At 58.0% G+C, this 56,404-nt stretch carries 54 protein-coding genes (2 of these 54 only partly in view); 22 read left to right on the top strand and 32 right to left on the bottom strand.

From position 1 onward, the window contains the following. Positions 1-1,911, bottom strand: the 5' portion of a protein-coding gene (locus tag RUM8411_RS05660; protein ID WP_085821721.1) for a hypothetical protein. 15 nt of this gene lie to the left of the window's left edge; only the first 1,911 of its 1,926 coding nucleotides appear in the window; the start codon lies at positions 1,909-1,911; its stop codon lies beyond the left edge, outside the window. A gap of 164 nt (positions 1,912-2,075) precedes the next feature. Here RUM8411_RS05660 and RUM8411_RS05655 point away from each other — a divergent pair, with 164 nt between their 5' ends. After that, positions 2,076-2,768: an SIMPL domain-containing protein gene (locus tag RUM8411_RS05655; protein WP_085821720.1), complete on the top strand. Its 693-nt coding sequence runs from the start codon at positions 2,076-2,078 to the stop codon at positions 2,766-2,768. 3 nt (positions 2,769-2,771) lie between these two features. On the opposite strand, the gene RUM8411_RS05650 is transcribed toward RUM8411_RS05655, so the two are convergent. The 3 genes from RUM8411_RS05650 to RUM8411_RS05640 all read right to left on the bottom strand — a co-directional run bounded on the left by RUM8411_RS05650 (position 2,772) and on the right by RUM8411_RS05640 (position 5,846). Beyond that, on the bottom strand, positions 2,772-3,482 hold the full coding sequence (locus RUM8411_RS05650) for a GNAT family N-acetyltransferase (RefSeq protein WP_085821719.1): 711 nt from the start codon (positions 3,480-3,482) through the stop codon (positions 2,772-2,774). A 3-nt stretch (positions 3,483-3,485) separates the two neighbouring features. After that, positions 3,486-4,778 (bottom strand): O-acetylhomoserine aminocarboxypropyltransferase/cysteine synthase family protein, encoded by a 1,293-nt coding sequence (locus RUM8411_RS05645; protein WP_085821718.1) that lies wholly within the window; start codon positions 4,776-4,778, stop codon positions 3,486-3,488. A 72-nt stretch (positions 4,779-4,850) separates the two neighbouring features. Then, complete coding sequence (locus RUM8411_RS05640) at positions 4,851-5,846, bottom strand: GT-B fold glycosyltransferase domain-containing protein (protein WP_085821717.1); 996 nt, start codon at positions 5,844-5,846, stop codon at positions 4,851-4,853. Between the two features lie 332 nt (positions 5,847-6,178). Between RUM8411_RS05640 and RUM8411_RS05635 the strand changes: the two genes are divergently transcribed. Together RUM8411_RS05635 and preA are read left to right on the top strand one after the other, a co-directional pair. Beyond that, complete coding sequence (locus tag RUM8411_RS05635) at positions 6,179-7,513, top strand: NAD(P)-dependent oxidoreductase (RefSeq protein WP_085821716.1); 1,335 nt, start codon at positions 6,179-6,181, stop codon at positions 7,511-7,513. Between the two features lie 44 nt (positions 7,514-7,557). Then, entirely contained in the window at positions 7,558-8,862 is a 1,305-nt protein-coding gene (gene preA, locus RUM8411_RS05630) for an NAD-dependent dihydropyrimidine dehydrogenase subunit PreA (protein WP_085821715.1), read from the top strand. Positions 8,863-8,908: 46 nt separating this feature from the next. Here the strand turns inward: preA and RUM8411_RS05625 are convergent, their stop codons facing one another. Further along, entirely contained in the window at positions 8,909-9,517 is a 609-nt protein-coding gene (locus RUM8411_RS05625; protein ID WP_085821714.1) for a TetR family transcriptional regulator C-terminal domain-containing protein, read from the bottom strand. Positions 9,518-9,688: 171 nt separating this feature from the next. Between RUM8411_RS05625 and RUM8411_RS05620 the strand changes: the two genes are divergently transcribed. From RUM8411_RS05620 to RUM8411_RS05575, 10 genes are all read left to right on the top strand, one after another. Then, positions 9,689-10,939, top strand: coding sequence for a Zn-dependent hydrolase (locus tag RUM8411_RS05620; RefSeq protein WP_085821713.1), 1,251 nt, complete (start codon positions 9,689-9,691; stop codon positions 10,937-10,939). A 92-nt stretch (positions 10,940-11,031) separates the two neighbouring features. Next, complete coding sequence (gene hydA, locus RUM8411_RS05615; protein WP_085821712.1) at positions 11,032-12,486, top strand: dihydropyrimidinase; 1,455 nt, start codon at positions 11,032-11,034, stop codon at positions 12,484-12,486. Then, positions 12,487-12,888 carry a hypothetical protein gene (locus RUM8411_RS05610; RefSeq protein WP_085821711.1) on the top strand — a complete coding sequence of 134 codons (402 nt, stop codon included), beginning with the start codon at positions 12,487-12,489 and terminating at the stop codon, positions 12,886-12,888. Next, positions 12,885-13,673 (top strand): ABC transporter ATP-binding protein, encoded by a 789-nt coding sequence (locus RUM8411_RS05605; RefSeq protein WP_085821710.1) that lies wholly within the window; start codon positions 12,885-12,887, stop codon positions 13,671-13,673. Before RUM8411_RS05610 ends, RUM8411_RS05605 begins: the two co-directional genes overlap by 4 nt. Continuing rightward, positions 13,663-14,595, top strand: a complete 933-nt coding sequence (locus RUM8411_RS05600; protein ID WP_370738030.1) for an ABC transporter permease — start codon at positions 13,663-13,665, stop codon at positions 14,593-14,595. Before RUM8411_RS05605 ends, RUM8411_RS05600 begins: the two co-directional genes overlap by 11 nt. After that, the gene (locus RUM8411_RS05595) at positions 14,592-15,437 is read left to right on the top strand and encodes an ABC transporter permease (protein ID WP_085821709.1); all 846 of its coding nucleotides are present in this window, start codon (positions 14,592-14,594) and stop codon (positions 15,435-15,437) included. The genes RUM8411_RS05600 and RUM8411_RS05595 overlap by 4 nt, the downstream gene beginning before the upstream one ends. Before the next feature lie 56 nt (positions 15,438-15,493). Then, complete coding sequence (locus RUM8411_RS05590) at positions 15,494-16,483, top strand: ABC transporter substrate-binding protein (RefSeq protein WP_085822002.1); 990 nt, start codon at positions 15,494-15,496, stop codon at positions 16,481-16,483. 155 nt (positions 16,484-16,638) lie between these two features. Then, on the top strand, positions 16,639-17,352 hold the full coding sequence (locus RUM8411_RS05585; protein ID WP_085821708.1) for an ABC transporter permease: 714 nt from the start codon (positions 16,639-16,641) through the stop codon (positions 17,350-17,352). After that, positions 17,345-18,079, top strand: coding sequence for an ATP-binding cassette domain-containing protein (locus RUM8411_RS05580; protein WP_085821707.1), 735 nt, complete (start codon positions 17,345-17,347; stop codon positions 18,077-18,079). Before RUM8411_RS05585 ends, RUM8411_RS05580 begins: the two co-directional genes overlap by 8 nt. An 18-nt stretch (positions 18,080-18,097) precedes the next feature. After that, positions 18,098-18,913 carry an ABC transporter substrate-binding protein gene (locus RUM8411_RS05575; protein ID WP_085821706.1) on the top strand — a complete coding sequence of 272 codons (816 nt, stop codon included), beginning with the start codon at positions 18,098-18,100 and terminating at the stop codon, positions 18,911-18,913. On the opposite strand, the gene RUM8411_RS05570 is transcribed toward RUM8411_RS05575, so the two are convergent. The 11 genes from RUM8411_RS05570 to RUM8411_RS05525 form a co-directional block, all read right to left on the bottom strand. After that, complete coding sequence (locus RUM8411_RS05570) at positions 18,914-19,786, bottom strand: substrate-binding domain-containing protein (RefSeq protein WP_085821705.1); 873 nt, start codon at positions 19,784-19,786, stop codon at positions 18,914-18,916. It abuts the gene before it with no gap. Then, positions 19,787-19,912, bottom strand: a complete 126-nt coding sequence (locus RUM8411_RS23145) for a hypothetical protein (RefSeq protein ID WP_268808302.1) — start codon at positions 19,910-19,912, stop codon at positions 19,787-19,789. Positions 19,913-19,931: 19 nt separating this feature from the next. Next, entirely contained in the window at positions 19,932-21,188 is a 1,257-nt protein-coding gene (locus RUM8411_RS05565; RefSeq protein WP_085821704.1) for a c-type cytochrome, read from the bottom strand. Continuing rightward, complete coding sequence (locus tag RUM8411_RS05560) at positions 21,189-22,388, bottom strand: formate dehydrogenase subunit gamma (protein WP_085821703.1); 1,200 nt, start codon at positions 22,386-22,388, stop codon at positions 21,189-21,191. It lies immediately after the preceding gene. Positions 22,389-22,415: 27 nt separating this feature from the next. After that, positions 22,416-22,766 carry a putative quinol monooxygenase gene (locus RUM8411_RS05555; RefSeq protein WP_085821702.1) on the bottom strand — a complete coding sequence of 117 codons (351 nt, stop codon included), beginning with the start codon at positions 22,764-22,766 and terminating at the stop codon, positions 22,416-22,418. A 96-nt stretch (positions 22,767-22,862) separates the two neighbouring features. Then, on the bottom strand, positions 22,863-23,456 hold the full coding sequence (gene fdh3B, locus RUM8411_RS05550; RefSeq protein WP_085821701.1) for a formate dehydrogenase FDH3 subunit beta: 594 nt from the start codon (positions 23,454-23,456) through the stop codon (positions 22,863-22,865). A gap of 12 nt (positions 23,457-23,468) precedes the next feature. Then, on the bottom strand, positions 23,469-26,363 hold the full coding sequence (locus RUM8411_RS05545; RefSeq protein WP_085821700.1) for a formate dehydrogenase subunit alpha: 2,895 nt from the start codon (positions 26,361-26,363) through the stop codon (positions 23,469-23,471). Positions 26,364-26,468: 105 nt separating this feature from the next. Further along, on the bottom strand, positions 26,469-26,657 hold the full coding sequence (locus RUM8411_RS05540; RefSeq protein WP_085821699.1) for a ubiquinol-cytochrome c reductase iron-sulfur subunit N-terminal domain-containing protein: 189 nt from the start codon (positions 26,655-26,657) through the stop codon (positions 26,469-26,471). Positions 26,658-26,715: 58 nt separating this feature from the next. After that, on the bottom strand, positions 26,716-27,327 hold the full coding sequence (locus RUM8411_RS05535; protein WP_085821698.1) for a TorD/DmsD family molecular chaperone: 612 nt from the start codon (positions 27,325-27,327) through the stop codon (positions 26,716-26,718). A 4-nt stretch (positions 27,328-27,331) separates the two neighbouring features. Beyond that, entirely contained in the window at positions 27,332-27,916 is a 585-nt protein-coding gene (locus RUM8411_RS05530) for a DUF3306 domain-containing protein (protein WP_085821697.1), read from the bottom strand. Continuing rightward, complete coding sequence (locus tag RUM8411_RS05525; protein ID WP_085821696.1) at positions 27,913-28,467, bottom strand: DUF3305 domain-containing protein; 555 nt, start codon at positions 28,465-28,467, stop codon at positions 27,913-27,915. Before RUM8411_RS05525 ends, RUM8411_RS05530 begins: the two co-directional genes overlap by 4 nt. 242 nt (positions 28,468-28,709) lie before the next feature. Between RUM8411_RS05525 and RUM8411_RS05520 the strand changes: the two genes are divergently transcribed. Next, positions 28,710-30,662 carry a 4Fe-4S binding protein gene (locus RUM8411_RS05520; protein WP_085821695.1) on the top strand — a complete coding sequence of 651 codons (1,953 nt, stop codon included), beginning with the start codon at positions 28,710-28,712 and terminating at the stop codon, positions 30,660-30,662. Here RUM8411_RS05520 and RUM8411_RS05515 read toward each other — a convergent pair. Beyond that, entirely contained in the window at positions 30,656-31,384 is a 729-nt protein-coding gene (locus RUM8411_RS05515) for a c-type cytochrome (protein WP_085821694.1), read from the bottom strand. The genes RUM8411_RS05520 and RUM8411_RS05515 overlap by 7 nt on opposite strands. A gap of 132 nt (positions 31,385-31,516) precedes the next feature. Between RUM8411_RS05515 and RUM8411_RS05510 the strand changes: the two genes are divergently transcribed. Genes RUM8411_RS05510 through RUM8411_RS05500 form a run of 3 tightly spaced genes read left to right on the top strand, consistent with a single transcriptional unit; the run spans position 31,517 to position 33,749 of the window. Next, a complete protein-coding gene (locus tag RUM8411_RS05510) occupies positions 31,517-32,578 on the top strand; it encodes an Mrp/NBP35 family ATP-binding protein (RefSeq protein WP_085821692.1) in 1,062 nt (353 codons plus the stop codon). Continuing rightward, complete coding sequence (locus RUM8411_RS05505) at positions 32,575-33,267, top strand: biotin/lipoate--protein ligase family protein (protein WP_085821691.1); 693 nt, start codon at positions 32,575-32,577, stop codon at positions 33,265-33,267. Before RUM8411_RS05510 ends, RUM8411_RS05505 begins: the two co-directional genes overlap by 4 nt. Positions 33,268-33,269: 2 nt before the next feature. Beyond that, a complete protein-coding gene (locus RUM8411_RS05500) occupies positions 33,270-33,749 on the top strand; it encodes a DUF6505 family protein (RefSeq protein WP_085822001.1) in 480 nt (159 codons plus the stop codon). A gap of 3 nt (positions 33,750-33,752) precedes the next feature. On the opposite strand, the gene RUM8411_RS05495 is transcribed toward RUM8411_RS05500, so the two are convergent. From RUM8411_RS05495 to acs, 8 genes are all read right to left on the bottom strand, one after another. After that, the gene (locus RUM8411_RS05495) at positions 33,753-34,253 is read right to left on the bottom strand and encodes a flavin reductase family protein (protein WP_085821690.1); all 501 of its coding nucleotides are present in this window, start codon (positions 34,251-34,253) and stop codon (positions 33,753-33,755) included. Between the two features lie 89 nt (positions 34,254-34,342). After that, entirely contained in the window at positions 34,343-35,755 is a 1,413-nt protein-coding gene (locus RUM8411_RS05490; protein WP_085821689.1) for a 3'-5' exonuclease, read from the bottom strand. A gap of 1 nt (position 35,756) precedes the next feature. Then, the gene (locus RUM8411_RS05485) at positions 35,757-36,275 is read right to left on the bottom strand and encodes a hypothetical protein (protein ID WP_085821687.1); all 519 of its coding nucleotides are present in this window, start codon (positions 36,273-36,275) and stop codon (positions 35,757-35,759) included. A 51-nt stretch (positions 36,276-36,326) separates the two neighbouring features. After that, complete coding sequence (locus tag RUM8411_RS05480; RefSeq protein ID WP_085821686.1) at positions 36,327-38,150, bottom strand: DUF294 nucleotidyltransferase-like domain-containing protein; 1,824 nt, start codon at positions 38,148-38,150, stop codon at positions 36,327-36,329. Between the two features lie 108 nt (positions 38,151-38,258). Further along, complete coding sequence (locus tag RUM8411_RS05475) at positions 38,259-40,043, bottom strand: sodium:solute symporter family protein (protein ID WP_085821685.1); 1,785 nt, start codon at positions 40,041-40,043, stop codon at positions 38,259-38,261. A 15-nt stretch (positions 40,044-40,058) separates the two neighbouring features. Continuing rightward, positions 40,059-40,343 carry a DUF4212 domain-containing protein gene (locus RUM8411_RS05470; protein WP_085821683.1) on the bottom strand — a complete coding sequence of 95 codons (285 nt, stop codon included), beginning with the start codon at positions 40,341-40,343 and terminating at the stop codon, positions 40,059-40,061. Positions 40,344-40,525: 182 nt separating this feature from the next. After that, on the bottom strand, positions 40,526-41,209 hold the full coding sequence (locus RUM8411_RS05465) for an adenylate kinase (RefSeq protein ID WP_085821682.1): 684 nt from the start codon (positions 41,207-41,209) through the stop codon (positions 40,526-40,528). 7 nt (positions 41,210-41,216) lie between these two features. Beyond that, complete coding sequence (gene acs, locus RUM8411_RS05460) at positions 41,217-43,181, bottom strand: acetate--CoA ligase (protein ID WP_085821680.1); 1,965 nt, start codon at positions 43,179-43,181, stop codon at positions 41,217-41,219. 426 nt (positions 43,182-43,607) lie between these two features. Between acs and dctP the strand changes: the two genes are divergently transcribed. The 3 genes from dctP (at position 43,608) to RUM8411_RS05445 (ending at position 46,725) form a co-directional block, all read left to right on the top strand. Next, positions 43,608-44,624, top strand: coding sequence for a TRAP transporter substrate-binding protein DctP (dctP, locus tag RUM8411_RS05455; RefSeq protein WP_085821679.1), 1,017 nt, complete (start codon positions 43,608-43,610; stop codon positions 44,622-44,624). 64 nt (positions 44,625-44,688) lie between these two features. After that, a complete protein-coding gene (locus RUM8411_RS05450; RefSeq protein ID WP_085821677.1) occupies positions 44,689-45,318 on the top strand; it encodes a TRAP transporter small permease subunit in 630 nt (209 codons plus the stop codon). Between the two features lie 3 nt (positions 45,319-45,321). Further along, positions 45,322-46,725: a TRAP transporter large permease gene (locus RUM8411_RS05445; RefSeq protein ID WP_085821675.1), complete on the top strand. Its 1,404-nt coding sequence runs from the start codon at positions 45,322-45,324 to the stop codon at positions 46,723-46,725. Positions 46,726-46,870: 145 nt separating this feature from the next. On the opposite strand, the gene ocd is transcribed toward RUM8411_RS05445, so the two are convergent. Genes ocd through rocF form a run of 3 tightly spaced genes read right to left on the bottom strand, consistent with a single transcriptional unit; the run spans position 46,871 to position 49,761 of the window. Beyond that, a complete protein-coding gene (gene ocd, locus RUM8411_RS05440; protein WP_085821674.1) occupies positions 46,871-47,914 on the bottom strand; it encodes an ornithine cyclodeaminase in 1,044 nt (347 codons plus the stop codon). 6 nt (positions 47,915-47,920) lie between these two features. Continuing rightward, positions 47,921-48,841: a citrulline utilization hydrolase CtlX gene (ctlX, locus tag RUM8411_RS05435; RefSeq protein ID WP_085821673.1), complete on the bottom strand. Its 921-nt coding sequence runs from the start codon at positions 48,839-48,841 to the stop codon at positions 47,921-47,923. After that, positions 48,841-49,761, bottom strand: a complete 921-nt coding sequence (gene rocF / locus RUM8411_RS05430; RefSeq protein ID WP_085821672.1) for an arginase — start codon at positions 49,759-49,761, stop codon at positions 48,841-48,843. Before rocF ends, ctlX begins: the two co-directional genes overlap by 1 nt. Before the next feature lie 86 nt (positions 49,762-49,847). On the opposite strand from rocF, the gene RUM8411_RS05425 reads away from it, so the two are divergent. Next, on the top strand, positions 49,848-50,276 hold the full coding sequence (locus tag RUM8411_RS05425; protein ID WP_085821671.1) for an Lrp/AsnC family transcriptional regulator: 429 nt from the start codon (positions 49,848-49,850) through the stop codon (positions 50,274-50,276). A gap of 104 nt (positions 50,277-50,380) precedes the next feature. Next, positions 50,381-52,990, top strand: coding sequence for a bifunctional lysylphosphatidylglycerol flippase/synthetase MprF (gene mprF, locus RUM8411_RS05420; RefSeq protein WP_085821670.1), 2,610 nt, complete (start codon positions 50,381-50,383; stop codon positions 52,988-52,990). Positions 52,991-52,993: 3 nt separating this feature from the next. Here mprF and RUM8411_RS05415 read toward each other — a convergent pair whose 3' ends face one another. The 4 genes from RUM8411_RS05415 to RUM8411_RS05400 all read right to left on the bottom strand — a co-directional run. Continuing rightward, on the bottom strand, positions 52,994-54,556 hold the full coding sequence (locus RUM8411_RS05415; RefSeq protein WP_085821669.1) for an efflux transporter outer membrane subunit: 1,563 nt from the start codon (positions 54,554-54,556) through the stop codon (positions 52,994-52,996). Between the two features lie 11 nt (positions 54,557-54,567). Next, complete coding sequence (locus tag RUM8411_RS05410; protein WP_085821668.1) at positions 54,568-55,713, bottom strand: HlyD family secretion protein; 1,146 nt, start codon at positions 55,711-55,713, stop codon at positions 54,568-54,570. Positions 55,714-55,734: 21 nt separating this feature from the next. After that, on the bottom strand, positions 55,735-56,097 hold the full coding sequence (locus RUM8411_RS05405) for a DUF3302 domain-containing protein (protein ID WP_085821667.1): 363 nt from the start codon (positions 56,095-56,097) through the stop codon (positions 55,735-55,737). A gap of 141 nt (positions 56,098-56,238) precedes the next feature. Next, on the bottom strand, positions 56,239-56,404 hold the 3' end of the coding sequence (locus tag RUM8411_RS05400; protein WP_085822000.1) for a DeoR/GlpR family DNA-binding transcription regulator. The gene runs 596 nt beyond the window's last position; 166 of the gene's 762 nt are visible here — the last part of the coding sequence; the start codon falls outside the window, past its right edge; the stop codon is at positions 56,239-56,241.

Raw genomic sequence — 56,404 nt, 5'->3', positions numbered from 1 at the left:
TTTCAATGTCGTGTTCTTACCACGTTTTTGATAGCGTAACTCGCTGTCGCCGATGGCGATAACTTTACCGCCATCCAACCTGTCTCCGACCTTCAGCTTTTTGTACCGACCGCTGGGCAAGCGTACCAAGGCCCGCCGGTTGGCAGGCGTGCCGTACACACCAATCAGGTTCAACCGGCGCAGGTTCAGGGCGTTGTCGATCGTCGCCTGCCGTGCCACGGACGCAGACGACGGAATCTTGGGTGCAACGGCACGGGGCTGGAACGATCCTGCCTCAGCGTCGGATTGCGTGATCGCTGCTGTCGCGCCGAGATTTGCAGTTTGCGTGCCGGATGATGGTGCCAGTCCCGCAGGGCGTGGTTTGGGTCGCGGCACCCGCACAACCGCCAAAGCGGTTGGGGTTTCATCCACCTGAGGTTGTTCCTGCACGGATTTGGGCCGCAGTTTAGGGCGCAGAACCGCCAGTTCCTGGCGGGTGCGTCCGCCAAGTTGCTGACGTTCGAACCGATCAATCAGATCGCTGGGACGGGGTTTGGGGCGCAGTTCGGCGAGAGGATTCTGGGGTTCTTGTTCAATTGGTTCCTGTTCAAACCGAACGGGGACCTCTGGCGGCACTTTCGACGGGCGCCCCAGATAGACAACGATGCCGTCAGGGTTCAAGGTGCCTTTGGCGGTGGGCGTGACAAGACCGCGGTCATCCAGCGCCACGTTTGTACTGACTACACTTGGAACGGAAATCTGATCAAAAGGCGCGTCGGTGGCAAAGCTGTCAACCGGCGGTAGCGCCACCGCATCGCGGGACAGATTAGAATTGTCGACAGAGGCTAGATAAAGTTCTTCAGTTTTGGGATCAGCCGGGATTTCTGGCGCGCCGGGGGCTGTGGTCTGCAAGCTCGGCTGTGTCGGATCTTCCTGCGGTTCGGGATCGCGCGCTACATCCTCTACGGTTGTTGGGGCGACGTTCAACGCCTCAAGGATTGCCGCATCTGTAGCGGTTAGGTCCGACGGCTCCGGCGTAACCGGATCAGGCTGAGGACTTTCTAAAGCCGCTGTTTCAGTAGTTGTTTCGTCAGCGGTGACTTCTGGCGGATCAACCTGTGTGTTAGTCACAAGCGGTTCGGCAGAGGGCACATCTTCCTGCACCTGCACCTGCACCGTTTCGGAAACTGGGTACTGATCTGTATCCGACCCGGTCATTGTCCATGCACCTAATCCCACGCCAAGCAAAACTGCGGCGGCCACCGCAGCGGGAATGGCATAGCGCGAGGCACGAAGGCCTGTGGCAGGCCTTGGTGCTTCGCCCGAGGCCTCAACCGGGGCCGACCTGAACACATCCGGGGCCGTTGTGGCGGCGATGGCATGAACGGTTGGCGCATCCTTTGCTTGTGGCTCTGGTGATGGTACCCGGACCTCGGCTGGGGTTGCGACGGACATGTCGGGCTCTGATATCGAAAACGTGGGCTCTGTCGGAAAATCCTGTGCGTCCGCATCAGTGCTGAACTGAACCGGATTAAACCCGTGTTCTGTGGCGAATTCCTGTGCCTCAACCAATGTCTGTTTGGTAACGGCGGCCACATAGGTGGTTGCGTCGACCGTCGTCGAGGAAAACGCCAGATCATCGACTGAATACGGCGTCTCACCCGCCAGAGCGGCTTTCAATGCTTGTTCGTTTTCTTCGTCCGAAAGCCCGTCCGTAGGCGCTGAAATGTACCGAACCTGATCTTCGGGAATCACCAATTTGCAGCTCAGGTCGTTTGCAATGGCAAATCCCTGGTCACGCAAGGCGCGCACCTGATCCTTTAGGTCGGGCGCGTCCAATGCGATCTCGCCCACGCAGAACCAGTCGTCATCCGATTGGTGGTGCAGAGAAATTCCGGTGGCAGAAAAAGACAGCGCAAAGGCAGGTTTCATAATCCGGAAGAACCATAATTATCAGCATCAATGCAAACGACATCTCGTCCGCAGCCCGACATTAAAGCAGGATCCCGCCGAGGGAAAGAAAAAGCCGTGGGTTCCCCTTGTTCCACACGCCCTGTCCATCCCATGTTGTGATTGAAGAATTTGGAGGGAAGACTTTGAAGAAACTCGCTTTTCTAACGGCTGTTTTGGCGATCACGGCTGCAGGAATGGCCCATGCGGAAGAACGTCGCATCACCGTGGATGCAGCCGGAACCGTGCAGGCCGCACCCGACATGGCAACGATCACATTGGGTGTGACAAACGAAGACCCGCAGGCCTCAGCCGCGATGCAAGCAACGTCCGAGGCCGTGACGCAGATTCTGACGCGGCTGGATGACATGGGGGTCGAAGCCCGCGATGTTCAGACCCGCGATCTGTCTTTGTCTCCTGTTTGGACTGGCCGCAACAGCAGTGGCGACCGGCCCGAGATTTCAGGGTTTGTCGCCTCGAACAGCGTGCTGGTGCGTGTCCGCGATCTGACCCAGCTTGGCACCATCATGGACGCGGTCATCCAGGACGGGGCCAATGATTTTGGCGGGTTGAACTTCGGTGTGCAAGACCCGGCGCCGTTACAGGCTGAGGCGCGCGCCAAGGCAGTAGGAGAGGCAACGGCGAAGGCTGAACAACTGGCACAGGCCGCCAACGTGACACTCGGCCCGGTTCAGCAGATCAGCGAACAGGTCGGCGGATCGTTCCCGGTGGCTCAGATGCGGGCGGTAAACATGTCCGAAGCAGGCAGCGTGCCGGTCGCAGGCGGCGAGATTTCAGTCTCGGTCAATGTGACGATGGAGTTTGGGATTTCGGACTGACCTTTACCCTTGGGCCCGGGCCATCAGCGGTTTTCGTTGCTGGCCCGCCTCGTCGAAATTGTCTGGTGACAGCCAGCTTTCGAACGCGTCGCGAATGCGAGGCCATTCGCTATCCAGGATCGAATACCACGCCGTATCCCGGTTGCGCCCCTTATAGTGGGTCGCCTGTCTGAACACGCCCTCAAAGGTGAACCCCAGCCGTTCGGCCGCACTGCGGGACGGCGCATTAAGGGCATCACATTTCCATTCGTATCGGCGATAGCCAAGCTCGTCGAAAACACGGCGCATCATCAGATACATCGTTTCGGTCGATTGTGGTTTGCGTTGCAACAGGGGCGAGAAATGGATGTGTCCAACCTCAATGGCTCCTGCCGCCGGTGCGATCCGCAGGAATGAGGCCATGCCGACCGGCATATCAGAGCGGTCGAGTACCGTGTGAAACATCGGGTCAGCATCGCTGCAAGAGGCACGGGTCCATTCGTTAAAGTCATGCTCAGAAGCGAACGGCCCGTAGGGCAGGTATGTCCAGTTCCGGCCATCTGCGTCATTGGCAAAGGCCCGAAACAACCCGGGTGAGTGCCTGTTCACGTCCAGTGGCACAACAGAGCAATACTGGCCTTCCATTGGCGTATAGGGCGGTGTCGGGCGCGGAAACGCGCCCGACACCGGTTTGCCAATTGGCTGACCCAGATCGTTTGTGTTATGCCCTGCCATTGCCTAGGCGCTGGCCTGGGCCAAAGCCTGATCCAGATCGGCGATCAGATCATTGGCGTCTTCGATACCGATGGACAAGCGCACAACATTGGGTCCTGCGCCTGCGGCCTCTTGCTGTTCGGGGCTCAACTGACGGTGCGTGGTCGAGGCCGAGTGGATGATTAGCGACCGCGCGTCTCCAAGGTTGGCCACGTGGCTGAAGATCTCCAACGCGTTCACCAGTTTGACACAGGCCTCATAGCCGCCTTTGACAGCAAAGGTGAACAACGCACCGGCGCCTTTGGGGTAATGTGCTTTAACACGTTCGGAATACGGTGACGAAGGCAAACCAGCATAGGTGACGTAGTCGACACGGTCGTCTGCCTCTAACCAGGCAGCGATCTTTTGGGCATTTTCAACGTGGCGCTCCATCCGCAGAGACAGAGTTTCTATCCCCATCAGCGTGTAATGCGCCGCCTGTGGGTTCATCGTCATGCCTAGATCGCGCAGACCGATCGCAATGCTGTGGAAGGTAAAGGCCAGCGGGCCAAACGTCTCGTGGAATTTCAACCCATGATAAGCCGTTTCTGGTTGGCTGAGCGAAGGGAACTTGTCGCTTGCCGACCAGTCGAACTTGCCCGAATCCACGACACAGCCACCTGTGACAGTGCCGTTGCCCGTCAGGTATTTGGTGGTCGAATGCACAACCAGCGACGCGCCGTGTTCGATCGGCCGGCACAGGTAAGGCGTGGCCGAGGTGTTGTCGACGATCAGCGGAATGCCCGCCGCATCCGCCACATCCGCCAGCGCGCGAATATCTGTGACATAGCCACCTGGATTGGCGATGGACTCGCAGAATATCGCGCGGGTGTTTTCGTCGATGGCACCTTTCACGGCGTCCAGATCATCGGTATCGACAAATGTGGCCGACCAGCCAAAACGTTTGATCGTCTGGCTGAACTGCGTGACCGTGCCGCCGTAAAGACGGGTTGAGGCCACGATGTTGCAACCAGGCCCCATCAATGGGAACAGCGCCATGATTTGCGCCGCGTGACCCGAGGAGCAGCAGACCGCGCCGACGCCGCCCTCCAGCGTGGCGATACGTTCCTGCAGCACGGCCACTGTCGGGTTGGTCAGGCGCGAATAGATAAAGCCCACCTCTTGCAGGTTGAACAGGGCGGCAGCGTGGTCTGCGTCGCGGAATACATAAGCGGTCGTCTGGTAGATGGGCGTCTGACGCGCGCCGGTTGCCGGATCGGGCCGCGCACCCGCGTGAATTTGCAGCGTGTCAAAACCATGAGTTGGACCGTCTGACATCTTTATGATCTCCCGTTGGAATTAGTGTTGTTGAATCTCTAGGCGATTGGTGGCGTGCGCACAACATTGCTGTCAGCGCATCCAAAGCCCCTTGCTTTTGATCGTCTTGCGAATGACCTGCTCGCGCTGAGGCAGGCTATCGCGGTCGAACAGGTCCCGGATTTTGTGCCCTTTGCGCTGTAGAACCAGCTTCTTGATTGGGTCATAGCCCTTGAGCACTTTCTTGACCCGGTTCGGTGCGACAACTGTTTCGAGCACGTCGATCACATGGTCGCTTTCGCGTGCGTAAAGCAGTGGGAACAGGCGATAGTGGCAACTGACCGAACCATCCAGCAGGCCCACTGGCAGGGAGTCCCGCCCGCCGCCAAAGGAATGAATGACCAGCGGTAGCGCGGCTTGGTCCAGCCAGGGGTTCAGGTTCTGTCCGACCAGTTCAGGGATATCGCCATCCCGTATCGTACGGGCATAGTGCAGGAACCTTTCACCAAATTTCCGCGGGCAAGAATAATAGAAATACCCCGCGTTGAAATACAGATAGCGTCGCCAGTAATCCACTGGCTGGCTGGTATCCAACGCGTTGTCAAAATCAAGATCAAAGTGGCGGTAAAGGGCGCTCCAGATACCGTCCAGTCCAGGACCATAGAGCGTGGGTTTCGGCCAGGATCCTTCGACTTTCAGCGACGCACCAGGCCGGTCGAAATCAAACGGAACGCTGTTCAGATCACCGGTGATCAGCGTGTCGCTGTCGAAGAATACAAAGGGCTCGCCTTCTGGCAGGGCCATCAAAGATTCGATCTTGTTGCCATAGGGGTAACTGCCGCCAAAGACTTGATTGTCAAAAGGCAAAGTCTCGGCGTCCAGCTGACCAAGTGCCTTTAATACGTCCTCGTCGCGGATACTCGGGTCCTGCTGCCAAAGCGGTCCGGGCTGTGGCATCGCCACAAACAGCCGACCTGCGAAATCGGGGCAGCTGTGGCGCAATGAGGCCGCGAACAGCAGCGCCTCATACTGCAGCCGGTTGTTTTGCCCGATGATGACGATGTTGAACTTCGTGGGGCTGGCCTGCATCGCGAGTCTTTCGGATTTTCGGCCGTTAGCCGGCACTGCTGGGTCTTTGTCGGACCCACATTACGCAGCAGAACCAGCTAAAACCAGACGCAACCAACACCTGTCCGGCGAATTTTCCAAGCGGTCCCATGCGTGTCTGACCAACTTTGATTCCTGCGATCAGAGGTCCAGATATCATCGATTGAACGAAAAACAGGCGATTTTGGCGACAATTTGGCTAGGTTTCCAGGGTTTTTGCTTTTTTTGACCATTTGAGAAATTTTACCAATTGATAAAAAATCAGAATGTGGCAAGCTGAGGTCATAACAAACATATCTACAGGGAGTAGAGCGATGGCACAGGGCCAGATGGTCCCCGGCATTGTCTCCGGGCGACTTTCCAGCGATGAGCTGACCTCGAATTTCACGGATCTGCATCCGCCACTGGCCCCGCACGAGGCCGCCGTGGCAGCAGATCGGTGCTATTTTTGCTATGACGCGCCATGTGTGACGGCCTGTCCTACGGACATCGATATTCCGTTGTTCATGCGGCAAATTCAGGCCGGTCAACCCGAAGCGGCGGGCGAGACGATCCTGGCGCAAAACATTCTGGGCGGCATGTGCGCCCGTGTGTGCCCCACGGAAACGCTGTGTGAAGAGGCCTGCGTACGTGAGACAGCCGAAGGCGCGCCGGTTGAGATCGGTCGCTTGCAGCGGTACGCGACAGACAGCGTCATGGTCGCAGGGGATCACCCGTTTGACCGCGCCGCGCCGACAGGCAAATCTATTGCCGTCGTTGGGGCAGGGCCCGCAGGTCTGGCCTGTGCGCATCGTCTGGCGATGCTGGGCCATGACGTGGTGATCCATGAAGGCAAGCCCAAGCCAGGTGGTCTGAATGAATATGGGATCGCCGCTTACAAATCGACCAATGACTTCGCACAGGCCGAGGTTGACTGGCTGATGAAAATTGGCGGCATTTCGATCGAAACCGGCTCAGTTCTGGGCGAGGGGGTCTCACTGGACGGTCTGGTTGAGAACTACGATGCGGTTTTCCTGTCCATCGGTCTGGCCGGGGTAAACGCGTTGCGAACGCAGGGGGCAGATCTGGACGGTGTGCGCCATGCTGTTGAATTCATCTCGGACGTGCGTCAGGCCTCGGATTTGGGGCATTTGCCAGTTGGCCGCAACGTTGTTGTCATCGGTGGTGGCATGACGGCTGTAGACGCGGCGGTGAAGTCGAAACTGCTGGGTGCAGAACATGTCACTATCGCCTATCGTCGTGACCGCGATGCGATGGGGGCCAGCCGATATGAACAGGATCTGGCCGCTTCGCACGGTGTCAAGATCATGACCAATGTTCAGCCCGTGACGGTTCATGGAAACGGGGCGGCGGCAGAGATTGAATTGGAGTATACTGCCAGCCATGATGGCCAGCTGTCCGGAACCGGAGAGAAAATCCGCGTACCCGCTGATCAGGTTCTCAAGGCCATCGGTCAGACGCTGGAAGGTGCACCCGAAGGGCTGGCGCTGGACGGCAATAAGATCGCTGTGGACGAGGCCGGGCGCACATCTTTGTCAGGCGTCTGGGCGGGGGGCGATTGTGCATCCGGCGGCGAAGACCTGACCGTGACCGCCGTGGCCGAAGGTCGGGATGCGGCGATGGATATCCACGCGTCTTTGACCGCGTGAAACACAGGAACAAGATGCTGAATTGCATCAGGGAGGCCGGATAGATGGCTGATTTAAAGACAAACTTTCTGGGAATCGAAAGCCCGAACCCGTATTGGCTGGCCTCTGCGCCGCCGACCGACAAGGAATACAACGTCCGCCGTGCCTTCGAGGCCGGATGGGGCGGTGTGGTCTGGAAAACGCTGGGATCCGAAGGCCCACCGGTCGTCAATGTGAACGGCCCTCGCTATGGCGCGATTTATGGGGCTGACCGCCGTTTGCTGGGGCTGAACAATATCGAATTGATTACCGATCGCCCGCTTGAGGTGAACCTCGAAGAAATGGCGCGGGTCAAGGCCGACTATCCGGATCGCGCCTTGATCGCATCGATCATGGTGCCTTGCGAGGAAGAGGCCTGGAAAGCCATTTTGCCCCGCGTTGAAGAGACGGGCGCGGACGGAATTGAGCTGAACTTCGGCTGCCCCCACGGGATGAGCGAACGGGGAATGGGATCCGCTGTTGGGCAGGTGCCGGAATACATCGAGATGGTCACCCGTTGGTGCAAGAAATACTATGATCGACCGGTCATTGTGAAACTGACGCCGAACATCACAGATGTCCGCAAACCGGCGGCTGCGGCGCGCAATGGCGGTGCGGATGCTGTGTCGCTGATCAACACAATCAACTCGATCACCAACGTCAATCTGGACACGTTCAGCCCTGAACCATCGATCGACGGCAAGGGCAGCCATGGTGGATATTGCGGTCCGGCGGTGAAGCCGATCGCATTGTCCATGGTGTCTGAAATTGCCCGTGCCGAGGCCACGCATGGTATGCCGATCTCTGGGATTGGCGGCGTGACCACATGGCGCGATGCGGCCGAGTTCATGGCGTTGGGATGTGGTAACGTTCAGGTTTGCACGGCGGCAATGACCTATGGGTTCAAAATCATCGACGAGCTGACTGCGGGTCTGTCTAAATGGATGGACGAAAAAGGGTTCAAGGACGTGTCCGAGGTTGTGGGCCTAGCTGTTCCGAATGTGACCGACTGGCAGTATCTGAACCTGAACTACGTGGCCAAGGCCAAGATTGATCAGGACCAGTGTATCAAATGCGGCCGCTGCTATGCCGCGTGTGAAGACACCAGCCACCAGGCGATTTCCATGTCCGAGGACCGAGTGTTTGAGGTCATGGATGATGAATGCGTCGCCTGTAACCTGTGCGTGGATGTCTGCCCGGTCGACGGGTGTATCTCGATGGAACCGATGTCAGCCGGAGAGGTCGATCCGCGTACTGGGTTGGAGGTTCAGCCTGGTTATGCCAACTGGACGACACATCCGAACAATCCGATGGCAAAAGCAGCCGAGTAGATCGATTGACAAAATGCACGAGGGGGCCGGTCAGCGGCCCTCTTTTTTATGGCGCAAGCAGCTTGCGATAGAGCGTATCGACAAACGGTTCAGCGCCTTTAAACGGGTCTTCATCGCCCAGAATGGCACGAACCTGGACATCAAAATCTGCGTAGTGCTGCGTCAGGGCCCAGATCGAGAAGATCAGGTGATAAGGGTGCAGCCGGGCGATTTTGCCCTGATCCATCCAACCTGTCAGAATGGTAGTTTTTTCATCCACCAGCGCCTTTAGGTCTTTGGACAACGCGTCGTGGATGCGCGGTGCGCCCTGAACCAGTTCGTTGGCAAACAGGCGGCTTTCACGCGGCAATTCCCGGCTCATCTGAAGTTTGCGCCGAATATAGCTCAGGATTTCTTCCATCGGGTCCCCGCCTGCGTCAAGGTCATGCAATGGGGCCAGCCATGTTTCAAGAAGACCGGACAGCAGCGCGGTATGGATCGCCTCTTTCGAGGGGAAGTAGTACAACAGATTGGGTTTGCTCAGCCCGGCCTCGGCAGCGATCTGGTCCACCGTTGCGCCGCGAAATCCATGGGCAGAGAACACGTTCAGGGCGGCCTCGAGAATAGCGGCACGATTCTTTTTCTGAATTCTGGTTGGCGCGCGATCTTTGGGCATGTTTTGTCAATGTCTCTTTTTCCGGCAAGCAGGCGCTGTTTAGGTCAAAAAATCCGTCGGCGTCCTGCAAATTCTTGACTGATCTCGAACCCGTGATAGCGTGAGTTTGACCAGATGGTCAAATCAAGACACCAATAGCGAGCCAAATCGCAAGCAACAGGGAAGAATAAGATGGCAGCTCCGGCGCAGAACCTCAGGATCAACGGCGACAGGTTGTGGGACAGCCTGATGGAGATGGCCAAGATCGGCCCCGGCGTTGCGGGTGGCAACAACCGCCAGACCCTGACGGATGAGGATGCCGCGGGGCGCGCGCTGTTTCAAAACTGGTGCGAAGAGGCCGGTTGTTCCATGGGGCTGGACCAGATGGGCAACATGTTCGCCCGCCGCGAAGGCACCGACCCTGAGGCGCTGCCGGTCTATGTAGGTTCGCATCTGGATACGCAGCCAACTGGCGGTAAGTATGACGGTGTTCTTGGCGTGCTGGGCGGTTTGGAAATCATCCGCACGCTGAACGATCTGGGTATTAAGACCAGGCATCCGATTGTCGCGACCAACTGGACCAATGAAGAGGGCACGCGATACGCCCCGGCGATGCTGTCTTCGGGCGTGTTTGCTGGGATGCATACGCAAGACTGGGCTTATGACCGCGAAGACGCGGAGGGCAAGAAGTTTGGTGCTGAACTGGAGCGCATTGGCTGGCGCGGCAAGGAAGAAGTTGGCACCCGTAAGATGCACGCGTTCTTTGAGCTGCACATCGAACAGGGCCCGATCCTTGAAGCCGAAGGCAAGGATATTGGCGTTGTTACCCACGGTCAGGGCCTGAGCTGGACGCAGATCACTGTGACCGGCAAGGACGCACATACCGGATCGACTCCGATGCCGATGCGTAAGAATGCCGGTCTGGCAATGGCGCGTATTCTTGAGAAAGTGGATGAGATCGCGTGGTCCCACGCGCCCCATGCTGTGGGGGCTGCAGGGCATATTGATGTGTTCCCGAATTCGCGCAACGTGATCCCGGGCAAGGTGGTGTTTACGGTCGATCTCCGCTCGCCCAATTTGGCGGTGATTACGGATATGGAGAACCGTTTGCGTGTGGCTGCCGAGGATATCGTGGACGAAATGGGCCTGCAGATCGAATTCGAGAAAGTTGGTGGTTTTGATCCGGTGGAATTCGACACTGGCTGTGTGGCAGCTGTACGCGACGCGGCCGAGCGCTTGGGGTATTCCCATACGGACATAATCTCGGGCGCGGGTCATGATGCCTGTTGGATCAACCGCGTGGCGCCGACCGCAATGGTGATGTGCCCCTGTGTGGATGGGTTGAGCCACAATGAGGCCGAAGACATTAGCAAGGAATGGGCTGCGGCCGGGGCTGACGTACTGTTTCATGCGGTCGTTGAGACGGCTGAGATCGTAGAATAGGGGGCGCCGCCCCCGTCGCCTGATGGGCGACTCCCCCGGGATATTTTTAGCCAGATGAAGCCAGCGGCGCAGACCGCATGAGGGAGTTTAACATGAGCACTGTTATCAAGAACGGAACCGTCGTTACTGCAGATTTGTCTTATAAGGCAGATGTCATGGTTGAAGGTGGCGTTATCACCGAAATCGGGCTGGACCTGAAAGGCGACAAAGAGCTGGACGCGACCGGGTGTTATGTGATGCCGGGCGGAATCGATCCGCATACGCATCTGGAGATGCCTTTCATGGGCACCTATTCCAGCGATGACTTTGAGAGCGGAACACGGGCAGCCTTGGCCGGGGGCACCACGATGGTGGTGGATTTTGCCTTGCCCAATCCAGGGGAAAGCCTGCTGGACGCGCTGAAGCGCTGGGACAACAAGTCGACACGCGCGAATTGTGACTACTCGTTCCACATGGCCGTGACCTGGTGGGGTGAGCAGGTGTTCGATGACATCAAGACGGTGATCGAGACGCGCGGGATCAACACGTTCAAGCACTTCATGGCCTATAAGGGCGCGTTGATGGTCAATGATGACGAGCTGTATTCCAGCTTTCAGCGGTTGGCCGAACTGGGTGGCATCGCCATGGTACATGCCGAAAACGGTGACGTGGTCGCCGAACTGTCTGCCAAGCTGCTGGCCGAGGGCAATACCGGGCCTGAGGCGCATGCCTATTCCCGCCCGCCACAGGTCGAGGGCGAGGCCACCAACCGCGCGATTATGATCGCCGATATGGCAGGCGTACCGCTTTATGTGGTGCATACCTCTTGCGAAGAAAGCCACGAAGCGATCCGGAGGGCGCGGATGCAGGGCAAGCGCGTTTGGGGTGAGCCTTTGATCCAGCATCTGACCTTGGACGAGAGCGAATATTTCCACCAGGATTGGGACCACGCCGCGCGTCGTGTGATGAGCCCTCCGTTTCGGAACAAGCAACATCAGGACAGTCTGTGGAACGGATTGCATTCCGGCACGCTGAGCGTTGTGGCCACCGATCATTGCGCCTTTACGACTGATCAGAAACGTTTTGGGGTCGGGGATTTCACCAAGATTCCCAACGGGACCGGCGGGTTGGAGGACCGGATGCCAATGCTGTGGACCCACGGTGTGAACACCGGGCGGCTTACTCCGAATGAGTTCGTGGCTGTGACGTCAACAAACATCGCCAAGATATTGAACTGCTATCCGAAAAAAGGTGCGATCCTTGTCGGTGCTGATGCGGACATCGTCGTCTGGGATCCCGAAAAGTCCAAGACGATCCGCGCAGAAACGCAGCAATCCTCGATTGACTACAACGTGTTTGAAGGCAAAGAGGTCAAAGGCCTGCCGCGCTTTACTCTGACACGCGGTCAGGTTGCTGTGCATGACGGAGAAATCCGCACGCAGGAAGGGCATGGTGAATTTGTTGCCCGTGAACCCTATGGTCACGTCAACAAAGCACTGAGCACCTGGAAAGAGCTGACCGCGCCGCGGCCGATTGAACGGACGGGTATTCCGGCGACGGGGGTTTGAGTGCCGATCATTTGGAGTGTTCTGGGCTACTTGGCAGCTGTATTTGTTGCGTCTCTTGTATTTTGGGGATGGCAAATGGGTGTTTTCACTGAGACAGGGGGTGACCAATTTGTCTGGGTATCAATTGCGGCCTCGACGTTGCCGCTTGCGATTGCGGCCACTGTGATTCCGGCTTTTGGAGTGCGGCTCTGTGCAGTGATTATGCACCAATTTAATCCTGCTATTGCTGGGATCGGAGGAGCAATCACCAGCGTGGCTGTGTACCTATGGCTCTTTTCAGAAGACATGACTACCCGACCTCTGGTGGATGTAATGCAGGAATTGGTGGTCTGCACGGCTGTGGGGGCGATTGCGGGGCTGATATGGTTCTGGGTTGAAAATTTGGGGACGACTAAAGAATGACGAATGGCAAGGCGGTGATAGAAGCCAATGGGCTAAACCTCACCTTCCAAACAAACGACGGCCCGATCCACGCGCTCAGGGATGTGCGCCTTTCGATCAATAAGGGCGAGTTCGTAAGTTTCATCGGCCCCTCGGGCTGTGGTAAAACCACCTTTCTACGCTGTATCGCAGCGCTTGAAGCCCCGACCGGAGGGACGCTCACCGTCAACGGCATGACCCCGGATGAGGCACGGCAGAATCGGGCCTATGGGTATGTGTTTCAGGCGGCGGGACTGTACCCGTGGCGCACCATTGCCAAGAACATCAAGCTGCCGCTTGAGATTATGGGGTACTCCGCGAAAGAGCAGGAGGACCGGGTCAGGAACGTGCTTGAACTTGTTGATCTGGAAGGGTTTGGCGGCAAGTTCCCCTGGCAGTTGTCCGGTGGGATGCAGCAGCGCGCCAGCATCGCGCGGGCTCTGGCCTTTGATGCGGATATCCTTCTGATGGATGAACCGTTCGGTGCGCTGGACGAGATTGTACGCGATCATCTGAACGAGCAGCTGCTGGCGCTGTGGGCGCGGACCGAAAAAACTATCGGGTTCGTAACCCATTCGATTCCCGAGGCCGTCTATCTCAGCACAAAGATCGTGGTGATGAGCCCGCGACCGGGGCGGATCACGGATGTGATCGACAGCCCTTTGCCAAAGGAGCGTCCACTGGATATCCGAGATACACCAGAGTTTATCGAAGTGGCCCATCGCGTGCGCGAGGGCCTGCGGGCGGGGCATTCTGATGAGGAGTGAAGGGATCAGAGCTATTTGGGCTGTCCTTACCGTTGTTGGCGTCATTCTTCTGTTCTGGTACGCCGCGAGCGTGCCGATGAACATCAAGGGCGTTCTGACCGAATTTGAACGGGCAGGGCAGCAGGTTGATCCACCCAAGGCGGTTGATCGGCGCGACATGAGCGAGTTTGAGCTGGTTATCGACAACCCCTACGCCATCGATGAGACTTGGGAGCAAGACCGACCACGTTTGCCCGCTCCGCATCAGGTGGCAGAAGAGTTGTGGGAAACAACAGTCGAAAAGAAAATCACCTCGAAAAGGTCATTGATCTATCATTCCTGGGTGACACTCAGCGCCACTATGCTGGGCTTTGCCATCGGAACGGGGCTGGGCATTCTGCTAGCCGTCGGGATAGTGCACAGCCGTGTGATGGATCTGTCGGTCATGCCTTGGGCCATCGTCAGTCAGACCATTCCGATTATTGCGCTGGCACCGATGATCATCGTGGTGCTGTATTCGATTGGTATTCAAGGGATCATTCCCAAGGCGGTGATCTCGGCCTATCTGAGTTTCTTCCCGGTCGTGGTTGGCATGGTGAAAGGTCTCCGTAGCCCGGATGCGATGCAACTGGACTTATTGCGCACCTATAGTGCGAGCAGCTCACAAGGGTTCTGGAAACTTCGCTTGCCCGCGTCGATGCCCTATCTGTTCACCTCTCTGAAAATTGGTATCGCGGCCTCACTGGTCGGGGCGATTGTAGGTGAGTTACCAACCGGCGCAGTGGCAGGGCTGGGCGCGCGATTGCTGGCGGGCAGCTATTATGGTCAGACGGTTCAGATCTGGTCCGCTCTGTTTGCAGCGGCTATTCTGGCAGCCTGTCTTGTGGGCTTGCTGGGGATGGTTGAACGTTCGGTCCTGAAACGGATGGGGATGGCGCAATGATCTTAGTTCTGGGTGCTGTCCTTCTTTGGCTGTTTGGCTGGTGGTTGAACAGCCGACTGGCGAGCGGGCCACAAGCCAACAGCCGATTGGTGCGGTTTCTGGCACCGCTGATCTTTGGCCTGACCATCATCGGAATATGGGAACTGTTTGTGCGTGGGCTAAATGTGCCACTGGTCATCCTGCCTGCACCGTCGGTTATCGCAGTGCGTTTCGCGGGCAGCCTGCCTATCCTTTGGGTGGATTTTGTCCAGACGATTATCAAAGGCGCGCTGAGCGGGTACATCATTGGCTGCTTTTCTGCATTCCTGATGGCGATTGCCGTAGATCGCTGGGACTTTCTGCGTCTGGGGCTGTTGCCGGTTGGGAACTTTGTCGCGGCTTTACCGATTGTGGGCACGGCCCCCATTTTGGTGATGTGGTTCGGGTTTGACTGGCATTCGAAAGCCGCTGTGGTGGTGGTGATGGTCTTCTTCCCAATGCTGGTGAACACAGTTGCAGGGCTAAGAGAAGCAACCGTCATGCAGCGTGACCTGATGGAAACTTATGCAGCGACCTATTGGCAGAGCTTTCTAAAGCTGCGCTTGCCCGCCGCGATGCCATTTGTGTTCAACGGGTTGAAGATTTCCACCACCCTGGCGCTGATCGGCGCTATCGTGGCCGAGTTCTTTGGCTCGCCAACCCTGGGCATGGGCTTTCGGATATCAACCAGCGTCGGGCAATTGTCGCTGGATATGGTCTGGGCCGAGATTGTTGTGGCTGCTTTGGCCGGCACGGCGTTTTATGGTCTGGTGGCGATGATCGAAAAAGCGGTGACCTTCTGGCATCCGTCGCAACGTGGATAAAAACTTTTCAACAGACCCCGAAAACGGGGCTTTAACAGCAACTAGGAGATATGAAGATGAATAAGCTACTCAGCGGTGCGGTCGCCGCCTTTAGCCTTGCAGCCAGTGCGGCGCTTGCAGCAGATGAGGTGACACTGCAGTTGAAATGGGTCACGCAGGCGCAGTTCGCAGGCTATTACGTGGCCAAGGACAAAGGGTTTTACGAAGAAGAGGGGCTGGATGTGACGATCCTGCCCGGTGGTCCCGATATTGCGCCCACGCAGGTGATTGCAGGGGGCGGTGCCGATGTAACCGTTGAATGGATGCCGGCGGCTCTGGCTGCGCGCGAAAAGGGCTTGCCGTTGGTCAATATTGCGCAGCCGTTCAAAAGTTCGGGTATGATGCTGACCTGCTGGAAGGATGCCGGGATATCCTCGCCCGATGACCTCAAGAACCGCACGCTGGGTGTCTGGTTCTTTGGCAACGAATTTCCCTTCATGAGCTGGATGAGTCAGCTGGGAATCGACACCGCCGGCAAAGGCGAAAGCGGGGTCGAAGTTCTGAAACAGGGCTTCAACGTCGATCCGCTGTTACAGCGTCAGGCTGATTGCATCAGCACGATGACCTACAATGAATACTGGCAGGTCATCGACGCAGGTGTCAGCCCGGATGAGCTGGTGACATTCAAATACGAAGATCAGGGCGTCGCCACATTGGAAGATGGCCTGTACGTTCTGGAGGAAAACCTGAGCGATGCGGCGTTCGTCGACAAGATGGAGCGTTTTGTGCGTGCTTCGATGAAAGGCTGGAAATTCGCCGAAGAAAACCCGGATGAGGCGGCTGATATCGTGCTTGAAAATGACGCAACTGGTGCCCAGACCGAAGAGCACCAGAAACGCATGATGGGTGAGATCGCCAAGCTGACTGCGGGATCAAACGGCGCGCTGGACCCGGCAGATTTCGACCGGACTGTGGGCACGCTACTGGCCGGAGGCTCTGACCCGGTGATCACCAAGCAGCCTGATGGTGCTTGGACCCATCAGATCACGGATGCGGCACTGAACTAAACCCACTTCCATCGGTGTCCATATGCGCGGTCCCAAACGGGGCCGCGTTTCTTGTTTGGGGTGTCGGATTTGTGTCTGTACTTGGGGCATAAATGCCTTAGAATTACGCTGTAAATTAACGCATTTCATTCGAAATGCCCGCAGGTCAGGAAATAATGCAGAGTTTTGCATCAGAATTCAATCAGGCAATTACGCTGATCTTTCTCGGCGACTCAGAGTTGTGGGCGATTGTGTTGCTGTCTCTGCAAGTGTCCATCTTTGCCGTTCTGATTTCCGCCCTGATCGGGATGCCCGTTGGGGCCGCTTTGGCAGTTGCGCGCTTTCCCGGACGGCGTGTGTTGATCGTGCTGATGAACGCGTTGATGGGGTTTCCGCCGGTTGTCGTGGGTCTGCTGGTGTATTTGACGCTGTCGCGATCCGGACCATTGGGTGTGCTCGAGCTACTCTATACGCCGACTGCGATGATCATCGCTCAGGTGGTTCTGGTAACACCTATTGTTGCTGCGCTGACCCGGCAGGTGGTTGAGATGCTGGCCGAGGAGTATTCGGAACAATTGCGCTCGTTGGGTGTTTCGCGACTGGCCTCCGTACCGGTGTTGCTATGGGATGCGCGGATTGCGCTGGTCACTGCATTGCTAGCTGGGTTTGGCCGTGCGATTGCCGAAGTGGGTGCGGTCATCATCGTCGGTGGCAATATCAACCACGTTACGCGCGTAATGACGACAACCATTGCGCTGGAAACGTCCAAGGGTAACCTTGCACTGGCTTTGGCCTTGGGCGCGATCCTGATCGGCATCGCCGTGGCTGTGAATGCCATGGTCAGCGCACTCAGCCTGCGGGCTGAAGAGGAAGGGTTGCGCCATGCGTGACCTGATTTCTGAGATGGCAGGCTGTTTGTCCGTTGATGAGCTTCAGATTACCCGCAAGGGCCAGGCCTTGCTGAATGTGCCACACCTTTCATTGGACGGGCCCGGGCCGACCCTGATCCTGGGGCCCAATGGGGCTGGCAAAAGCCTGCTTCTGCGATGCCTGCACGGGTTGATCGTGCCAGAGCGGGGGCAGGTCAGGCAGGATGGTGCCCTCTTGAATGCTGACCACAAAGCCCGTCAGGGGATGGTGTTTCAACAGCCCGTGCTGCTTCGGCGCTCTGTCGCGGCTAACCTGGACTTTGTTCTGAAACGGCAGGGTCTGACGCGCACGGGGCGCAAGTCCCGGATCGAGGAACTGCTGGCTGAAGGCGGTCTAGAGGGAAAGGCCCGGCAATCAGCCCGCTCTTTGTCAGGCGGTGAAGCACAGAGGCTGGCTATTCTGCGCGCTCTGGCGCTGAACCCCGAGACCCTGTTTCTGGACGAGCCGACCAGCGCGCTTGACCCCAGTGCCACGCAAATGATCGAGCGGATGGTTCAACGCGCCTCAGCCCGTGGTGTCCGCATTGTCATGGTCACACACGATATCGGCCAGGCTCGGCGGTTGGCGACGGATGTCGTGATGATGCAGGGCGGTCATGTGGTGGAACACGGGGTGGCCCAGCAGGTTTTGGACACCCCGAAAAGTCTCGCCTCGCGCCGGTATTTGGCGGGCGGTCTCGTTACTTAATTGATTGTGGAGAGTGGAATGATCCGGAATTTCGTTCGGGTAAATCTGGTTGCACTTGGCCTTTTGGTAGGCCCAGCAACGGCAGAAGAATCTTTTATTGTGGTGCAGTCCACGACATCGACACAGAATTCAGGCCTGCTGGACTACATTCTGCCGGGGTTCGAGGCCGAGACGGGAATCGACGTGCGTGTGGTTGCCGTCGGAACAGGGCAGGCAATCCGGAATGCGGTGAACGGCGATGGCGATGTCCTGCTGGTGCATTCCAAACAAGCCGAGGATCAGTTCGTGGCGGATGGCTGGGGCGTTGAACGGTTCGATGTGATGTATAACGACTTTGTCCTCGTTGGACCAAAGTCGGACCCCGCCAAAGTGAAAGGAAGCACGGATATCGTTGCCGCCCTGACTGCGGTATGGGATACCCAAACTCCTTTCGCATCACGCGGGGATGATAGTGGGACACATAAGGCTGAGATGCAGCATTGGCAGGCGACAGGCATCGATCCGACCAACGCGTCTGGTGAGTGGTATCGCGAGACCGGATCGGGTATGGGAGCCACGCTAAATGTAGCCAGCGGCATGGACGCCTATGTGATGACGGACCGGGCGACGTGGCTGTCCTTTGGAAATCGGGGCAATCTAGAAGTTCTGGTTGAACGCGATCCACGCCTGTTCAATCAATATGGCGTGATCCTGGTAAGCCCCGAGAAACATCCGGGCGTGCGTTCAGCGGCGGGTCAGCGGTTCATCGACTGGCTGACAGGACCAGATGGCCAGACGGCAATCGAGTCCTATAAGCTGGACGGTCAGCAGCTGTTCTTTCCGAATGCCAAATAGTCAGCCGCTGGAGCCGTTGTGATGAATCGTCCCTAATCCCGACAGGTCGTATCCGCCAAACTCGGCCGCGCGGGTGGTGAAACGCTCGGATTGCAGAAAGCTGAGCAGTTTGAGCATCGGATCGTCGAAATAGGCGCGGCGCCAGATGGCCAGATCCAGGCGCTCGGAATGGGTTGGGGCAAAGCCTAGGTTATACAGCCCGGCAAGGGCACCTAATCCGAATCCGGCTTCCGCCTTGCTGTCGTGCAAGGCGATGGCCAGTTCCTCTTCGGTGCGGGCGCAGGTGGGCAGGGTGTCCAGATCGTCGCGTGTCAGGCCATGGGCCTCAAGCTGGGCATCGAACAGCCGCTGACTGGCGGCGCTGTTCTGGCGTAGGATGACCTTGCGCCCCTTGAGGTCGGCAAACCCTTTTAACCCAGTCACGCCGGGGGCCAAAAGTAGCCCACGTTTGCGTAGCGCAATTTCAAACAGAACCACCGGTGCCTCACCCAGGGTGGTGCGTAGGGTCTGAGTGTTGAAGCCGCCGTCTTCGTGGATGTGCAGTGCTGCAGCCTGCGCGCGGCGATCCGTCAGACGGTTCAGCCCGTCAAACGAGCCGTCGTAATAGGTCGCCAGCCCTGATCCGCTTTCGCGCAGAGCCCAATCCAGCAACGGATCATGACTGCCCGCCACGATCGGCGGCAAGGGCGGTTCCGAGACCTGCGGGCCGGACCGCGAGGCGTTAAGCCAGGCGATGACTTCGGCCCTTGGGAACAGCAGCTTGCCCATGGCGCGGACGCAGGGAACCTCGCCGGATGAGGCCAGATCATAGGCCTTGCGCTCACCAATGCGCAGCAGGTCGGCCAGTTCCTTAGTTGTCAGGTATTCGGTCATTCAGTCGAGGCGCACAGCCGAACCGGAGCCCGCATCCGCAGCGCTGAACCCGATCTGTTGCAGCGCAAATGGTGCGGCGGCCGCAATAACGACCATTGCGGCAGCAGCGGCAAGAAAGGCTTTCATATGTTCCTCCGGCTCAGGTCTATGGGCTCGTAGAGCGGCGCAGAAAGGCGACCAGATCGTCGCGGTCCTGGGCTTGCGTGATCCGCTGCATTGGCATCTTAGACCCTGGAATGTAATGGTCGGGCCCCTCGTCGAAAAGGGCATTTATCGTTTCGTCATTCCAAATGATATCAGAGTCTTGCAGCGTGTCCGAGTAGAAATATCCCGGCAGTGTACCGGCCTGACGTCCGAACACGCCGTGCAAGGTTGGGCCTGCGCGTCGCTGACCATCAGGTGTCAGGCTATGGCAGATTGAGCATTTTCGGGCAAACTGGCGTTCTCCGTTGCTCATCTCATCGGGGTTTTTCAGGAAACTAGGCTCGGCCGTAGCCATCTGTTCGTGATCGCCGAGGGCGGCAACTGGCCAACTGTACATGGCCTCGTCTATACCGCCCGCATGGATGTTCTGGCCGTCTGCGGAAAAAGCCAACGCCCAGACCGGGCCGCGCAGCGTTGCGCGGAAATCCTGCACGATACGCCACTCTTCCGTGTCGACGACCATGATGAACCCTTCGCCATCCCCAACCGCCAAAAGGCCCCGATCCGGGCTGAGCGCCAGCGCCAGAATTGGACGGCGGTCAAGAGTGAAGTCACGCTCTTCGCCAGTGGTCAAGTCACGGACACGCGTGACCCCGTCCACTGCGCCATAGGCAATCCAGTTGTCCTGAGTGTTCAACACCAGCTCGTTGATGCCAAACCCATGTTCCACCACACGCTGCATTTCCTGACCGGTGGACACGTCCCACAGCCGCAAAGCGCCGTCCATGCCGGCGGAGTAAAGCAGTGTTCCATCCGAGGAAAACGCAACCGTGTTAACGCCACTGCTGATGGGGCCCAGCATTTGAGGCGTAGAGTCATCCACCGGCCACAGGCCGATAGTGCCGTCCCAACTGGCTGTGGCAACATGTGTCTTCGAGGCGGCAAGCCCAACGATTTTACCTTTGTGCTTGCCCACAATGGCCCCACCGGGCCAGCGGCGCAGGGTAAAGTCGTCACCTGCGGAATAGATCGCGGTGCCATTAAATGCGACACTGTTGACAGCAGCTTCGTGGCCTTCCAGCCATTGAGGAGTCTGGTCTGACCACAGGCCAACCGAATTGTCGAAACTGGCCGTGGCGATCCGACCGTCAGGTGCAGTGGCGATCCCCATGATCGGCCCTCCGTGGCCCTTGAGCGTAAAGAACTCAGCCAGGGCGGGGAGGGGGATCAGCGCCAGTGCAACGACCAGCCCGCGCATTTATTCGGCAGGTGAGGCCGTCGTCTTTCCGGCCTCTTTGTCCTGAACTTCAGCCAGCCACAGCGAATGGTGCTCGCGCGCCCATTGTTCTTCAACCTCGCCAGTGCCCATCGCGTCGAACGCACCTTCCATTCCGACAGAGCCCAGATAGATATGAGCGATGATGATGGCAATGAACACATAGGCGACCATGACGTGCCACACTTGCGCATATTGCATCTCTTCCTGCGGTGACATTTGCACCGGCAGGTTCAGGCCGAACATCTGCGGAATGCCGGTTGAATTCACGATCGAGAAGGTTTTGGCAAACAAGGGCATTTCAAATGGGAACAGCAGTGACAAGCCAGACAAGCTGATGGATACGCCCAGAAGAATACAGGCCCAGAAGATAACCTTTTGCCCTGCATTGAATTTCTTGGCGGGTGGGTGGCTGCCTTTGGTAAACAACCCGCCTCCGGCCGCGAGCCATTTCAGGTCAGTGCGGTTGGGGATGTTATGGGCGATCCAGTTCACGGTAACGATGACCAGTCCCAGCATGAACGACCAGGCCAGATTGTTGTGCAACCATTTGCACCCCTGGGCGATGACGGCAAAGCCTTCTTTTCCAAAGAGCGGTATCATAAAGTCACGCCCATACAGGGTCAGTAGGCCCGTCAGGCCAAGAACAAGAAAAGATCCCGCAAAAAGCCAATGGCCGAAGCGTTCGAAACTGTTGAACCGGGTCACGGTCCGACCTGTTCTTTCACCATCGATACGGATTTTCCCTCGGAGCAGGAAGAACAGAACAATGACGGCCAGCATCCCGGCAATGATGTAGGTTCCATATTCACGCAGTGGCCCGGTTCGAAAGTTCAGCCACCACATGCCGCCGTCTTGTATCAAAACGCTGGCGGCCGGTCCTTTGGACGACACTGTGACATCCGCAGACCCATACCTTAACGCACGATAGACATCACTGTCCGAGGTGACACCGCGCGTGCCAAATTGCCCCATCAGGCCCTCGACATTGCCTTGCCCGGTGTTCTCTGAACGATAACTGTTGTCGACCTTTTCTCCGCGTTGGCGGGCCAGGATATCTTCCAATGTTGTGGCCCCACCCGTTGTTGCCCGGTCTGGCGTGCCCTGGGCGTCAGAACTGTCCTGTGCCCATGCAAACCCGGTCAGGAACATCGAGATCAGCAGATACTGGATCAGGCGCATCGGGGTACTCTCCTGTGCAAACTTGGATTAGCGGGAAAAACCGCCGATTTGCGGATGAAAAACCGCACCAACAGGGGTCAGGGCGGCGCGCAGGTCGTCTTTAGCAGGTCCGTAGACATCAAGCTGAACGGGTGTCAGCAGCGCCAGGAAACGATCTGCAAAGTTCTCACCAAAGTTCTGCATGTGGATCATCGCATCTTCGGAACTGGCAAATCGTTCATAGATTTGAACACGTGCATCGCTTAGGTGCCATTCATAGTTTTTGGCACCGGACTCCTGCTGTGTGGCTGCAACCATTTCATGCATAAGCGCCTCGAACTCGGGTTTATTATCCAGGTTCAGGTCAAGCTTCAGAACCCAATGGACATCGTTTGTCATGTTCGCTCCGTTGCGGTCAGATTATGTGGTGGTGCTTTACATGCATCATGACAGCCCCGCACGCGAAATGCGGGACTGTTGATCTTGAAGGCCTGTTCAGCCGTCCTTCTGGTCGTAGGCCGTGCCCCAACCCCAGGCACCCGAACCAAATCCGCGCGCCACAACGCGTTCACGGTAGATGGCCGAGACCACGTCGCCGTCGCCAGCGAGCAGGGCCTTGGTGGAACACATCTCGGCGCAGATGGGCAGCTTGCCCTCGGCGATCCGGTTGCGACCATATTTGGCGAACTCTGCGGTCGAGTGGGTTTCCTCGGGGCCGCCGGCGCAGAAGGTACACTTGTCCATCTTACCACGTGACCCGAAGTTGCCCGCCTGCGGGTATTGCGGCGCGCCAAACGGGCACGCGTAAAAGCAATAGCCACAGCCAATGCACAGGTCCTTGGAATGCAGGACGACCCCTTCTTCGTTCTGATAGAAGCAGTCAACCGGGCACACCGCCATACAGGGCGCATCCGAGCAATGCATACAGGCAACCGATATCGAGCGTTCGCCCGGGTCGCCGTCATTGATCGTCACCACCCTGCGGCGGTTGATGCCCCAAGGCACCTCGTGCTCGTTCTTACACGCGGTTACGCAGGCGTTGCACTCGATGCAGCGTTCAGCGTCGCAGAGAAACTTTGCTCTAGCCATTTATCGTCCTCCTTACGCTGCCGAGATCTTGCAGAGAGTACATTTTGTCTCCTGCATCTGGGTCACTGAATCATAGCCATAGGTCTGGGCGGTGTTGGAACTTTCACCCAGCACATAGGGATCCGCTCCGGCGGGGTATTTGTGCCGCTGGTCTTCACCCTGGAAATGGCCGCCAAAGTGGAACGGCATAAAGGCCACGCCGGCACCAACCCTGTTGGTCAGCATCGCCATCACCTTGACCTTACCGCCCTCAGGACCTTCGACCCAGACCTGTGATCCGTCACGAATACCAAGGTTGTTGGCATCGCGCGGATTGATCTCGACGAACATGTCCTGCTGCAGCTCGGCCAGCCACGGGTTGGACCGTGTCTCATCACCGCCGCCTTCATATTCGACCAGACGACCAGACGTCAGGATTATTGGATAATCCTTTGAAAAGTCGTTCTTCTGGATCGAGGCGTACAAGGTCGGCAGACGATAGGCCTGGCGGTCCTCATAGGTCGGATAGTCCTCCACCAGATCGCGGCGTGGCGTATACAACGGCTCACGATGCAGCGGCACCGGATCCGGGAAGGTCCAGACAACCGTGCGGGCCTTGGCGTTCCCGAAGGGCGCACAGCCATGCGCTATCGCGACCCTCTGGATGCCGCCCGAAAGGTCGGTTTTCCAGTTGGTCTTGGGCCCCGCAACGGCGTCAATCGCGGCACGTTCTTCAGCCGTCAGATCGCCGTCCCAGCCGAGGTCCATCAGCATTTGCATCGTAAACTCAGGATACCCATCCTGAATCTCTGATCCAACACTATAGACCCCTTCGGCCAGCAGGTTGTCGCCATCGCGTTCCACGCCGAAACGGGCGCGGAAGGTCAGGCCGCCTTCGGCCACCGGTTTGGACATGTCATAGAGGTTTGGTGTCCCCGTATGACCCATCTCAGCCGTTCCCCAGCAGGGCCAGGGCAGGCCGTAGTATTCGCCGTCGTTTGGTCCACCAATGGCTTGCAGCGTGGTTCTGTCGAACGTGTGCTGGTTGGCCATATGGCTTTTCAGACGTTCCGGCGATTGACCTGTATAGCCGATAGTCCACAGACCGGAATTGAACTCACGCGTGATGCTTTCGACATTCGGGGTTTCGGCGTCTTCCATTTCGATATTGCGGAAGAACCGATCCGCCCAGCCGAACTTGTTGGCGAACTTGGCCATGATGACCTCGTCCGGCAGGCTTTCGAACAGCGGATCAACCACCTTGTCACGCCACTGCAGCGACCGGTTCGAGGCCGTGACCGAGCCGCGGGTTTCGAACTGAGTACAGGCCGGCAACAGATAAACGCCATCGGTGCGGTCATGCAGAACGGCTGAAACAGTGGGATACGGGTCGATCACGACCAGCATGTCCAGCTTTTCCATTGCCGTTTTCATTTCCGTCATACGCGTTTGCGAGTTTGGCGCGTGGCCCCATAGAACCATGGCGCGGACGTTGTTGTCCTGGTCCATGTTCGCCGGATCTTCCAATACACCGTCGATCCAACGGGACACCGGGATGCCGCGCTCGTTCTGCAGCGGTTTGTCCTTGCCTTCCTTGTCCTTGATCGAGGCGAACTGACCGGCCAGCCATTCGGGTTCTTCTCCCCAAACGCGCGCCCAGTGGCCCCAAGCCCCTTTCGACAGGCCGTAGTAGCCGGGCAGGGTGTGGGACAGAACACCAAGGTCCGTTGCGCCCTGAACATTGTCATGGCCACGGAAGATATTGGTGCCACCCCCCGAGGTGCCCATGTTGCCAAGCGCCAACTGTAGCACGCAATAGGCGCGGGTGTTGTTGTTGCCGTTGGTGTGCTGTGTGCCACCCATGCACCAGATCACCGTGCCAGGACGGTTGTTGGCCATGGTACGCGCGACCCGACGCAGTTGCGATCCGGGTGTTCCAGTGACGCGTTCGACCTCATCCGGGTTCCATTTGGCAACCTCTTCGCGGATCTGGTCCATACCCCAGACACGGGTGCGGATGAACTCTTTGTCCTCCCAGCCGTTGTCGAAGATGTGCCACAGAATGCCCCAGATCAAAGCAACGTCGGTGCCGGGGCGGAAGCGGACATATTCATCCGCATGGGCTGCGGTGCGCGTAAAGCGCGGGTCACACACGATCAGCGGGGCGTTGTTCTGCTCTTTCGCGCGCAGAACGTGCAGCAGTGACACGGGATGCGCCTCGGCCGGGTTGCCGCCGATGATGAAGATGGCCCGGGAATTGTGGATGTCATTGTACGAATTTGTCATGGCGCCGTAGCCCCATGTGTTCGCAACACCCGCAACGGTGGTCGAGTGGCAGATACGGGCCTGATGGTCCACGTTATTCGTGCCCCAGTAGGCGGCGAACTTGCGGAACAGATAAGCCTGTTCGTTGTTATGTTTCGCGGAACCCAACCAGTACACACTGTCCGGTCCGGATTCTTCGCGGATGTTCATCATGCCGTCGCCGATTTCGTTGATCGCCTCTTCCCAGCTGATGCGCTTCCACTCGCCGCCTTCCTTTTTCATCGGATACTTAAGGCGACGCTCGCCATGGGCGTGCTCGCGAACCGAGGCCCCCTTGGCGCAATGGGCACCTAGGTTGAACGGGCTGTCCCAGCCGGGCTCCTGCCCGACCCAGACGCCGTTCTGCACTTCGGCAACGACCGTACAGCCGACCGAACAGTGGGTGCATACGGATTTGACGTTCTCAACAGCCTGGTTGGCCGCTGTCTGGGCACTGGCTTGCGTCACGGTTCCACCCGTAGCGCTGATCGCGGCCAATCCGCCGATCGTCAGGCCCGATCCACGCAGGAATGCGCGGCGATCGACGGTTTTCTCGCCGACCTGGGACAGGATACTTGTCCGCTGGGGGCGTCTCGCAACCCCGTTGGTCTTTTTCCTAAGCATTGTTTTCCTCCCTTGCTGGCCATGTGAGCCATGGCTGGCTTGGTACTTGTGGTGCCGACGTCGGGGCCAATCGCAACCGTCAGTCGGGTGTGAAAACGTCCGGTCCTAGAACCGGGTGCTTTCCAAATATGCGCGCGTGTGCGCGGTATCCTGAATGCGGGTGTCGTCCGTAGGCAGCTCGGCTGCTTCGGCTTGACCGCTCAGGCTGGCGGCGGCGACAGCAGCAGGTGCTGCGGTTCCGGCCAGTTTCAGGAAATCACGGCGCGTGGCACCATCTTCCTTTGTCTTACTCATGGGATTCTCCTTTCCCAATTGCGATCTAGCGCCGTTTGGGGCGCTGGCGAGTGGCGGGCTATACCGCCGTCATTCGGAACGCTTCGCGCTCGATCTCCATGAACACCCGACCGGCGGTGCCGATCGACGCGTAGAGAACCGAGTTTTCAGCGGCTTCCAAATCAGAATAGAAATGCGCGGCCCAGGGGCCGATATGTTTGTTCCAAAAGGCCTTCTGGTCTTCCAGCGGCGCGGGCGCACCAAACCGGCCCACGATCATGCCTGCCATCATCTCCATCAATGAGGCGATGTTATCTTCGGGTTCAAACACGTTTTGTGCACGGGTGATGCCGCGCACTGCCATGTCGTTGCGCAGCTGCGCCAAGGGTTTTTCGTTCAGGAAACCTGTCAGGTAAAAGCTGGCGTAGGGCAGCAACTCACCCCGGCCCAGACCGATGAACAGCGCGTTGAATTCGCGTTCCGCGGCGGCCGGTTTGGTGACCTTGGCCACCCGTGCCATCGCCCGAATGGCCTGACCCAGATCGGTTTCATCCCCGGACAGACCTGCCACCTGATTCAACAACATCTGATCCGGCGGGGCCGACAGTAGCAGCCCGATAAAGTTATAGAAATCCGCGCGCAGGCGATCCTCGGCCGGGACATCCATGTTTTGCGCGTTGCTTGCGGTCATAGGGTCATCCTTCGAATTCAAACTTCATGCGGCGCGGGGCAGGAGGCAAATAATCCTCTTCTGCATCCTCAGCCTGCGCTGTCACGACCGGTTCCGGTGCCGGTTCTTCGGCGATCTCGGGCGGTGCGTCAGCCTCGGGTTCTGGCGTTTCAGTTTCTACTTCGGGCGCAGCATCCTCGGCCTCGGCAGCAGCGGCCAGAGCTTCAACGTGGGCCAACATGCCCTTGCCGACCTGATAGGCCGTCTGGATGTTTTCGATCACACAGGAGGCGTCGGTGTAGTCTTCGCCGTAATCAACCAGCCCGTCCACATTGGCCAGCACCGGGTTCAACCGCCACAAGCGCCGCAGCGCTCGGCGCCGCAGACGGTCGGGTACGGCCTTCGCCATAAAGCCGGATACGTCATCACCGGATTGCAGGTGATCGGGGTCGGGCAGATCGAATTCCGCCAATATCTCAGCGTCGCTTTTTTCGTTCAATGCAGCATGTTGCGCTGCAATGGCCTGTTCCTCGGTTGCAAGGTCCTCAGCTTCGGTCTCGGCCTCAACGGCGGCCTTGCGACGGGACCAGAAATCGCGGGCTTCGCTCATTGCACGATCCTCCGCGGGGCGCGGTAAACGTCCGAGTCCTGACGGATGCGGGCGTCGCCCTTGCCATCCTCGACCAGGTCTGTCCGTTTCTTGTCGCGGCGACGCTTGACGAACACCTCGTCGCGATGATGCTCCAATGCAAAATCGCGTACCCAGGCAATCAACCCTTCGGTCATGGGTATTTTCTCGACGATCTCTTCGCCGGTATCCGCGTAATCCTGCCCTTCGAACGGCGAGGCTGTGACCAGCACTGCATCCATTGGTTGGCTGCCATCCAGCGCGTCCCGCAGAACAAGGTAGATTGAGGGTTGCCCGTCAGACAGGTTGACCATGTAGGCTTCGGATTCATCCGCCCAAAGGGTCAGGGGCAGGGTGGCCGCGTGATACTCGACAGCCTCGCCTTCACGGCGCATCTCCAACCAGGCAGCGGGCCCGGCACCCGGCAGCACAGCAACGGCGCGCCAGTTCCATTTCGCCCAGCGGGTTACACCGGGTGTTTTGCGCACGACGACGCCGATTGGCATTTCAATCTGGCTGGCGGCCTTGGCCACATATTCCTCCCCGGAAGGCTCTCCCCTGCCTTCCACGGGGTCCACTATGGTACACAATCCGGCCCTGTGCCAAGCCCCTCCTTTGATCGCATAGCCAGTGTTCACCGTTTCTTTATTTGCTGACCCCTCGCCAAAGGCCTTTTGTAGGCCGGTTTTACGAGGGCGGGACAGCGCAGGGATTGCCACTTTCTGCAGACACCCTAATCTGATGACTTGACGGGGGAGACGCCTGAGGGGAGGCCATGGGCACAAAAATCATATTATGCGACTGCGCTGGGACACAAAACCTGGACGCAGACCAAATCGCATCCGCCTGCGGGGTCGGATGTTCCAAGGTTCACACGGCGCTTTGCACCACAGAGCTAGAGAAAGCCGCATCTCTGATGCAGGATGGTGACACCGTGATCGCCTGTGGTCAGGAACAAGACGTATTTCGGGCACTGGCTGATGAGTTGAATATCGAAGCGCCGGGATTTGTTGATCTGCGCGATCGGGCCGGGTGGTCGGAGCAGGGCAACGACGCGACGCCTAAGATCGCCGCGCTTGCAGCCGAAGCGGTGTTGCCTCAGCCCGTCACGCCCAGCGTCGACATTATCAGTGAGGGTACCTGTTTTATCATCGGCTCTGGCGATGTGTGTTTTGACCTGGCAGCGCAGTTGGCCCCTGTTTTGGCTGTGACGGTTCTGGTTACAGACATGGCTGAGACGGTTTCGCGTGCCTTTGATGTAGTGCGTGGAAGGGTGCGGTCGCTCAACGGTGCGCTGGGTGGGTTTTCCCTGCACCTGGATGCATTGCAGCAACTTGAACCGGGTGGCCGGGGCGCCTTTGGGTGGTCCGTCCCGCGGGATGGGGCGCAATCGTCTTGCGATATTATCCTCGACCTGACCGGAGGGACGCCGTTTGTTCAGGCCCCGGCCAAGCGCGAAGGTTACCTGCGGGCCGATCCTAAAGATGCCGTTGCCGTCGCGCGGCTGGCGTTCGAGGCGGGCCAGCTGGTCGGCACGTTCGAAAAACCGCTATATGTTCGGCTAGAGGCAACCCTGTGTGCCCACTCCCGGGCCGAGCAGGTCGCCTGTACCAATTGTCTGGATATCTGCCCGACCGGTGCAATCACTCCGGCGGGTGAACACGTGGCCATCGATCCGATGATCTGTGCAGGGTGCGGCGCATGTGCCGCCCTGTGCCCTTCGACCGCCATCACCTATGAGGATCCGCCGGTTGCGGCTGTGTTGTCGCGGATGCATATCCTGGCCCGCACGTTTCGGCGCGCAGGGGGCACGGCCCCTCGTTTGCTGGTCCATGATACCCATGGGGCCGAGATGATCCGGCTGGCCGCCCGGTTTGGGCGAGGCCTGCCCGCTGACGTTGTGCCACTTGAGTTGAACGTGATCTCAGGCTTTGGTCACGCTGAAATGCTGGCCGCTTTGGCGCACGGGTTTGCCCGCGTGGATGTCTTGCTGGCCCCCACAACCGAGCGCGATGCGCTGAACCGGGAACTCACTTTGGCCTTGTCGATTTCAGGGTTGGACAATGTCGGGCTGATTGATGTGGGCGATCCCGATGCGATGACGGGGATGCTTTACGCCCAACACGTGCCCGCCCCCTTGGCCGATCCGGTTCTGCCCTTGGGCAACCGCAGACAGATCGCACGACTGTCAGCGCAGGCCTTGAACCCAAAAGTCGAGGCACCTTTGACCCTGCCGGAAAACGCACCCTACGGGGCTGTTGCCGTTGATACCGACGCATGCACCTTGTGCCTGAGCTGTGTGTCGCTTTGCCCGTCGGGGGCTTTGGTTGATAACCCGGACAAGCCGCAGCTGAACTTCCAGCAAGACGCCTGTTTGCAGTGCGGATTGTGCAAGGGCATTTGCCCCGAGGATGCCATCACTCTGGTGCCGCAGTTCGATCTGAGCGACACGGCCCTGTCCCAACAGGTACTGAACGAGGAAGAGCCGTTTGCCTGCGTGGAATGCGGTGCGCTGTTCGGTGTGAAATCAACGGTCGAACGGATCATGGAGAAACTAGCGGGCACGCACCCGATGTTCGCGACTTCTGACAAGGCCCGAATGATCCAGATGTGCGACAATTGCCGTGTGAACGCGCAGTTTCAGCAAGAGGACAATCCGTTTCAGTCGAATCCGAAACCTAAGGTTGTTACGACCGAGGACTATTTTTCAAAAAGAAAGGATCATTGAAGCTGCAGCGGCTGGCCCAGATCAGCGGCGGTGAGGACCGAAACGAAGGCTAGAATTGCTTCCAACTCATCCAACGTTATCTCGACCGGGTGAATGGGCGAGGGGCGCTGCGGGTCAAATGGAGGCGTTAGACCTTCGATCTGTGTGAACGCAGGATGCGGGTTCAGCGCAAAGAACGCCTCGAACCTTTCGGACCAGTCCGGCATCCCGCGCAGCACTGCAAAAGAAGGCGTCGATCCCAACCCGTTCATTCGGTTCTTGGGTCCGATCACGTGGCACCTGCCGCAATGGGTCATCGAAAGTTCCTCACCCAACACTGCATTGCCATCGACCTTTGTTTCCTCTTGTCTTGCGGCAACCTCGAAACGGGCAGAGAACGGTACGCCTTGATCGGGGATAAAGCTTTCGACTGTGCGCTTGCCGATATCCGACAGCAACCAGTCTCGGAACCGTTCGTGTCTGGCGTCCGCTTCGATCCGCAGATGGTAAACGACACCATCGCGGGCAAAGACCGGATCCCCTGGCGGCGCGGTTTCCAGCACCAAAACGCCGCTATCATCGGCAATAACGCGTATCCCGGTCTTGAGAGAGAAGCGCGGAAGGATATGTTGCAACAGACCAGAGTCTGAAACTTCGGCCGGGGCGACAAGGCCCAGTGCCTCTTGCGACCAAGAGGGGGTGGCGGAGAGCGTCAGGCTCAGGCACAAAAGGACAACGCGCATGGCTTAACCTAACGGCCTGGCCCCAAATGCGTCAAATAAACAGAATAAGACGGAGACACATGCAATGAGCGGCGACCAAAGCCTGTTGATACGCGCGGTTCTGAAAAACGGGCCCATCAAAGGGAAAACCGCATGAGTGTTCGTGATGCGGTTCTGGCGAACCTGAAAAAGATCACCGACCCTGTGTCCGGTCAGGACATTGTAAGCGCCGGCGTGATCCGCGCGCTTAATGTCGAAGGTGACACCGTGCGCTTTGTGCTTGAGATCGACCCAAAACAGGCAGAACGGATGGAGCCGGTGCGCGCTGCCGCCGAACAGGCCGCCCAAATGGTGGACGGCGTTGCCAGCGTGTCGGCTATGATGACGGCGCATTCCGAAAAGGCCCCGCCGGACCTGAAACCCAAACCCAAGCCCTCGCAAACTGGACCGCAGGCGGTAGCGGGTGTGGACCGGATCATTGCCGTTGCGTCGGGCAAGGGCGGCGTGGGGAAATCTACGGTCTCGGCCAACCTGGCTTGTGCGTTGGCGGCCGAAGGGCGCCGCGTGGGTCTGCTGGATGCGGATGTTTATGGTCCGTCTCAGCCGCGGATGCTGGGTGTCTCGGGCCGTCCGGCCAGCCCGGATGGCAAGACGATCCTGCCGTTGCGCAATCATGGCGTGACCATGATGTCTATGGGTCTGATGACCAACGAAGGGCAGGCGGTTGTTTGGCGGGGTCCCATGTTGATGGGCGCGTTGCAACAGATGATGGGCCAGGTGCAGTGGGGCGCATTGGACGTGCTGATTGTTGACCTTCCGCCGGGCACAGGCGACGTGCAACTGACGCTGAGCCAAAAGTTCCAGGTGGACGGAGCTATCGTTGTGTCGACCCCGCAGGACGTTGCCCTGATTGATGCCCGCAAAGGGATCGACATGTTCAACCAGCTCAAGACGCCGATCCTGGGCATGATCGAGAATATGTCGACGCATATCTGTTCGAATTGCGGTCACGAAGAACATGTGTTCGGTCACGGTGGTGTCGCCACGGAAGCCAAGGAACTGGGCGTGCCGTTGATGGGTGAAATCCCTCTGCATCTGGACATCCGTGTGGCGGCGGATGGTGGTGCTCCGATCGTGGTCAGTAAACCCGAAAGCCCACAGGCCGAGGCTTTCCGCAAGATCGCACGGGACATGATCGCCAAAGGCAACGCATGAGCCTACCGGTTTTTCCGCCCTTGCTGACAGGCCATCCGGTTCAGGGCACAGAGGACCCGTTTGAACGTGCGCAGGCAATGGCGGCGCTGGGCTGCGATGCCGGTACGGTGGTTTACAACATTCAGGCCGACCGCCTGCGTGTTGCCATCGTTTTTGCGCCCGAGTTATCCCTGCAGGACGCAATGGCCATGCTGCCGCTATGTTCGGTGGGGTTCCAGAATGCCTTGGGCGCGCTGGCGCCACCCGAGGTTGCGGTGCATCTGGGCTGGGACGGGCTGATCTGTGTGAACGGTGCTAAATGCGGTTTGTTTCATGCGGCGGCTTCGACCGGAGACCCTGAACAGGAACCGGATTGGTTGGTGATTGGCTGGGAACTTGCACTACTGCAAACCGGTGACGCACCAGGGGAAACCCCTGATGTCACTGCGCTGTATGACGAAGGCTGTGCCGAAGTGTCGCCGGTGCAGCTGATAGAAAGCTGGTCGCGTCATATGCTGACATGGCTGAACCGTTGGCAAGAGGATGGCAATGCGCCGCTGCACGCGGAATGGATGGGGCTGCTACAAGGTGTTGGCGAACCCATTGAAGACACGGGTGTGTTTGTCGGAACGGATGAGCGGTTCGGGATGCTGATCCGTGACGGCGCTGACACACGACTGCGCCCGTTAACCGACGTGTTGGAGAACTGATGATGAAACTGGCCCGCGCAATTCACTTCGACGAAAGCGATATGAACGTGTTTCATTCCCCTGCGCGTACCGGTGAATGGTGCATTTCAGGGGGGTTCGAGTTCTCGAACTGGGGGCAGGGCGATCTGGAAGGCAGAGCGCGTCAGGCATTTGCCAATGGCTGGCTGGGGGTGGAAACCTTTGGCCGGGTGACCTTTGTGGCTGTTACCCAGATCGAAGAGGCTGAGGTTGAGTCAATCGCGCAAAGCCTGGCCCAGCACTTTGTGCAACTCTACGGCGCGCCCTCAGTTCAGGCGGCGTTGGGTGTAGCGCGCGCCGAAATCGAGCATATGAGCGAGCTGTGCGATGAACATGCCCCAAACACTCTTTTGACGGTTGCCCGAGAGTTATCCGAAACCGGCGTGCACGAGGCGTACCGGATCATCACACCGCAGGAAACGCAGCTAGATGCTCTGGCCGTTCACGGGACGCTTGACGAATAAACGTTACAGAAAGTCCGCGAACCCACCGAACTGACCGCGTTTGAAAATCAGACCCTTGCCGGTTCGGTACATCACCTTTTTCACCTCACCGACCAGAATCAAGTGATCTCCGGCTTCGTGTCTGGAATGCAAATGGCAGTCAAACCGGGCTAGGCAATCGGCAAGGTGCGGGCGACCATCGGGATCACTCAGCCATTCCGCATGCGAAAAATCCAACCCGTCGCGCGCAAACCGCAGCGCTTGGTCCTGTTGTTCCTGCGCCATTACATGGATTGCGTAGTGTGTGCAGGCGTGAAAAGCGTCGAACCTGTTGGAGTCGTTGGCCAGACACCACAGTACCAGCGGTGGATCCAGCGAAACAGACGAAAACGAGTTGACAGTGATGGCCCGCGGCCCCTGCGCGGTGTTGGTGGTGATAACCGTAACACCGGTTCCGAAACACCCCAGCGCTTCGCGGAAGGCGATGCTTTGATTGGGGGTGGGGGTAAAGGTCTTTTCGGTCATCGCGCGCTCATTTAGTGGTCGCGCATCAGGTGCCACGGCCTGTTGGAATTGTCCATGAAAAGCTGAATCCGGCCCGAACAAATCGAGGCTCAGTTCAGATCTTCCAATAGACGGCCATGCTTGCGGGTGGCTTCGATGACCTCGCCAAATGTGGTCATCCCACGTGCCTGAAGCATCGGCAGCATTTTAACCAACGCCTGGGCTGTGGCCACTGCATCGCCAAGGGCGGTGTGGCGCAGGTTCTCTGGGATGGTAATCTGCAACCTGTCGCACAAAGCATCCAACGTGTGCTGGTCGCTTGCTCCAAACAGAACGGCGGACAAAAGAACAGTGTCAAGAATAGGGTGATCCCAGTCCACATTCATACGCTTCGCATGGCGCCGCAAAAAGGCCATGTCGAAGGGGGCATTATGCGCCACGATCACCGCGTTGCGCGCGAATTGGTGAAAGACGCGCCCGGCCTCGCCAATGTCCGGCGCCCCTTCGACCATCCGGTCGTTGACCTTGTGTACCTTGGTCGAGGCTGCCGGAATCGGCATTCCGGGATCAACCAACATGTCCAGCTGTTCACCTTCGACGATACGACCGTTCACTACCCGCACCGCACCGATCTGCACGATCTCGTCCTTATGCGGCAACAGCCCTGTGGTTTCCGTATCAAACACAACAAAACACAGATCGGACAGGGCAAGGGTGTCAAACCTGTCCTCAGCATCGCTGTGCAACAGGTCGAAATCATAGACCAGAGGACGCGCCGCGTCGGGCGCGATATTGGCCGAGCTTTCATCGAACAGAAGCAGATACCCCGGCGCGTCACCCAGCGGTTTCATGCGGGCGCTATAGGTCTGGGCCCCGTCGATGCTGATCAATGTGCAGGTCACTTCGAGACCGGTTTTGGTCAGTTTCTTAAAAGCCTGTTCCAACGGCGCTGGCTGGAGGTATTCAAACAGCGAGGCGTTGAGGCGGGGATGGGCGATCTGTGCCAGTACTCCGGCGGCCTGTCCGTCATACAGAACGATTTTATGGGTTGGACTGGCCAGAACCATTGCCACGGGAATTTCGGTCAGAAGGGCGGTCAGCCTCTGTTTTTCGGCCGCCAGATGGGCGGTTTCGACGGCAACGGCTTCGGCCACATCCATGGTTTTGCCGGACAGTTGATCTGCCAGCCCCGCCGCTGCGGGCGCAAGGTCGCCCAGATAACGTGCGGCTTGCATATCGACATCTGTGCTGACACCTGCATGCGCGCGGGCCCGCAACTGCGCAGAGAGGCGTTCAATCGGTTTGGCGACATTATCATCAAACAGAAGCCAAACAGCGGCGATCAGGGCGACAAACCCAAATCCCATAAGGATTTCGGCAAAGACGAACGCGCTGGCCAAATCAGGATCGGCGGCACGCTGATAACTGATCCAAAGCGCGATTGAACTGACGGCCAGAGCGCCTGCAGCCAGCAGGCAGAAAAACAGAAAAATCCGCAGGCGCAGGCTTAAACGGCTCAGCATGTCACACCCCGCAGGTCGCCTCGATAACCGGATCATCGGCGTTGGCTTTGATCCAGTCGGCGTTTAACAGATGGCCGTCATCGCCAAACTCGGCCCCGTCCGCCAAATTGGCGCGGCTGTTATCGACACAGTTCACGGCCACCGGCATTTTAGACACCGGGGCCCAGCGGCCGAAGAAATACAGATCCACCAGACGCTGTTCGGGAACCTGTGTATTGGTGCGCACTGAGACGGTGTCGATGGCGGCGAAACGATCTACATACGGCACGGCGTAGGTCCATGGGCGATAGAAGGCACGGCTTTCAACCTCTTGTATGACTGTCAGGCCGTCGGGCAGGGTGCCGCGGGTTCGATCGTACCAGGAGTACTCGCTATTGATGGTCATGGCGATCATACCCAAACCTGCCGCGACCGGGGCGGCCCAACGCGGCAGGCGTCCGCCTGTCAGCTTGTTTACAACCATGACTACGCCTGCAAAAGCGATGCCTGCAAAGACGGTACCGATGAGTTCCAGAAACATTGTGTCTCTCCGAATTTCGGGCGCTTGGTCCCGTTCCGTGTGTTTTCAGTATTAGCCGAGCATACCCTTGCCATGACCAACAGCCGATTGCATCGTCTTTACGACAACAAAGGCGTTGCGAAGATGACTTCGCTCAAAGTCTGACAAGCACGATGGCGGCAGATAGTTGTCGGGTTTCTTACCGGACTTGACCAGCCTGACCTGATGTTCCAGCCGATTTTCGGCGATCAGGTCATACGCATCAAGCAAATCTCGCGCCCCTGAGGGACTGAGTACACCTGCAGCCTCGGCGGCCTTCAGGCGCGCGCGCGAGTTGGCCTCGGGCAATTGGCCCTGCAGGCTGTAGACGCGGGCCAGATCAACGACAGGCACGACGCCGTTATGCTTGAGGTCCAGTGTGTTTCTGTGCTCGCCCGACCGGATCGTCGCAAAGCCACGCAACAAGCCCAGCGGGGGTGTGTGTTTCAGCGAGTTCGAAATCATGTGCGCCACAAAGATCGAGTTCGCATTGGCGGCGGCCAGCGTGTCGGTCTGAAGGTTCGTGAACAGCTCGAATGTGCCGCCAATCGGGCGCAGATCAAACATGACCGAGGCCAGCATCTGCGCCTCTGGATTGGGTTTGGCGATCCAACCTTTGAAATAGGTGTGCCAGATGCGTACTGGCTGGCACCAACGCGGGTTAGTCGCCATCATGTCACCGGGGCAGTAAAAGTATCCGCAGGTATCCAGCCCATCGCAGACGAATTTCGCCAACGCGCCAAAGTAGGGCATGTCGTCCTTGGACACGCTGTCGTCCAGCATCAGGCAATTGTCTTGATCCGATACACCGGTTTGTTCTTGCCGGCCCTGCGATCCACAGGCCAACCATAGATACGGCACGGGCGGGGGGCCAAGTTTCTCTTCGGCCAGTGCAAGCAGACGCCGTGTGGCGGTATCGGCGATATCGGTGATCAGCCGGGTGACGATCTCATGTCGGTTCCCACTGGCCACAAGCTGTACCAGAAGCTGCGGAATTTCCGCCGTCACGTGCGCCATCTCCTGGGCTGATTGGGCGCGGGCAATGCGGCGGACAAGTTCGGCGGAATTGATGGCCTGATAATGGGTCAGGTCGGTCTGTGTCACGACGCCAACCAGCTTGCTGCCCTCACAGATGGGGACATGACCGATGCCACGCTCCATCATCACATGCAGTACGTCAGATCCAATGTCGGTCGGCGACAGGGTGATGGGGTCAGGGGTCATGATCTCGGCGATCAGCGTGGTCTCGGGCATACAATCCGCTACGTATTTCCCGGAAATGTCCCGCAGGGTCACGATGCCCACAAGTGCGTCATCTGAGGTCACGCATAGCGATGAGATATGGCGATCCCGCATCATTTGCGCTGCCTGTTGGACTGGTGTGCCAGGCGTGCATGTGGCGGGATCCTTGGCCATGAGGATGTCAATGGAACTGGTCGCCAAGCTTTGGGGGTCGGTCCGGACACCGCGTGTGCGATCAAAAAAGCTCGAGACAACTTCGTGCTCGCTGGCCAGGTCACGCACCAGGTCGGGTGCAAGCAGCATCAGAACCGAATGCTCCTGCGCCGAGGCGTTGGTGACCGCGCGGCCATCTTTGAAAAGGCCGCGCTCGCCAAAGGAATTGCGCAGCCCGAGATGAGACACGACTGCGCCGTTCTCGTCAGTGATTTCAACCTGTCCTTCGTAAATGATGAAGACGCCGGGCAGAGCATTGCCCAATTCGTATAGCGAGGCGTCTTGTTCGACCTCCAACACTTGGATCTGGCGGGCTGTGCTATCCAGCACATCCTGGGGCAGGGCGTCATAGGGGTGTACGGATTTTAGAAACCGGGTGATCTCATCATGGGACAGGGGCATGTGACAGTCCTGGGTTTCTGGTTAAGAATCCCGCCCGGTGGAGTGCCGGGCGGGAGTAGTCAGTCGAAAGACGCGGTCCTTGGACTGTGTCCAGGGTCCGCATCAGGCTCATTTGTTCTGAGCTGCGCCCGCGCCACGGGGAATACGCACGCTTTCGACCAATTCAACGATCTCCGGCGGAGTCTCTTTGGTCATGCCTGCAACGATGTAGGCGGTACCAAAGTTGATCATCGCACCGATGGCGCCGAACGAAGTCGACTTGATCGGACCCAAAAGCGGATCAGCATCGGTGAACGAGTTGGTGCCCGGAATGAACAGCCAGCCCTTATGCAGGAAGATGTAGACCAAAGTGACGGTCAGACCTGCCAGCATGCCAGCAACCGCGCCGGTGTTGTTGATGCGGGTCGAGAAGATCCCCATCATCAGCGCCGGGAAGATCGAGGCAGCCGCCAGACCAAACGCCAGAGCCACGGTTTGCGCCGCAAAGCCCGGTGGGTTCAGACCCAGGTAGGTTGCCACAACGATGGCCACGGCCATTGCGATCCGCGCCGCCAGCAATTCACCCTTTTCAGAGATCGACGGATTGATCGCACCTTTGACAAGGTCGTGGGACACAGCTGACGAAATCGCCAACAGAAGGCCCGCAGCGGTCGACAGAGCGGCCGCAAGACCACCGGCAGCGACCAGACCGATCACCCAACCCGGCAGGTTGGCAATCTCGGGGTTGGCCAGAACCAGGATGTCACGGTTGAACTTGGTCAACTCGTTACCAACCCAGCCTTTTTCCTCGGCGATAACGTTCATGGCATCGGACTTGTCGTTATAGTACTGGATTTTGCCGTCGCCGTTCTTGTCTTCCCAATCCAGCAGACCTGTTTTCTGCCACGTGGCCATCCAATCATAACGCGGATCGTTGTCGATATCTTCGACCGAAACCGCGCCACCTTCGATGCCGCCATTGGGCCACATCATATCACTGATGTTCAGACGAGCCATTGCGCCAACCGCAGGGGCGGTCAGGTACAGCAGTGCGATGAACACCAGCGCCCAACCGGCAGACCAGCGGGCATCAGCCACTTTCGGCACGGTGAAGAAACGCATGATGACGTGCGGCAGACCGGCCGTACCGATCATCAGCGACAGCGTGAACAGCACCATGTTCAGCGTGTCCGAGTGGTGGGCGGTGTATTCGTTAAAGCCCAGCTCGGTCACGATCGCATCCAGCTTGGTCAGCAGCGGTTCACCACTTGCGGTGTCGCCAAACAGACCCAGCGCCGGAACCGGCGTACCGGTCAGCTGCAACGAGATGAAGATCGCTGGGATAGTATAGGCGGTGATCAGCACACAGTACTGAGCGACCTGCGTATAGGTCACGCCTTTCATCCCACCAAACACCGCGTAGGCAAACACGACGCCGGCGCCAATCAACAGGCCAGATGTGTTGCTAACCTCAAGGAAGCGGCCAAAGGCCACGCCCACACCGGTCATCTGACCGATCACGTAAGTTACCGAGGCCACAATCAGACAGATCACTGCAACGATGCGTGCGGTTTGGCTGTAAAAGCGGTCGCCGATGAATTCCGACACGGTGTATTTGCCGAACTTGCGCAGGTAGGGCGCAAGCAGCAGCGCCAGCAGCACGTAGCCACCAGTCCACCCCATCAGGAAGGTCGAGTTGTCATAGCCGGTAAAGGCGATCAGGCCCGCCATCGAGATGAACGAGGCCGCTGACATCCAGTCAGCCGCTGTCGCCATACCGTTGGTGACCGGGTGAATGCCGCGACCCGCGGCGTAGAATTCAGATGTGGAACCCGCACGGGCCCAAATCGCGATGCCGATGTATAGCGCAAAAGACGCGCCGACAAACAGCAGGTTGATGGTAAACTGATCCATTGTCCCAGCGCTCCCTTATTCTTCTTCCACGCCGTATTCGGCGTCGAGCTTGTTCATGCGCCAGGCGTAGTTGAAGATCAGCACCAGAAAGACCAGGATTGATCCCTGTTGTGCAAACCAAAAGCCCAGATCGGTGCCACCGACGGCGATCCCCGACAGTAACGGACGCAGCAGAATGCCGAATCCAAACGACACCAGCGCCCAGATAACGAGGCTGATGTAGATTAAGCGCAGGTTGGCCTGCCAATAGCCCTTGTCGGACTCGGCAGTCTGCGCAGAGTTGGTAGATTGATCCGCCATTGCGGGTTCCTCCTTGCTTCCCTCTTGGGCGGCCCGCGCCCGACTCCTCCAGTGTCGCGGACCGCTTCCCGATTTAGCCAGACGCCATTGTCGGCATCAGGCAAGACTCCTCTGGTCCGCCAAGGCGGGTCCAACGAAGTATTCCTATTAAGGATCAAAGCCCTGTGGCTTTTCTCCTCCCCTTAATTCAGTGCGCCGCCGACGATCCCCTCCAGATCGATGGCGATGTCTTCGATCTTGCCCATGGCGTCGGTGCGTTTCAGCACATTCTGCGCATCGTAATAGGTAATCAGCGGTGCGGTTTGCGCGTGATACGCGATCAGCCGGGACGCCACGGTTTCTGCATTGTCATCGGCACGGCGATTGAATTCGGTGCTGCCGCAATTGTCACATGTGCCTTCGATCGCGGGTTTCTTGAACTGGTCGTGAAACCCTTCGCCACATCCAGCGCAAGTGTATCGGCCCGAGATGCGGATCACCATTTCTGCATCTTCAACTTCGAGGCTGACCGCAGCGCTGATCCTTTGCCCGTTCTCAGCCAGCAACGCGTCGAGCGCTTGCGCCTGCACAGTGGTGCGCGGGAAGCCATCCAGGATGACGCCCTTGGAGCAGTCACGCTCGGCCATGCGATCGCGCAGTATGGCGATGACAATTTCATCGCTGACCAGTTCCCCAGCCGCCATCACGGCTTTGGCGGCCTTGCCCGCGTCGGTGCCGGCAGCAACCGCGGCCCGCAGCAGATCACCAGTGCTCAGTTGCACCAGACCGAACTTGTCTTCCAGCATGCGCGCCTGTGTGCCCTTCCCAGCGCCCGGAGGGCCGAGAAGGATCAGAACAGCAGGTGTGGTGGTTATGGAAGCGTCCATCACGTCCTCACTTTCCCGCGCGGTTTTCGATCAGGTCTTCGACGACTGACGGATCCGCCAGCGTCGACGTGTCACCCAGGCTGCCAAAGTCATTCTCGGCAATCTTGCGCAGGATACGGCGCATGATCTTGCCCGAGCGGGTCTTGGGCAGGCCGGGGGCCCACTGGATCACGTCGGGCGAGGCAATCGGACCAATTTCGGTCCGCACCCAAACGCGCAGTTCCTTGAGCAGATCGTCGCTGGGTTCGCGGTCATTCATCAAAGTGACATAGCAGTAGATGCCTTGCCCTTTGATTTCATGGGGGTAACCGACAACCGCAGCCTCGGCTACCGCGGCGTGTGCGACCAACGCACTTTCCACCTCGGCGGTGCCCATGCGGTGACCTGAGACGTTGATCACGTCGTCGACACGACCGGTGATCCAGTAATCGCCGTCCTCGTCCCGGCGGCACCCGTCGCCGGTGAAGTAATAGCCTTTGTAATCCGAGAAATAGGTTTTCTCGAACCGCTCATGATCGCCCCAGACTGTGCGCATCTGACCGGGCCAGCTGTCCTTGATGCACAACACGCCTTCGACGCCGTTGCCGTTGATCTCGACGCCGGATTGCGGGTCCAGAACGACCGGTTCGATACCAAAGAACGGCTTCATGGCCGAGCCGGGCTTCATCGCGTGGGCGCCGGGCAGGGGGGTCATCAGATGACCACCGGTTTCGGTCTGCCACCAGGTGTCGACGATCGGGCAGCGTCCGCCACCAACAACGTCATTGTACCAGTTCCACGCTTCGGGGTTGATCGGCTCACCCACGGTGCCCAGTGTTCGCAGGTCACTCAGATCGCATTTCTCGACCCACTCATTGCCTTGGCCCATCAAGGCGCGCAAGGCGGTGGGGGCAGTATAGAACTGGTTGACCTTGTGCTTTTCGCAAACCTGCCAAAAGCGGGATGCATCCGGATAAGTTGGAACCCCTTCGAACATCAGCGTGGTCGCGCCATTGGCCAGCGGGCCATAGACGATATAGCTGTGCCCGGTGACCCAGCCGACATCAGCAGTACACCAATACACATCGCCGTCGTGGTAATCGAATGTGATCTCGTGGGTCATCGCGGCATACACCAGATAACCGCCGGTGGTATGTACCACACCTTTTGGCTGACCGGTCGAACCCGACGTATACAGAATGAACAAAGGGTCTTCGGCATTCATCTCGGCCGGCGCGCAGTAGTCACCCGCCTCCAAAGCCATTTCGTTATAGTCATAGTCGCGACCCGAGACCCAGGTTGTTTGCCCGCCGGTGCGTTTGACCACCAGACATTTCACCGAGTCCTTGGTGTGCAGCAGCGCAGCGTCCGCGTTTGACTTTAACGCGGTCTTACGACCGCCCCGTGGAGCTTCGTCGGCAGTAATAACCACCTTGGCATCACACCCATTCACCCGCGCTGCCAGAGCGTCCGGGGAAAAGCCCGCAAACACGATTGAGTGGATGGCACCAATGCGTGCGCAGGCCAGCATAGCGTAAGCGGCCTCGGGGATCATGGGCAGGTAGATGACCACACGGTCGCCCTTTCGTACGCCCATAGATTCCAAAATGTTGGCCATCCGGCACGTACGACGGTGCAATTCCGCATAGGTGATATGCTGGGCCGCATCGTTTGGATCGTCCGGTTCCCAGATAATGGCGGTCTGGTCGCCGCGCGCTTTCAGGTGACGATCCAGGCAGTTGGCCGAAACATTCAGCGTGCCGTCGGCGTACCAGTTTATCCCGACCGACCCAAAATTATAGCTGACGTCTTTGACTTGCGAATAGGGTTTGATCCAGTCGATCCGCTTACCCTGTTCGCCCCAGAAGGCGTCAGAGTCTTTGATCGATGCCTCATACATTTTGGTGTATTTGTCGGCATCTACATGAGCACGCGCAACAGTCTCTGCATTTGGTGGATAGACATTTGCACCTTGCTGGGCAGCGGTTGTCATACTGAGGCTCCTCCCTCTTGACTGAATTTCACTGGACCGACGTTTACCTAAATGTTGGGTGTCGTCGATCTTGTTTCTCCCCGAGACGAATAATACCGGGAACTGAAAACAATGAAATAAATTACAGAAATTCATGGATTAGTTTGTAAAGAAATTTTTCTACGCAACGTAAGTTTGTAAACATTATCGAAAAATGTAAAAATAAATGAACTTAAACAATTGTTTAGATGTAATGGAGATTTTGCACGGTTTACGCAAAAAGATGCCAGATCCTACGCGCACCAGACTCTCCTTTTAGTTGTTAGCGTATGACTGCGATCATAGAGCGTCCCGCTGAAACCCGTGCGGGGTTGGCAGTTTTCAATGTTGGCGCTAGCTTTGGGGCAAGCGCTCGGACATAGGGGCGCTCAATAGGGAGAAATCACGATGAAAAAGATGTTGAGCGGTGCTGCCGTCGCCGCTTTGGGTGTTGCGTTCGTCTCAGAGGCTGCGGCAACCGAATGGAATGCTTCGGTCTGGGGCAAGCGCCGTGCCTTTACCGAACATGTTGAAAAACTGTCTGAGCTGGTCAGCGAAAAAACCAATGGCGATTTCACGATCAATGTCAGTTATGGCGGCTTGTCCAAGCCGCGTGAGAACCTTGATGGTATTGAAATCGGTGCCTTTGAGATGGCTCAGTTCTGTGCCGGATATCACCGCGACAAGAACCGCGCGATCACGGTGCTGGAACTGCCGTTTCTGGGTGTGAATAACCTGGACGAGGAGGTTGCCGTCAGCCACGCGGTCTACGATCATCCGGCTGTCAAAGATGAAATGGCGCAGTGGAATGCACGCATCATCATGACCTCACCCATGCCGCAGTACAATCTGGTCGGCACAGGCGATCCGCGCGATGAACTGGCAGACTTTGACGGTATGCGCGTGCGCGCGACAGGTGGCTTGGGTCAGGCGTTTGAAGCTGTCGGCGGTGTTCCAACCTCGGTCCCCGCAACCGAAGCCTTCAACGCCATGGAATCCGGCGTAGTGGATACGGTAGCCTTTGCCCAGCATGCTCATTTGTCGTTTGGCACGATCAACGAGGCCGACTGGTGGACCGCCAACCTGAATCCAGGAACCGTGAACTGCCCGGTTGTGGTGAATATCGACGCCTACGAGGCGCTGCCCGCTGAACACCGCGAGGCGCTGAACAGCTCGATTGACGAGGCAATTGATCACTACCTTGCCAACTACGGCGGCCTGCTGGAACAGTGGGATGGCGTTCTGTCGGAAAAAGGCGTCGAGAAGGTTATGATCGACGAAGCCGTGCTGGAAGAATTCCGCACGACGGCGGCTGACCCGATCCGCGAAAAGTGGATTGCGGACATGTCTGCCCAGGGCATTCCTGCGCAGGATCTTTATGATCTGGTTCAGGTCACGCTCAAGCAAAAGCGTGGCGGCAACTGATCGCATAATCCGGGTGCCTGACCGGGCACCCGGACACCAATCATAATAACAGGGGACCACCGGAATGGCAGGACAGGCCACGGTGTTGGAGGATGGCAGCCGCCTCAGTCGGCTGGACCATCTTCTGCTGGGGGTAGAACGGTTTCTGGCACTGATCAGCGGGCTTGCCGTCTTCGGGCTGATGGTGCTTGCCGTCGTCTCGGTCAGCGGGCGCAACGCGATAAACGCGCCGCTGCCGGGTTATGTGGACTGGATCGAACAGGCGATGCCATTGATCGCCTTTCTGGGCGTATCCTTTGTGCAGCGCGACGGCGGGCATATCCGGATGGATATTGTGATTTCACGCCTGCGAGGCCGCGCGCTTTGGCTGTTCGAGCTGATTTCGGTGGTTTTGATCCTGGTACTGATGTTGGCGCTGGTCTGGGGCAGTTGGTCCCATTTCGACCGATCCTTCGATTTTGGCGCTCCGATGTGGAGCCGCGACAGCTCGATCGACATAGGCATCCCACTGTGGCCGGCCAAGCTGCTGGCGCCGGTGGCGTTTTCAGTGCTTTGCGCGCGACTGATACTGCAGATCTGGGGATATGGCCGCGCGTTTGTACTGGGGTTGGAGAACCCGGTGGCTGTACCGTTGATACAGGACACCGCGGCGCAGGCCGCTGCCGAGGCTGAGCAATTCGAAGGGCAGGACTAGCGCATGGACACGATTGAAATTGGCCTGTGGGTCACGGGTGTTCTGCTTGTTTTGGTCGTCACCGGAATGCGCGTGGCTTTTGCGGCCGGTCTTGCGGGGCTGATTGGGCTGGTCTGGATTTTCTGGGCCAAGTTTGGCTATGATCCCGACCGATTTGGCAAAGCGCTGACCGTCGCCGTCAAAACGGCGGGTCAGGTGCCTCATTCAAAAGTGGCGTCCCATACGCTCAGCCTGATCCCGACATTCATTCTAATCGGCTACCTTGCGTATTACGCAGGTTTGACCCGTGCGTTGTTTGAGGCCGCAAAACGCTGGGTCGCCTGGGTGCCGGGGGGGCTTGCTGTTTCAACGGTGTTTGCAACGGCCGGGTTTGCCGCCGTGTCAGGCGCGTCCGTGGCGACCTCAGCCGTGTTTGCCCGGATCGCGATCCCCGAGATGCTGAAGGTCGGATATAACAAGCAATTCGCAGCCGGGGTCGTTGCCGCAGGCGGTACGCTCGCCTCGCTGATCCCACCTTCGGCGATCCTGGTGATCTATGCGATTATTGTCGAGCAGGATGTCGGTAAACTCTTGCTGGCCGGTTTCATCCCCGGCGCTTTTTCAGCAATCGTCTATGGCGTTTTGATTGTGGGCATCGCGGTGATTTTCAAATCGGTTGGCCCACCGGTCAAAGGGTTCACGTGGAAGCAACGGTTCGCGTCCTTACCTGGTGCGTTCCCAATCGTGGCTGTGATCCTGATCATAATCTGCTTTGTCTACAATCCGTTTGGCGAAAAGGCCTGGGGCACGCCAACAGAGGGCGGGGCAATCGGTGCCTTTATTGTCTTTTGCTTTGCCCTGTTTCACGGCATGCGCTGGACCGAGTTGAAATCAGCCCTGCTGGAAACAGCCAAGCTGACCGCCATGATCTTCTCGATCATCTGGGGTGTGTTGATTTACGTCCGATTCCTGGGATTTGCCGACTTGCCGGGCGCGTTTTCCGACTGGATCACTTCGTTGGAAATGTCACCTATGCTGATCCTGATCTGCATCCTGCTGGCCTATGCTGTGCTTGGCATGTTCATGGACGCCATTGGGATGCTGTTGCTGACCCTGCCGGTTGTTTACCCGGCCGTTATGGCCCTGAACGGAGGCGAAGCCGTCAGCGCGGCCGACAGTGCCTTTGGAATGTCCGGCCCAATGTGCGCGATCTGGTTTGGTATTCTGGTGGTTAAAATGGCCGAGTTTTGTTTGATCACGCCTCCCATTGGTCTGAATTGCTTTGTCGTGGCTGGCGTGCGCCCGGACCTGAGCGTGCAGGACGTCTTCAAAGGCGTCACTCCGTTTTTCATCGCGGACGGGGTCACAATCGCTCTTTTGGTGGCCTTTCCAGGCATTGTGTTGTTCTTGCCGTCGCTCGCTGGCTGACAGGTCATAAAATGCGAGGCTCTGCCTCGCGCTCCGGGATACTTTTAGCCAGATGAAGGATCGGATCCCCTGCTTCATCTGGCAAAAAATATCCCGGGGGAGTCGCCCGTAGGGCGGCGGGGGCAGCGCCCCCGTTTCCCGGCCGCTATCCGGCCCGCATCAGCATTCCGAACAGATCGCGAGGATCATCTGGATCGGCTAGCATATCCAGAGCCACATAGAAATCAGTGCCTTCAATGGCGGATTTGATGTAGCATAAGGCCGAGAAATCTTCGATCGCAAAACCGACGCTGTCGAATAGAGTGATCTGCCGGTCGTCACGACGCCCATTGGCTTGCCCGGTCATGACCTGCCACATTTCAGTGACCGGGTGGTCGTTTTCCAGCGCTTGAATCTCGCCTTCGACGCGGGTTTGTTCGGGGTATTCGACGAAAATGTCGGATCGCAGCAGAATGTCGCGGTGTAGTTCGGTTTTGCCTGGGCAATCGCCACCAATGGCGTTGATATGCACGCCAGGCCCGACCATGTTGTCAGTCAGGATCGTTGCGTTTTTCTTGTCTGCTGTGCAGGTCGTGATGATATCGGCGCCCTCAATGGCGTCCTCGGGTGTTTTGCACTGTACGATGGTCAGTCCTGAACCCAGTAGGTTTGCAGCGCATTTTTTGGTGGCATTGGGGTCGGTGTCATACAGACGCACTGTTTTGATACCGCACATCGCCTTGAAGGCCAGGCACTGGAATTCCGACTGTGCTCCATTACCGATCATGGCCATGACGGACGAGGATTTTGGTGCCAGATAGCTGCCTACCAGCGCTGAGGTTGCCGCTGTGCGCAAAGCTGTCAGCATGGTCATCTCGGTCAGCAGGGTAGGGTAGCCGGTGTACACATCGGCCAACAGGCCAAACGCAGTCACGGTCTGCAACCCCTCGGACGTATTCTTGGGGTGGCCGTTGACGTATTTGAACCCGTACGCCTCGCCGTCTGAGGTGGGCATAAGTTCGATCACCCCGTGCGGGGAATGGGCCGGAATACGGGGAGTTTTGTCGAAGCTTTCCCAGCGTTTGAAATCGGCTTCGATCCGGGCAGCGATTTGTGTGATCATTTTCTCAAGCCCGACGTGATGCACAAGACGCATCATGTTGTCGACGGAAACAAACGGCACCAGGGCTTTTTCGGAAGGTTGCATCAGGGTCTCCTATCGGCGGGAAAGATGAATGCCGGCGATCATGCAGCGCACTGACCCTCCGGCTGTTTCTATCGTTGGGATCGTCAGCGGCAGCGTAGTAGCGCTGGCTTTGATGACTTCAATTTGCTGGGGTGTCAGCGCGTCCAGGGCGCGAGAGGACAGGGCCAGTACGAGGCCGTTGTTCCCGCTGAGTTCGATTGCGTTACCGGCGAAATCGGCAATCTGTTCGTGGGACAGGTCGATGACAGTGCGACCAGATTCTTCCAGGCGCGCCCGAACGGTGGCACGTCGGTCGAGATCGGTGATCATGTTCAGACAGATCAGCGCATAATGCGTACCGATCCCCATCAGAACATTGGTGTGATAGACGTCTCGGCCTTCGGCATCCCGGGCTTCGAAGGCAATTGGTTCATAGTTGAAATGTGTGCAGAACCGTTCCAGCAAGACCGGATCGGCCCGGTTGGATTTGACCGTATAGGCGATGCGCCCAACGTGATCGAGAACCATGGCGCCGGTGCCCTCAAGCGCCAGGTTGTCCTGTTCCAGGCCGGAGTAATCTATGACGTCCTGAACGCGGTATTCCTGTTTTAGAAGTTCAATAACGTCGCTGCGCCTTTCGCGCCGACGTGACGGGACAAACATTGGGTAGATCGCCACATGCCCGCCGGGATGGGTAGAAAACCAGTTGTTGGGAAAGACGCTGTCCGGTGTGTCCTGCGTGCCGTGATCGTCAAAAACATGAACGGTAACACCTGCCGCGCGCAGTTGTTCAACGGCCCGGTCATGCTCATCCCGTGCGGCAGTCGAGGTTGCCTTGGCGGATCGGTTCGCCAGCGTCTGAAATGCGTTGTCATCGCGGGTTTCGGGGTTCGAAGCAAAGGCATGGGGGCGAACCATGACCACGGCGGACGGGGATTGCAGGGAATTCATCAGAAACTCCGGGTTGGGCGGTCGAAGATGCGACGCCCCAGCAAAGAGGCCGCAAGATCAACCATCAACTTGGCAGTGCGGCCCCGTTCGTCGAGAAACGGGTTTAGCTCGACCAGATCAAGCGAGCAGACAAGGCCGCTTTCGTGCAGCAGTTCCATGGCCAGATGCGCCTCGCGTTCGGTTGCGCCACCGGGGACCGTTGTGCCCACAGCAGGCGCGACCGAAGGGTCGAGGAAATCAACATCCAGCGAGACATGTAGGATGCCGTTTGCCTGCCGCACCCGGTCAAGAAAGGCCAACAGGGGAACTTTGATTCCGTGTTCATCAATGCTGCGCATATCCGCGAGCATGGCGTGATCCTGCTCTAGCCGGGCGCGTTCAGCCGGGTCAACGGACCGCAGACCGATCATGCCTACGCGATCGGTCGGAACGGGGGCTGTTACCGGCGGAAAGGCGTCAAACCCGGGCTGGCCGGTGAAATAGGCGACGGGCGTGCCATGCAGATTGCCACTGCCGGTGCTGTCTGGCGTGTGGAAATCGCTGTGGGCGTCCAGCCACAACACAAACAAGGGGCGATCAATCTGTTGGGCATGGATAGCCATGCCTGCAACCGTACCCATCGACAGGGCATGGTCGCCACCCATGAAAATTGGCAGACCCTTCGGGGCAGTGTTATGTGCCGCTCGGGTTAAAGCGGTGGTCCAGCCGATGCAGTCGGGCAGGGCGAAAAGATGGTCGTGATCCGGTACATTCGTTGCGTCCGCGCTGACATCACCGATATCGGTGACTGAATGCTCCAAATCCGCCAGCGCCTGTTCCAGCCCGGCCACCCGATAGGCATCGGGCCCCATCCGGCACCCTTGTCTGCGTTTGCCCGCATCCATGGGGGCGCCAACTAAAATCACGTGTTTTTTGTCCATATGATTATCTAAGCTGCCGGGATGCCTTGCGAGAAGAGGGCAAAATGTTCAAAATGAAACCCGGTGATACGAAATGAGAAGTGATTATGGACGATTTGGATAGTCGATTGCTCAACGCGTTGCATCGGGATGCTCGGGCCTCGTTATCCGAGCTTGCGGAAACGCTGGGGGTCACCCGCACAACGGTGCGCAGCCGGTTACAACGCCTCAAACAATCCGGTGAGATCGTGGGCTTCACAGTTCTCACCCGGCAGGACGTGGCTGAAAGCCCGGTGCGCGGGTTGATGATGCTTGAAATCGAAGGGCGCGGGACCGAGCGGACGATGGCCAGAGTCGCCGCCATGCGTCAGGTGCGCGCCGTGCATTCCACCAATGGCAGCTGGGACTTGATCGCCGAGATCGGCACCGAAACGCTGGCGGAATTGGATGAAGTTCTGTTTCAGATACGGCGGATGGAGGGGGTCACGCGATCGGAAACCAACCTGTTGCTGTCCACCCGAAAAGGTCGGGTCTGATCCGTCCTGTAGCGCTTTGAGGTTCAAAGAAAATGTGCAAGGATCGACCTGCGCCATACATTCGCGTGCAGGATCATTTTAGTGCCTGAGAGCAGGAAAAAACCATGACTGATCAGCAGACAGACAAAGAACTCTGGGCTGTTCGCTGGGCCGAGCGGGTCACAAAGGTCCTGGAAAAGCCGTGGATCAAAATCGCGATCCCGATTCTAGTGACGCTAATTGCGCTGACCGTACTGCATGAGCTGTCCTCGCACGTGAAATGGTCCGACGTTAAGACCGACGTGGCTAACACATCGTGGAAGCTGATGTTCTTTGCTCTGTGCTGGACAGCGGTCAGCTTTGTGTCCTTATCCATGTATGATGTTTTGGCGGTTCAAAGCGTGGCCGACGGCGAGGTGCCATTGCCCGTCGCGGGCATGGCCGGAGCCAGTGGGTACGCAGTGTCGAACTGCCTTGGGTTTTCGTACATTACCGGTACAGCTATTAGATACCGCATCTATGCCTCGCTTGGGCTGGATCTGAGCAGGGTCGCCGGCGTCATTGCGACCTCATGGATTGCGTTTTGGTCTGGGTTGGTTTTGTTGCTTGGCATCCTGTTGACGCTGCATCCAGATGGGATTTCCAAAGTTCTTCCGATCAGCGACACGGTAGAAACCATAATTGGACTGTGCCTGCTGGCGGGTCTGGCGACCTTGTTCTTATGGCTCGCCAAGGGCGGGCGCAGGCTGGCCTATGGCGGGGTTGGGTTCAACTTGCCCGGTGGCAAGTTGTCTGGCCTGCTGACAATAGCCGCAATCGGAGACCTCTTTGGCGCGTCCATGGCGCTGTACGTTCTAATGCCGGATGACCTTGGTGTCGGCTATCCGTACTTCTTCACGATCTACATTGGGGCCATCGCAATTGGCATCCTCAGCCATGCGCCGGGCGGCATAGGTGCGTTTGAGGCCACGTTGATCGCCGGGCTGGGAGCGTCGGGGCGGTCGGACGTCATCGCCGCGCTATTGCTTTATCGACTGGTCTACACGTTTTTACCCTTTGCGATTGCAACCCTCTCGATTGCGGTGGCCTCGGCCCTGACACATCGCCATCACATCAGTGGCGCGGCCACGTGGGTATACCGCGCGATCCGCCCAATTGTGCCGATGGTTGCCGCCGGAGTGGCGGCTGTGGCCGGGGTTATCCTGCTGGTGTCGGGTGCTTTGCCTTCCAGCAGCCAAAGCCTGGGTGTGTTGCGGGATTTCCTGCCTCTGTCCTTTGTAGAGGCCTCACATCTGGCGGGCAGTGCCGTGGGCGTTCTTCTGATCCTTGTCTCACGCGGCTTGTTCCGCAAGCTTTACCGTGCCTGGATTGCGGCCATGCTGTTGATGGTGATTGGCTTCGTCGCCTCTCTGACCAAAGGGCTGGATACGCATGAGGCGATCAGCATGTTGGCCACCATCGCGCTGCTGGCCACGTTCCGGGGGGCGTTCTACCGCGTCAGTGGTGCATCGATTTTTCGCCTGAACATCCCGTGGCTGGTTAGTGTGGTGGCTTTGCTCGCGGTCATCTTCTGGGTCGGACTATTTGCCTATTCCCATGTCGAATACCAGAATTCCCTGTGGTGGGAGTTCGCCTGGAATGGCGATGCTTCGCGCTTTTTACGCTCCAGCCTTGTGGTTGCGGTCATTCTGGGGGTTGTGGCTGTGAACTCTCTGTTCGGACGCGAAATCCCACCCCCGGTGCGAACTGAAATCCCGCCTGTGGTCGAGCGGCTTGTGATGGAGAGTGAGGATACCGAATCTCAAATTTCACTGACCGGTGACAAGCAGTTTCTGATCGCGCCGGACGACACAGCGTTTATTGCCTATGCCGATACTGGCAACGCGCTGATCAGCAAGGGTGAGCCGGTAGGTGACGAAACAGCCGGTCAGCAACTAATTTGGCAGTTACGCGAAATGGCGGATCGCGAAGGCAAGCTGTGTGCGTTTTACAGTGTTTCGACCAAATACCTGCCGACCTTTCTGGATCTTGGCCTGTCGATCCTGAAAATCGGCGAGGTCGCGCGCGTGCCGCTGAAAGATTTCTCTCTGGATGGAAAACCCCGCAAGCGATTTCGGCAGGCCAAGAACCGGGCAGAGCGTGAAGGTTATGTGTTTGAAATCATTCTCAAGCAAGACCTAAGCCCGGTCCTGCCAGAACTACGCAAAATCTCTGACGCTTGGCTCGAACGTAAGGCTGGCGAGGAAAAGGGTTTTGCCCTGGGTGGGTTTGATGACGATTACCTGTCCTATTTCGACCACGCCGTGCTGCGCAATGGCGATACCGGACAGATCATGGCATTTGCCAACTTGTTTCAGGGCGGCAACAAATCCGAGCTGTCACTGGACCTGATGCGGTATGAGCCTGACAGCCCAAGCTTTGTCATGGACGCGCTGTTTGCCGAGATGATGGCGTGGGGATCAGAGCAGGGGTTCCAGTGGTTCTCGCTGGGGGCTGCGCCGTTTTCCGGGATTGAGAACCGGCAGCTGGCCTCATTCTGGAACCGCGTGGGCGGCTTTGTCTACGAGCATGGAGAGCAGTTTTATCACTTTGAAGGGCTGCGGTCGTTCAAGCAAAAGTTTGAACCGGACTGGAGCCCGAATTACCTGGCCAGCCCCGGTGGCCTGGCGGCACCCCGCATTCTGTATGAGGTGAATATCCTGATCTCTGGCGGCTTGCGCGGCCTGACCAAGTAAGCGTCAGTTCAGGCTGGCGCGCGTTGGGTCTTGTTGCAGCAGATCGCCCCAGTCGGTGCGATAGGCCATCTCGGCCAGCACGGTTTCAGGCAGGAATTCCTGATTCTGACGGATCTGCCAGCCACCACCCAGCCCCTTGTAGACCGCGACCAGATTGCTGGACACTTCCTGCCGTGCCTGGATCAGGTTGGCCTGAGACCGCAATAATGCAGTTTGGGTGTTCAAAATACGAGAGTAACTGGCAGCACCATCCCGGTATTGATCAATCGCAATTTCTGACGCTTTGCGTGAGGCGGCGACGCTGTTTTCGTAGAATCCCACCTGCTTGCGGGATTGGGCATAGGCCACCATCGCGCTTTCAACCTCGGAATAGGCGGTCAGGACTGTGTTCTGGTAGTTGGCGATCAGTGCCTGATAGGCCGCATCCTGTGCCCGGACGTTGTTCTTGATCCGACCGTAGTTCAGCACATTCCAGACCACGCCGGCATTGGCTAGCCCGGTTGTGCTGGCCGACGAAAACAGATCTCGCCCGCCAGAGGCCTGCAGCCCGATTGCGCCGGACAGAATGAATTGCGGGTACAGGTCTGCCAGCGCTATTCCAACTTGCGCCGATTGGATGGCAGCCGCCAGTTCAGCCGCGCGCACATCCGGGCGGCGGCGCAACAACTCGGCCGGGACGCCGACGGCTACGTTGGACCGGGCCGAGGGGATGCGTCCCGAGTTGCCCAGAAGGCTGGTCATACGCGACGGGGTTGTTCCCAGCAGAACGGCCAACGCATTCTTGGCTTGTTGCAGATCGCTTTCAATCTCGGGCACCAAGGCCTTGGTGTTGTTCAACAAAGCCCGCGACTCCTGAACGTCCAACTCGGTCGTCACGCCATTATTGAAGCGCAATTCGGTCAGGTCGGCGGATTCTTGTTGCAGTTGGATGTTCTCGCGGGCCACAGCAAGGGACTCCTGCAACGCACGGATATTGACATACAGCGCCGCCACATCGCCTGTCAGTGTCACCAGTGCGTCGTCATAATTGGCCACTTGCAGGGCCAGATTGGACCGGGCGGCCTGAACACCGCGCCGTTGCTGGCCCCATATGTCCAATTCCCACTGCGCGTCGAACCCAACCTGCGAGGTCGAAAATTCGGTATCCAATGGGATAATCCGGTTGATATCCGCAATCGGATTTAGGTTCTCACTGATTTGCCGCCGTTGGATCGAACCACCGATGGCTTGGGATTGGGGGTAGAGCTCTCCGAAAGCGATGCCCAATTGTGCGCGGGCCTGTAGAACACGAGCACCCGCGACCTGCAGATCGAGGTTCTGGGCATAGGCCTGAGCGATCAGCTTGTTCAGGGTGGGGTCGTTGAATGTCTGCCACCATTTCACCACCGGCGCGCTGCGCGAGGTCAGACCGCTTTGACCAGTGCTGGGGCTGTTGACCTCGATCCATTGCTTGACGACCGGAGAGTTCGGCCGCACGAAATCCGGGCCAACAGGCGTGCAGCCCACCAGCAGTGCCGCACAAAGGGCTGTGCCCATCAGTCTGCTGTAAAGTCTGGCCCGTGCCATGATGTCAGTCCTCAGATATCCAGGGGTCGGATGAAGTTGGCGAAGGAATACAAACGGATATTGATACGCCGCAGGAACTCAAAGCTTTTGCCTTGTCCGGTATAGATTGCCACCGCCGCATGCCCGCCCGCAGGGAAGGTATGCTTGTCGGGGATGTCGACCGAGATTTGCACCGCAATGCGCCCCGGCAGTTTGGGCAGTTCAAAGCCGGGCAGGCGGCCAGAAGGCAGGTACTGTCCCTGGCGCGTTGCCCACCAGATAGCCTCGACCTTGCCGGTCAGGATTTCTCCGGGATAGAGATCGAGGGCAACCTCGACCTCTTGGCCGGGTTCGACAAACTTCAAATTCTGTTGACGGTAGGTTGCCAGAATATAGGGGTTGTCCTTGGTCACAAAGCTGGCGATCGCGCCCAGTCGGATATCTCCTACGACAAGTCCAGGGCGGGCCTGTTGTGACACGATCATCCCGTCTTCGGGCGCATAAATTGTCGTGTTCTCCAGAAAATACTCGGCTTTTTCCAGCTGCGCCTGCGCTTGCAGGATACCCGTGTTCACCCCGTCGATCTGTGAATTCAGGGCAAGCTGAGCCTTTTCTAGATTGGCTTCGGCCTCTTTGACCAGGGCCTGATCCTCGGTGACCTGTTCGTCCCATCGGTCGAGCTCATCCTGACGCGCACCGCCAGCTGGCACGAGGTTCTCATAGCGCGCCTGCTGTGTCCGGGCATATGCCAACTGCGCGTTGGCTCGTTCAATGGCCTCGGAGGCGGCAATCACGTCCTGTTCCAGGATTTTGGCGTTCTGTTCAGCCGCGACCAACTGGGCTGTGGCTTCTTCAACCTCAAGCGCAAATACAGTGTCGTCAAAGCGATAAAGCGGATCGCCCTTCTTTACCTCGGTATTGGGTTCCACCAGCACCTCGGTCAGGATCGTCGGTTCAGTCAGCCGGGGCACAATCTGAATGGTCGAGCGCACAACATGGCTGTCGATCGAGAAGGGCTGAAAGAACCGCAACGCGACCAGAAAGATCAGCAGCAGATGGGCGCCAACCCAGAACGAGACGATCCCCCAAGTGATGTTGAATTTCAGCCATTTAGCTTTGAAGAAAATGAACCAGACGAAAATGATGTAAAACAGCGTAATGCCGAGGGCGACAAACATATTCTGCGACTTCCTTTGGCTTTAGCTTTTCTGCGTCTCGTCAAGATCCAGCGGATCGCGGTATTCTTCGGTCAATTCGCCCCCCAGTCGTTTGATCTCTTTGCGCACTGCGTCACGTTCATCTTCGGGCAAGCGGCGAATATCGACTGTGGTTCCGTCGTGGAAGGCCCAGATAAACGCGTGCACCCAGGGAACGATGGCCAGAAATCCCATCCATCCCATGATTTTTACGGCCTCGGCGTGGGGGTGGTTGCGTTTGATCGCAATACGCCCGGGCAGCCCCATGATGAACAGAAAAAGCCCCATGACGGCGCCCAGCAGAAGAATCAGCGCCACAAATGTTAGATAGTCATAATAGCCTAGCGGCTGCCCCAGTAGTCCCATGCTCGCGCCTCCTTTGGAAGGTTGTCTCATCCTCAGTTGTTGGTGTCCAGTTCGTCAATCACTTTATGGTTGAACGTAGGGTCTAGGCGTGGCTACCCAGATTGTCGCTTGACCGAAGCTGACAGAAAACCCCCGCTTTGGTCAGCCGCACAGTACCAGTCTGGTGCCCCAGTCGGCGCATTTACTGGCCAACTCATCCGGCAGTGGGAAATCAGTATAAAACACGTCGACCTCAGACATTGACGCGATCCGGGCGGGTGCGGTCCGTTGAAACTTGGACTGATCCGCTACTAGACAAGTTTTGCGG

It is taken from the genome of Ruegeria meonggei (assembly GCF_900172215.1).
Taxonomy (GTDB): domain Bacteria; phylum Pseudomonadota; class Alphaproteobacteria; order Rhodobacterales; family Rhodobacteraceae; genus Ruegeria; species Ruegeria meonggei.
This window is presented reverse-complemented; position numbering and strand designations above follow the sequence as displayed.

What these genes read in the sequence shown, in the direction of transcription:
- RUM8411_RS05635 (WP_085821716.1), top strand. Translation starts at nt 6,179, where the DNA reads ATGGCACAGGGCCAGATGGTCCCCGGCATTGTCTCCGGGCGACTTTCC.
- RUM8411_RS05445 (WP_085821675.1), top strand. Translation starts at nt 45,322, where the DNA reads ATGGACACGATTGAAATTGGCCTGTGGGTCACGGGTGTTCTGCTTGTT.
- RUM8411_RS05595 (WP_085821709.1), top strand. Translation starts at nt 14,592, where the DNA reads ATGATCTTAGTTCTGGGTGCTGTCCTTCTTTGGCTGTTTGGCTGGTGG.
- RUM8411_RS05545 (WP_085821700.1), bottom strand. Translation starts at nt 26,363, where the DNA reads ATGCTTAGGAAAAAGACCAACGGGGTTGCGAGACGCCCCCAGCGGACA.
- RUM8411_RS05425 (WP_085821671.1), top strand. Translation starts at nt 49,848, where the DNA reads ATGGACGATTTGGATAGTCGATTGCTCAACGCGTTGCATCGGGATGCT.
- RUM8411_RS05485 (WP_085821687.1), bottom strand. Translation starts at nt 36,275, where the DNA reads ATGTTTCTGGAACTCATCGGTACCGTCTTTGCAGGCATCGCTTTTGCA.
- RUM8411_RS05580 (WP_085821707.1), top strand. Translation starts at nt 17,345, where the DNA reads ATGCGTGACCTGATTTCTGAGATGGCAGGCTGTTTGTCCGTTGATGAG.
- RUM8411_RS05415 (WP_085821669.1), bottom strand. Translation starts at nt 54,556, where the DNA reads ATGGCACGGGCCAGACTTTACAGCAGACTGATGGGCACAGCCCTTTGT.
- RUM8411_RS05495 (WP_085821690.1), bottom strand. Translation starts at nt 34,253, where the DNA reads ATGACCGAAAAGACCTTTACCCCCACCCCCAATCAAAGCATCGCCTTC.
- RUM8411_RS05645 (WP_085821718.1), bottom strand. Translation starts at nt 4,778, where the DNA reads ATGTCAGACGGTCCAACTCATGGTTTTGACACGCTGCAAATTCACGCG.
- RUM8411_RS05475 (WP_085821685.1), bottom strand. Translation starts at nt 40,043, where the DNA reads ATGGATCAGTTTACCATCAACCTGCTGTTTGTCGGCGCGTCTTTTGCG.
- RUM8411_RS05650 (WP_085821719.1), bottom strand. Translation starts at nt 3,482, where the DNA reads ATGGCAGGGCATAACACAAACGATCTGGGTCAGCCAATTGGCAAACCG.
- RUM8411_RS05590 (WP_085822002.1), top strand. Translation starts at nt 15,494, where the DNA reads ATGAATAAGCTACTCAGCGGTGCGGTCGCCGCCTTTAGCCTTGCAGCC.
- RUM8411_RS05450 (WP_085821677.1), top strand. Translation starts at nt 44,689, where the DNA reads ATGGCAGGACAGGCCACGGTGTTGGAGGATGGCAGCCGCCTCAGTCGG.
- RUM8411_RS05600 (WP_370738030.1), top strand. Translation starts at nt 13,663, where the DNA reads ATGAGGAGTGAAGGGATCAGAGCTATTTGGGCTGTCCTTACCGTTGTT.
- RUM8411_RS05640 (WP_085821717.1), bottom strand. Translation starts at nt 5,846, where the DNA reads ATGCAGGCCAGCCCCACGAAGTTCAACATCGTCATCATCGGGCAAAAC.
- RUM8411_RS05490 (WP_085821689.1), bottom strand. Translation starts at nt 35,755, where the DNA reads ATGCTGAGCCGTTTAAGCCTGCGCCTGCGGATTTTTCTGTTTTTCTGC.
- hydA (WP_085821712.1), top strand. Translation starts at nt 11,032, where the DNA reads ATGAGCACTGTTATCAAGAACGGAACCGTCGTTACTGCAGATTTGTCT.
- RUM8411_RS05560 (WP_085821703.1), bottom strand. Translation starts at nt 22,388, where the DNA reads ATGCGCCTGATCCAGTATCTGCTGATCTCGATGTTCCTGACCGGGTTT.
- dctP (WP_085821679.1), top strand. Translation starts at nt 43,608, where the DNA reads ATGAAAAAGATGTTGAGCGGTGCTGCCGTCGCCGCTTTGGGTGTTGCG.
- RUM8411_RS23145 (WP_268808302.1), bottom strand. Translation starts at nt 19,912, where the DNA reads ATGAAAGCCTTTCTTGCCGCTGCTGCCGCAATGGTCGTTATTGCGGCC.
- RUM8411_RS05540 (WP_085821699.1), bottom strand. Translation starts at nt 26,657, where the DNA reads ATGAGTAAGACAAAGGAAGATGGTGCCACGCGCCGTGATTTCCTGAAA.
- RUM8411_RS05535 (WP_085821698.1), bottom strand. Translation starts at nt 27,327, where the DNA reads ATGACCGCAAGCAACGCGCAAAACATGGATGTCCCGGCCGAGGATCGC.
- ctlX (WP_085821673.1), bottom strand. Translation starts at nt 48,841, where the DNA reads ATGAATTCCCTGCAATCCCCGTCCGCCGTGGTCATGGTTCGCCCCCAT.
- RUM8411_RS05405 (WP_085821667.1), bottom strand. Translation starts at nt 56,097, where the DNA reads ATGGGACTACTGGGGCAGCCGCTAGGCTATTATGACTATCTAACATTT.
- RUM8411_RS05470 (WP_085821683.1), bottom strand. Translation starts at nt 40,343, where the DNA reads ATGGCGGATCAATCTACCAACTCTGCGCAGACTGCCGAGTCCGACAAG.
- RUM8411_RS05565 (WP_085821704.1), bottom strand. Translation starts at nt 21,188, where the DNA reads ATGCGCGGGCTGGTCGTTGCACTGGCGCTGATCCCCCTCCCCGCCCTG.
- RUM8411_RS05410 (WP_085821668.1), bottom strand. Translation starts at nt 55,713, where the DNA reads ATGTTTGTCGCCCTCGGCATTACGCTGTTTTACATCATTTTCGTCTGG.
- rocF (WP_085821672.1), bottom strand. Translation starts at nt 49,761, where the DNA reads ATGGACAAAAAACACGTGATTTTAGTTGGCGCCCCCATGGATGCGGGC.
- RUM8411_RS05625 (WP_085821714.1), bottom strand. Translation starts at nt 9,517, where the DNA reads ATGCCCAAAGATCGCGCGCCAACCAGAATTCAGAAAAAGAATCGTGCC.
- RUM8411_RS05585 (WP_085821708.1), top strand. Translation starts at nt 16,639, where the DNA reads ATGCAGAGTTTTGCATCAGAATTCAATCAGGCAATTACGCTGATCTTT.
- acs (WP_085821680.1), bottom strand. Translation starts at nt 43,181, where the DNA reads ATGACAACCGCTGCCCAGCAAGGTGCAAATGTCTATCCACCAAATGCA.
- RUM8411_RS05570 (WP_085821705.1), bottom strand. Translation starts at nt 19,786, where the DNA reads ATGACCGAATACCTGACAACTAAGGAACTGGCCGACCTGCTGCGCATT.
- RUM8411_RS05530 (WP_085821697.1), bottom strand. Translation starts at nt 27,916, where the DNA reads ATGAGCGAAGCCCGCGATTTCTGGTCCCGTCGCAAGGCCGCCGTTGAG.
- RUM8411_RS05515 (WP_085821694.1), bottom strand. Translation starts at nt 31,384, where the DNA reads ATGCGCGTTGTCCTTTTGTGCCTGAGCCTGACGCTCTCCGCCACCCCC.
- RUM8411_RS05480 (WP_085821686.1), bottom strand. Translation starts at nt 38,150, where the DNA reads ATGCCCCTGTCCCATGATGAGATCACCCGGTTTCTAAAATCCGTACAC.
- RUM8411_RS05465 (WP_085821682.1), bottom strand. Translation starts at nt 41,209, where the DNA reads ATGGACGCTTCCATAACCACCACACCTGCTGTTCTGATCCTTCTCGGC.
- RUM8411_RS05500 (WP_085822001.1), top strand. Translation starts at nt 33,270, where the DNA reads ATGAAACTGGCCCGCGCAATTCACTTCGACGAAAGCGATATGAACGTG.
- mprF (WP_085821670.1), top strand. Translation starts at nt 50,381, where the DNA reads ATGACTGATCAGCAGACAGACAAAGAACTCTGGGCTGTTCGCTGGGCC.
- RUM8411_RS05510 (WP_085821692.1), top strand. Translation starts at nt 31,517, where the DNA reads ATGAGTGTTCGTGATGCGGTTCTGGCGAACCTGAAAAAGATCACCGAC.
- RUM8411_RS05505 (WP_085821691.1), top strand. Translation starts at nt 32,575, where the DNA reads ATGAGCCTACCGGTTTTTCCGCCCTTGCTGACAGGCCATCCGGTTCAG.
- RUM8411_RS05620 (WP_085821713.1), top strand. Translation starts at nt 9,689, where the DNA reads ATGGCAGCTCCGGCGCAGAACCTCAGGATCAACGGCGACAGGTTGTGG.
- preA (WP_085821715.1), top strand. Translation starts at nt 7,558, where the DNA reads ATGGCTGATTTAAAGACAAACTTTCTGGGAATCGAAAGCCCGAACCCG.
- RUM8411_RS05520 (WP_085821695.1), top strand. Translation starts at nt 28,710, where the DNA reads ATGGGCACAAAAATCATATTATGCGACTGCGCTGGGACACAAAACCTG.
- fdh3B (WP_085821701.1), bottom strand. Translation starts at nt 23,456, where the DNA reads ATGGCTAGAGCAAAGTTTCTCTGCGACGCTGAACGCTGCATCGAGTGC.
- RUM8411_RS05605 (WP_085821710.1), top strand. Translation starts at nt 12,885, where the DNA reads ATGACGAATGGCAAGGCGGTGATAGAAGCCAATGGGCTAAACCTCACC.
- RUM8411_RS05555 (WP_085821702.1), bottom strand. Translation starts at nt 22,766, where the DNA reads ATGACAAACGATGTCCATTGGGTTCTGAAGCTTGACCTGAACCTGGAT.
- RUM8411_RS05575 (WP_085821706.1), top strand. Translation starts at nt 18,098, where the DNA reads ATGATCCGGAATTTCGTTCGGGTAAATCTGGTTGCACTTGGCCTTTTG.